55 protein-coding genes and 1 riboswitch (2 of these 56 only partly in view) are annotated in these 55,897 nt (G+C 60.5%); of the genes, 34 read left to right on the top strand and 21 right to left on the bottom strand.

Going from position 1 to position 55,897, the window contains the following annotated elements; genetic code table 11:
• On the bottom strand, window positions 1–5 hold the 5' end (the start) of the coding sequence (gene secG / locus ACN0X0_RS12760; RefSeq protein ID WP_417279463.1) for a preprotein translocase subunit SecG. The gene continues 358 nt to the left of window position 1, outside the view; 5 of the gene's 363 nt are visible here — the first part of the coding sequence; the start codon lies at window positions 3–5; its stop codon lies off the left edge, out of view.
• Between the two features lie 125 nt (window positions 6–130).
• Here secG and ACN0X0_RS12755 point away from each other — a divergent pair, with 125 nt between their 5' ends.
• Window positions 131–676: a GNAT family N-acetyltransferase gene (locus ACN0X0_RS12755; protein ID WP_417279462.1), complete on the top strand. Its 546-nt coding sequence runs from the start codon at window positions 131–133 to the stop codon at window positions 674–676.
• Here ACN0X0_RS12755 and ACN0X0_RS12750 read toward each other — a convergent pair.
• Window positions 637–1,734, bottom strand: a complete 1,098-nt coding sequence (locus ACN0X0_RS12750) for a bifunctional transcriptional activator/DNA repair enzyme AdaA (RefSeq protein WP_417279461.1) — start codon at window positions 1,732–1,734, stop codon at window positions 637–639. The two genes, ACN0X0_RS12755 and ACN0X0_RS12750, sit on opposite strands and share 40 nt — an antisense overlap.
• A gap of 162 nt (window positions 1,735–1,896) precedes the next feature.
• Between ACN0X0_RS12750 and ACN0X0_RS12745 the strand changes: the two genes are divergently transcribed.
• Window positions 1,897–3,192: an adenylosuccinate synthase gene (locus ACN0X0_RS12745; protein ID WP_417279460.1), complete on the top strand. Its 1,296-nt coding sequence runs from the start codon at window positions 1,897–1,899 to the stop codon at window positions 3,190–3,192.
• Between the two features lie 4 nt (window positions 3,193–3,196).
• Window positions 3,197–3,436, top strand: a complete 240-nt coding sequence (locus ACN0X0_RS12740) for a DUF2842 domain-containing protein (protein WP_417279459.1) — start codon at window positions 3,197–3,199, stop codon at window positions 3,434–3,436.
• Window positions 3,437–3,497: 61 nt separating this feature from the next.
• Here the strand turns inward: ACN0X0_RS12740 and ACN0X0_RS12735 are convergent, their stop codons facing one another.
• The gene (locus tag ACN0X0_RS12735) at window positions 3,498–5,663 is read right to left on the bottom strand and encodes a hypothetical protein (protein ID WP_417279458.1); all 2,166 of its coding nucleotides are present in this window, start codon (window positions 5,661–5,663) and stop codon (window positions 3,498–3,500) included.
• A 207-nt stretch (window positions 5,664–5,870) separates the two neighbouring features.
• Here ACN0X0_RS12735 and ACN0X0_RS12730 point away from each other — a divergent pair, with 207 nt between their 5' ends.
• Window positions 5,871–6,485, top strand: coding sequence for a thiamine diphosphokinase (locus tag ACN0X0_RS12730; protein WP_417279457.1), 615 nt, complete (start codon window positions 5,871–5,873; stop codon window positions 6,483–6,485).
• Here ACN0X0_RS12730 and ACN0X0_RS12725 read toward each other — a convergent pair.
• Together ACN0X0_RS12725 and ACN0X0_RS12720 are read right to left on the bottom strand one after the other, a co-directional pair.
• The gene (locus ACN0X0_RS12725; RefSeq protein WP_417279456.1) at window positions 6,482–7,417 is read right to left on the bottom strand and encodes a DMT family transporter; all 936 of its coding nucleotides are present in this window, start codon (window positions 7,415–7,417) and stop codon (window positions 6,482–6,484) included. The genes ACN0X0_RS12730 and ACN0X0_RS12725 overlap by 4 nt on opposite strands.
• Before the next feature lie 84 nt (window positions 7,418–7,501).
• A complete protein-coding gene (locus ACN0X0_RS12720; protein ID WP_226553069.1) occupies window positions 7,502–7,870 on the bottom strand; it encodes a YbaN family protein in 369 nt (122 codons plus the stop codon).
• A 208-nt stretch (window positions 7,871–8,078) separates the two neighbouring features.
• Here ACN0X0_RS12720 and rpiA point away from each other — a divergent pair, with 208 nt between their 5' ends.
• The 6 genes from rpiA to ACN0X0_RS12690 all read left to right on the top strand — a co-directional run bounded on the left by rpiA (window position 8,079) and on the right by ACN0X0_RS12690 (window position 15,005).
• Window positions 8,079–8,864, top strand: coding sequence for a ribose-5-phosphate isomerase RpiA (gene rpiA / locus ACN0X0_RS12715; protein ID WP_417279455.1), 786 nt, complete (start codon window positions 8,079–8,081; stop codon window positions 8,862–8,864).
• A 117-nt stretch (window positions 8,865–8,981) separates the two neighbouring features.
• Window positions 8,982–9,377 carry a hypothetical protein gene (locus ACN0X0_RS12710; protein ID WP_417279454.1) on the top strand — a complete coding sequence of 132 codons (396 nt, stop codon included), beginning with the start codon at window positions 8,982–8,984 and terminating at the stop codon, window positions 9,375–9,377.
• A gap of 195 nt (window positions 9,378–9,572) precedes the next feature.
• The gene (gor, locus tag ACN0X0_RS12705) at window positions 9,573–10,934 is read left to right on the top strand and encodes a glutathione-disulfide reductase (RefSeq protein ID WP_417279453.1); all 1,362 of its coding nucleotides are present in this window, start codon (window positions 9,573–9,575) and stop codon (window positions 10,932–10,934) included.
• A 152-nt stretch (window positions 10,935–11,086) separates the two neighbouring features.
• On the top strand, window positions 11,087–12,238 hold the full coding sequence (hflK, locus tag ACN0X0_RS12700) for an FtsH protease activity modulator HflK (protein WP_417262152.1): 1,152 nt from the start codon (window positions 11,087–11,089) through the stop codon (window positions 12,236–12,238).
• Window positions 12,238–13,113, top strand: coding sequence for a protease modulator HflC (gene hflC, locus ACN0X0_RS12695; RefSeq protein ID WP_417262151.1), 876 nt, complete (start codon window positions 12,238–12,240; stop codon window positions 13,111–13,113). Before hflK ends, hflC begins: the two co-directional genes overlap by 1 nt.
• Window positions 13,114–13,580: 467 nt before the next feature.
• Window positions 13,581–15,005, top strand: coding sequence for a Do family serine endopeptidase (locus ACN0X0_RS12690; RefSeq protein ID WP_417279519.1), 1,425 nt, complete (start codon window positions 13,581–13,583; stop codon window positions 15,003–15,005).
• A gap of 162 nt (window positions 15,006–15,167) precedes the next feature.
• Here ACN0X0_RS12690 and ACN0X0_RS12685 read toward each other — a convergent pair whose 3' ends face one another.
• Window positions 15,168–15,500 carry an AAA family ATPase gene (locus ACN0X0_RS12685; RefSeq protein ID WP_417279452.1) on the bottom strand — a complete coding sequence of 111 codons (333 nt, stop codon included), beginning with the start codon at window positions 15,498–15,500 and terminating at the stop codon, window positions 15,168–15,170.
• Window positions 15,501–15,514: 14 nt separating this feature from the next.
• Window positions 15,515–16,042 carry a peptidoglycan-binding domain-containing protein gene (locus ACN0X0_RS12680; protein ID WP_417279451.1) on the bottom strand — a complete coding sequence of 176 codons (528 nt, stop codon included), beginning with the start codon at window positions 16,040–16,042 and terminating at the stop codon, window positions 15,515–15,517.
• A 310-nt stretch (window positions 16,043–16,352) separates the two neighbouring features.
• Here ACN0X0_RS12680 and ACN0X0_RS12675 point away from each other — a divergent pair, with 310 nt between their 5' ends.
• Both ACN0X0_RS12675 and ACN0X0_RS12670 read left to right on the top strand, forming a co-directional pair.
• Window positions 16,353–16,676, top strand: a complete 324-nt coding sequence (locus ACN0X0_RS12675) for a 2Fe-2S iron-sulfur cluster-binding protein (RefSeq protein ID WP_167602005.1) — start codon at window positions 16,353–16,355, stop codon at window positions 16,674–16,676.
• Entirely contained in the window at window positions 16,676–17,401 is a 726-nt protein-coding gene (locus ACN0X0_RS12670; RefSeq protein ID WP_417279450.1) for an FG-GAP repeat domain-containing protein, read from the top strand. Before ACN0X0_RS12675 ends, ACN0X0_RS12670 begins: the two co-directional genes overlap by 1 nt.
• A gap of 521 nt (window positions 17,402–17,922) precedes the next feature.
• Here ACN0X0_RS12670 and purD read toward each other — a convergent pair.
• Window positions 17,923–19,188, bottom strand: a complete 1,266-nt coding sequence (purD, locus tag ACN0X0_RS12665) for a phosphoribosylamine--glycine ligase (RefSeq protein ID WP_417279449.1) — start codon at window positions 19,186–19,188, stop codon at window positions 17,923–17,925.
• An 87-nt stretch (window positions 19,189–19,275) separates the two neighbouring features.
• On the opposite strand from purD, the gene xseA reads away from it, so the two are divergent.
• Entirely contained in the window at window positions 19,276–20,847 is a 1,572-nt protein-coding gene (xseA, locus tag ACN0X0_RS12660; protein WP_417279448.1) for an exodeoxyribonuclease VII large subunit, read from the top strand.
• Window positions 20,848–21,048: 201 nt separating this feature from the next.
• Here the strand turns inward: xseA and ACN0X0_RS12655 are convergent, their stop codons facing one another.
• Window positions 21,049–21,447: a hypothetical protein gene (locus tag ACN0X0_RS12655; protein WP_417279447.1), complete on the bottom strand. Its 399-nt coding sequence runs from the start codon at window positions 21,445–21,447 to the stop codon at window positions 21,049–21,051.
• Between the two features lie 55 nt (window positions 21,448–21,502).
• Complete coding sequence (locus tag ACN0X0_RS12650; protein ID WP_417279446.1) at window positions 21,503–22,573, bottom strand: alkane 1-monooxygenase; 1,071 nt, start codon at window positions 22,571–22,573, stop codon at window positions 21,503–21,505.
• 91 nt (window positions 22,574–22,664) lie between these two features.
• Between ACN0X0_RS12650 and ACN0X0_RS12645 the strand changes: the two genes are divergently transcribed.
• The 5 genes from ACN0X0_RS12645 (at window position 22,665) to ACN0X0_RS12625 (ending at window position 26,781) form a co-directional block, all read left to right on the top strand.
• Window positions 22,665–23,300, top strand: a complete 636-nt coding sequence (locus ACN0X0_RS12645; protein ID WP_417279445.1) for a lysoplasmalogenase — start codon at window positions 22,665–22,667, stop codon at window positions 23,298–23,300.
• Between the two features lie 41 nt (window positions 23,301–23,341).
• Entirely contained in the window at window positions 23,342–24,727 is a 1,386-nt protein-coding gene (gene ftsY / locus ACN0X0_RS12640; RefSeq protein WP_417279444.1) for a signal recognition particle-docking protein FtsY, read from the top strand.
• A complete protein-coding gene (locus ACN0X0_RS12635; protein ID WP_167602011.1) occupies window positions 24,727–25,155 on the top strand; it encodes a GNAT family N-acetyltransferase in 429 nt (142 codons plus the stop codon). Before ftsY ends, ACN0X0_RS12635 begins: the two co-directional genes overlap by 1 nt.
• A 69-nt stretch (window positions 25,156–25,224) precedes the next feature.
• Window positions 25,225–26,127: a DMT family transporter gene (locus ACN0X0_RS12630; protein ID WP_417279443.1), complete on the top strand. Its 903-nt coding sequence runs from the start codon at window positions 25,225–25,227 to the stop codon at window positions 26,125–26,127.
• Window positions 26,128–26,136: 9 nt separating this feature from the next.
• Window positions 26,137–26,781 (top strand): inner membrane-spanning protein YciB, encoded by a 645-nt coding sequence (locus ACN0X0_RS12625; RefSeq protein WP_417279442.1) that lies wholly within the window; start codon window positions 26,137–26,139, stop codon window positions 26,779–26,781.
• A 4-nt stretch (window positions 26,782–26,785) separates the two neighbouring features.
• Here ACN0X0_RS12625 and ACN0X0_RS12620 read toward each other — a convergent pair whose 3' ends face one another.
• The 3 genes from ACN0X0_RS12620 to ACN0X0_RS12610 are packed head-to-tail and all read right to left on the bottom strand — an operon-like array spanning window position 26,786 to window position 29,599.
• On the bottom strand, window positions 26,786–27,898 hold the full coding sequence (locus ACN0X0_RS12620) for an alpha/beta hydrolase (protein ID WP_417279441.1): 1,113 nt from the start codon (window positions 27,896–27,898) through the stop codon (window positions 26,786–26,788).
• A complete protein-coding gene (locus ACN0X0_RS12615) occupies window positions 27,895–28,623 on the bottom strand; it encodes a glutathione S-transferase family protein (RefSeq protein WP_417279440.1) in 729 nt (242 codons plus the stop codon). The genes ACN0X0_RS12620 and ACN0X0_RS12615 overlap by 4 nt, the downstream gene beginning before the upstream one ends.
• Window positions 28,624–28,675: 52 nt before the next feature.
• Window positions 28,676–29,599 (bottom strand): DUF726 domain-containing protein, encoded by a 924-nt coding sequence (locus tag ACN0X0_RS12610; RefSeq protein ID WP_417279439.1) that lies wholly within the window; start codon window positions 29,597–29,599, stop codon window positions 28,676–28,678.
• A 155-nt stretch (window positions 29,600–29,754) separates the two neighbouring features.
• A riboswitch (SAM riboswitch) is annotated at window positions 29,755–29,833 on the top strand.
• A gap of 65 nt (window positions 29,834–29,898) precedes the next feature.
• Here ACN0X0_RS12610 and metZ point away from each other — a divergent pair.
• The 4 genes from metZ to ACN0X0_RS12590 all read left to right on the top strand — a co-directional run bounded on the left by metZ (window position 29,899) and on the right by ACN0X0_RS12590 (window position 34,526).
• Window positions 29,899–31,098: an O-succinylhomoserine sulfhydrylase gene (gene metZ / locus ACN0X0_RS12605; RefSeq protein ID WP_417279438.1), complete on the top strand. Its 1,200-nt coding sequence runs from the start codon at window positions 29,899–29,901 to the stop codon at window positions 31,096–31,098.
• 77 nt (window positions 31,099–31,175) lie between these two features.
• A complete protein-coding gene (gene folE2 / locus ACN0X0_RS12600) occupies window positions 31,176–32,291 on the top strand; it encodes a GTP cyclohydrolase FolE2 (protein WP_417279437.1) in 1,116 nt (371 codons plus the stop codon).
• 58 nt (window positions 32,292–32,349) lie between these two features.
• Complete coding sequence (locus ACN0X0_RS12595) at window positions 32,350–33,798, top strand: TrkH family potassium uptake protein (RefSeq protein ID WP_417279436.1); 1,449 nt, start codon at window positions 32,350–32,352, stop codon at window positions 33,796–33,798.
• A gap of 5 nt (window positions 33,799–33,803) precedes the next feature.
• Window positions 33,804–34,526: a DUF998 domain-containing protein gene (locus ACN0X0_RS12590; RefSeq protein WP_417279435.1), complete on the top strand. Its 723-nt coding sequence runs from the start codon at window positions 33,804–33,806 to the stop codon at window positions 34,524–34,526.
• 55 nt (window positions 34,527–34,581) lie between these two features.
• On the opposite strand, the gene ACN0X0_RS12585 is transcribed toward ACN0X0_RS12590, so the two are convergent.
• Entirely contained in the window at window positions 34,582–36,351 is a 1,770-nt protein-coding gene (locus ACN0X0_RS12585) for a serine protease (RefSeq protein ID WP_417279434.1), read from the bottom strand.
• Window positions 36,352–36,676: 325 nt separating this feature from the next.
• On the opposite strand from ACN0X0_RS12585, the gene ACN0X0_RS12580 reads away from it, so the two are divergent.
• The 8 genes from ACN0X0_RS12580 to glmM all read left to right on the top strand — a co-directional run bounded on the left by ACN0X0_RS12580 (window position 36,677) and on the right by glmM (window position 47,369).
• Window positions 36,677–37,621 carry a glycine--tRNA ligase subunit alpha gene (locus ACN0X0_RS12580; protein WP_417262131.1) on the top strand — a complete coding sequence of 315 codons (945 nt, stop codon included), beginning with the start codon at window positions 36,677–36,679 and terminating at the stop codon, window positions 37,619–37,621.
• Window positions 37,618–38,145: a DUF6446 family protein gene (locus tag ACN0X0_RS12575; protein ID WP_417279433.1), complete on the top strand. Its 528-nt coding sequence runs from the start codon at window positions 37,618–37,620 to the stop codon at window positions 38,143–38,145. Before ACN0X0_RS12580 ends, ACN0X0_RS12575 begins: the two co-directional genes overlap by 4 nt.
• A gap of 2 nt (window positions 38,146–38,147) precedes the next feature.
• The gene (gene glyS, locus ACN0X0_RS12570) at window positions 38,148–40,376 is read left to right on the top strand and encodes a glycine--tRNA ligase subunit beta (protein ID WP_417279432.1); all 2,229 of its coding nucleotides are present in this window, start codon (window positions 38,148–38,150) and stop codon (window positions 40,374–40,376) included.
• Window positions 40,377–40,500: 124 nt separating this feature from the next.
• On the top strand, window positions 40,501–43,056 hold the full coding sequence (locus ACN0X0_RS12565) for a putative PEP-binding protein (protein WP_417262128.1): 2,556 nt from the start codon (window positions 40,501–40,503) through the stop codon (window positions 43,054–43,056).
• A gap of 207 nt (window positions 43,057–43,263) precedes the next feature.
• Entirely contained in the window at window positions 43,264–43,944 is a 681-nt protein-coding gene (locus tag ACN0X0_RS12560; RefSeq protein WP_417279431.1) for a cell wall hydrolase, read from the top strand.
• A 150-nt stretch (window positions 43,945–44,094) separates the two neighbouring features.
• Entirely contained in the window at window positions 44,095–45,000 is a 906-nt protein-coding gene (locus ACN0X0_RS12555; protein WP_417279430.1) for a dihydroneopterin aldolase, read from the top strand.
• Between the two features lies 1 nt (window position 45,001).
• A complete protein-coding gene (gene folP, locus ACN0X0_RS12550) occupies window positions 45,002–46,033 on the top strand; it encodes a dihydropteroate synthase (protein WP_417279429.1) in 1,032 nt (343 codons plus the stop codon).
• Window positions 46,023–47,369 carry a phosphoglucosamine mutase gene (glmM, locus tag ACN0X0_RS12545; RefSeq protein WP_417279428.1) on the top strand — a complete coding sequence of 449 codons (1,347 nt, stop codon included), beginning with the start codon at window positions 46,023–46,025 and terminating at the stop codon, window positions 47,367–47,369. Before folP ends, glmM begins: the two co-directional genes overlap by 11 nt.
• A gap of 80 nt (window positions 47,370–47,449) precedes the next feature.
• Here the strand turns inward: glmM and ACN0X0_RS12540 are convergent, their stop codons facing one another.
• From ACN0X0_RS12540 to ilvC, 6 genes are all read right to left on the bottom strand, one after another.
• Window positions 47,450–47,914 (bottom strand): hypothetical protein, encoded by a 465-nt coding sequence (locus ACN0X0_RS12540; RefSeq protein WP_417279427.1) that lies wholly within the window; start codon window positions 47,912–47,914, stop codon window positions 47,450–47,452.
• A 74-nt stretch (window positions 47,915–47,988) separates the two neighbouring features.
• The gene (locus ACN0X0_RS12535) at window positions 47,989–48,402 is read right to left on the bottom strand and encodes a hypothetical protein (protein WP_417279426.1); all 414 of its coding nucleotides are present in this window, start codon (window positions 48,400–48,402) and stop codon (window positions 47,989–47,991) included.
• Window positions 48,403–48,473: 71 nt separating this feature from the next.
• Window positions 48,474–49,007, bottom strand: coding sequence for a hemerythrin domain-containing protein (locus tag ACN0X0_RS12530; RefSeq protein ID WP_417279425.1), 534 nt, complete (start codon window positions 49,005–49,007; stop codon window positions 48,474–48,476).
• A 90-nt stretch (window positions 49,008–49,097) separates the two neighbouring features.
• The gene (locus ACN0X0_RS12525) at window positions 49,098–50,057 is read right to left on the bottom strand and encodes a DMT family transporter (RefSeq protein WP_417279424.1); all 960 of its coding nucleotides are present in this window, start codon (window positions 50,055–50,057) and stop codon (window positions 49,098–49,100) included.
• A gap of 74 nt (window positions 50,058–50,131) precedes the next feature.
• Complete coding sequence (locus ACN0X0_RS12520) at window positions 50,132–51,205, bottom strand: acyltransferase family protein (protein WP_417279423.1); 1,074 nt, start codon at window positions 51,203–51,205, stop codon at window positions 50,132–50,134.
• Window positions 51,206–51,444: 239 nt separating this feature from the next.
• Window positions 51,445–52,467, bottom strand: a complete 1,023-nt coding sequence (gene ilvC, locus ACN0X0_RS12515; protein WP_226553106.1) for a ketol-acid reductoisomerase — start codon at window positions 52,465–52,467, stop codon at window positions 51,445–51,447.
• Window positions 52,468–52,640: 173 nt separating this feature from the next.
• Between ilvC and ACN0X0_RS12510 the strand changes: the two genes are divergently transcribed.
• The 4 genes from ACN0X0_RS12510 (at window position 52,641) to ACN0X0_RS12495 (ending at window position 55,397) form a co-directional block, all read left to right on the top strand.
• Window positions 52,641–53,099 (top strand): Lrp/AsnC family transcriptional regulator, encoded by a 459-nt coding sequence (locus ACN0X0_RS12510; RefSeq protein WP_417262117.1) that lies wholly within the window; start codon window positions 52,641–52,643, stop codon window positions 53,097–53,099.
• Window positions 53,096–54,031, top strand: a complete 936-nt coding sequence (locus tag ACN0X0_RS12505) for a hypothetical protein (protein ID WP_417279422.1) — start codon at window positions 53,096–53,098, stop codon at window positions 54,029–54,031. The genes ACN0X0_RS12510 and ACN0X0_RS12505 overlap by 4 nt, the downstream gene beginning before the upstream one ends.
• A 9-nt stretch (window positions 54,032–54,040) precedes the next feature.
• The gene (locus ACN0X0_RS12500; RefSeq protein ID WP_417279421.1) at window positions 54,041–54,496 is read left to right on the top strand and encodes an Lrp/AsnC family transcriptional regulator; all 456 of its coding nucleotides are present in this window, start codon (window positions 54,041–54,043) and stop codon (window positions 54,494–54,496) included.
• Between the two features lie 112 nt (window positions 54,497–54,608).
• Window positions 54,609–55,397, top strand: coding sequence for a hypothetical protein (locus ACN0X0_RS12495; protein ID WP_417279420.1), 789 nt, complete (start codon window positions 54,609–54,611; stop codon window positions 55,395–55,397).
• 63 nt (window positions 55,398–55,460) lie between these two features.
• Here the strand turns inward: ACN0X0_RS12495 and ACN0X0_RS12490 are convergent, their stop codons facing one another.
• Window positions 55,461–55,897, bottom strand: partial view of a cytochrome b/b6 domain-containing protein gene (locus tag ACN0X0_RS12490; RefSeq protein WP_417279419.1) — the 3' portion only. It continues 160 nt past the right edge of the window; the window shows 437 of its 597 coding nt (coding positions 161–597); its start codon lies off the right edge, out of view — the gene reads right to left on this strand; it ends in the stop codon at window positions 55,461–55,463.

Genomic DNA, 55,897 nt, shown 5'->3' with positions numbered 1-55,897 from the left:
TCCATGGATCAGGCCTTTGGGGTCGTTCGATGGGGCTACTTAAGGGGTCTCATGCCATCGCGCAACCCCGAATGGAGGGGGCAAAGCCGCGTGGACTTGTCTTTCCCGTGATCCATGACATTTTGAGCGCATGAGCACCCCTTTTTCGATCCGCCCCGCCACCCTTGAAGATGCCCTGCCGATTGCCAAGGCGCAGGTCGCCGTCTGGCGTTCCGCTTATCGCGACATCCTGCCGAAGGCGCTGATAGATCGGATGACCGTGCCGGATCGTGAAAAGGGCTGGCGGCGCATCCTTGAGTCTTATGAGACCTCCGGTCGTGGTGCGGTTTTTGTCGCCGAGCAAGAGGGCAAGGTCGTGGGCTTTCTGTCCTGTGGGGATCAGCGTGACGATGCGCTCTCGGATCGGTTTTCCGGTGAAATTTCCGCGATTTATGTGGAGGCCTCGCGTCAGGGGATCGGCACGGGATTGATGGCGGCGGGCGCGCAGGCGCTTTTGGACATGGGCCATAAGACCGCCGCACTTTGGGTTCTCTCCGACAATGCGGTTGCCCGCGCTTTTTATGAGAGCTTGCAGGGGGCGCAGGTGGCGGAACGTTTGCCTGAGGATGGCCCAGAGAACAACCTGAGTGAGGTGGCTTATGGCTGGTCGGATTTGGCGGAGCTGGCGCGCGCGTAACCCGCCTCGATCTCCAACAGTCTCTGTTTGCGCCAAAGCCCGCCGCCATATCCGGTCAAAGCCCCATCCGCACCGAGCACCCGATGGCAGGGAATGAGAATCGCGATCTGGTTGGCGCCATTTGCGCGGGCGACGGCACGTGACGCCGTGGGACGGGCGATGTCTTGTGCCAGGTGGCCATAACTGCGGGTCTCCCCAGCAGGGATGGCGCGCAGGGCGTCCCAGACTTGGGCGTAAAAGTCGCTGCCGTGATAGGTGAGCGGCACGGTGAATGCGGAGCGCGTGCCGTCGAAGAACTCGGTCAACTCCTGCGCCAGTTGGTCATGCACAGGCGTGCGCCCGAACCCAAGCCGCCCCTGCGCACCCTCGGCCAATTTACGCAGCTCGGTCGGCAGTGCCTTGCGGTCCATGAATTCGAGAAGATGCAGAGTGCGCGTATCCGCCACCGCGATCATCAGCCCGAGGGCCGTGTCGATCCAGTCGATGGACAAGAGCGGATCAGAACTTAAGGAACCGGGCGCGATGCCCAAAAGCGCGCCGACACGGGCGCGAAAGGCCGAGGGGGAGGAAAACCCAGCCTCAAGTCCCGCTTCCAACACCGTGCCGCCATCGCCGATCACTTCGAACCCGCGCCGGAGCCGTTCCAGCCGTGCCATCTCCAGAAAGCTCATGCCGAAATGCCGTTTGAACGCGCGGCGCACCGTGCCCCGGTCATATCCCATCTCGGTCAAATCCGCCTCGCGCCAGCGATGATCCGGGCGGGCGTTCAGCGCGGAGAGCAGTTCTTCAATCACCGGCTCGGCATCTGTAGCGGCCTTCAAGGGCTGACAGCGTTTGCAGGGGCGAAACCCCGCCTCGATACAGGCGCCGAGTCTGTCGAACCAACGGCAATTCGATGCCTTCGGTTTGCGCGCCGGGCAGGTGAGGCGGCAAAACACGCCGGTGGAAGTCACGCCCACCCAGACGCGGCCTTCAAAGCGCGGGTCACGCGCCAAAAGCGCCTTATATAAGGTGTCGGCGTCGGGCAGTTTGAAATCGGGAAGGTCGAAGAGCGTCATGTCTCCAGCCTAGCGCAGGAAAACCTCCCTGTCCGCCGGGAAAGCGGCGTGTATTTTTCGTCCCAACGGCGGGGGACGACCCGGCATTTGATTTAATGGTTTCATCGGCCCGTATGGGTCGCTATACAGCGACGGGTTTTCATCCGATCATAAGGACTCACTATGGCTAACGTCGTCGTTGTCGGCGCCCAATGGGGTGACGAGGGAAAAGGCAAGATCGTGGACTGGCTCTCCGAGCGCGCAGATGTGATCGCGCGCTTTCAGGGCGGTCATAACGCGGGCCACACGCTCGTCATCGACGGCAAGGTCTACAAGCTGAACGCGCTGCCGTCTGGCGTGGTGCGTGGCGGCAAGCTGTCGGTCATCGGCAACGGGGTCGTGCTCGATCCTTGGCACCTCGTGAAAGAGATCGCCTCGATCCGCGAGCAGGGCGTCGAGGTCACGCCTGAGACCTTGATGATCGCGGAAAACACGCCGCTGATCTTGCCGATCCATGGCGAGCTGGACCGCGCCCGCGAAGAGGCCGCAAGCAAAGGCACCAAGATTGGCACCACCGGTCGCGGCATCGGCCCGGCTTACGAGGATAAAGTGGGCCGTCGCTCCGTCCGTGTGGCCGATCTGGCCGACGAAGAGACCCTGATCGCCCGCGTCGATCGTGCGCTTCAGCACCACGATCCGCTGCGCAAGGGCCTCGGTATTGAGCCGGTCGACCGCGAGCGTTTGATCAATGATCTCAAAGAGATCGCCAAAGAAATCCTGCCCTACGCAGCGCCCGTTTGGAAAGTGCTGAACGACAAGCGCAAAGAGGGCAAACGCATCCTCTTCGAAGGCGCCCAAGGCGCGCTTTTGGACATCGATTTCGGCACCTATCCCTTTGTGACCTCGTCAAATGTGATCGCTGGTCAGGCCGCCACCGGCGTGGGTCTTGGCCCGAATGCAATCAACTATGTGCTAGGCATCGTCAAAGCCTACACCACCCGCGTGGGCGAAGGCCCGTTCCCGACCGAGTTGAAAGATGCGGATGGTCAGCGTCTGGGCGAGCGTGGCCATGAGTTCGGCACCGTCACCGGTCGTCAGCGCCGCTGTGGCTGGTTCGACGCCGCTCTGGTGCGCCAGACCTGTGCGACTTCGGGTGTGACCGGGATTTCCTTTACCAAACTCGACGTTCTCGACGGTTTCGAGACGCTGAAAATCTGTGTCGGCTATGAGCTGGACGGCAAGACGCTCGATTATTTGCCGACTGCCGCCGAAGAACAGGCGCGCTGCACGCCGATCTACGAGGAAATGCCGGGCTGGTCCGAGTCGACCGAAGGCGCGCGTTCGTGGAACGATCTGCCGGCCAATGCGGTGAAATACGTCCGCCGCGTCGAAGAGCTGATCGAATGCCCGGTGGCCTTGCTGTCCACCAGCCCCGAGCGTGACGACACGATCCTCGTGACCGATCCTTTCGTGGATTGATCCGATGGCGCTGAGCTACAAGGCCCGGCGTCGTCTGGCGCTTTTGGTTCTGGTGCTGGGGCTGCCGGGGTACATCGTGCTGGCGGTCTCGCTCGTGAACCTGTTCGAGCGCCCGTCGATCTGGGTCGAGTTCGGCATCTATGTCGGGCTTGGCGTGCTCTGGGCCTTTCCGCTTAAGGCGATCTTCAGAGGCATCGGACAGGCCGACCCGGACGCGCCGCCACACGACGATCACACCGATTAAAGCAAAGTAATGCAAAAAGGCCGCCCCGAGGGACGGCCTTTTTCTTTGGTCTCTGTCGCGTTCAGCGCGGTTTGAACCGGGTGCTCTCCGCCACGGCGAATTGACCCCGGCTCAGTTTGCGAATCTTGCCCTGACGCAGCAGTTGTCCGAAGGAGCGCAGGCGTTCCTCGACCGGCATGTCCTCGGGCATCGCCTCTTTGGCCAGATGCATGATCTGCGGACGCGTCACGGTTTCGCGGCCTTGCACGAAATTGGAAAACGCCGTGGCGGCTTCCAACAGTTCCGGCAGGCTTTCGGCGCCCAGAGTTTCGGCAAATTCGGCAAAGCTCACGCCGGTCTCGGGCGCCTCAGACGCGATGGCATCGGCCTCGTCAAAGCTTTCCGTTTCCTGCACGGCCAAAGCGGTGCGCGACACCCGGCGCGGACGCACGGGCGTGATGTTGGCGCCACCGGGAACCTCGGTCGGCGTGTCGATCCGCTGTTCGGACACCAGCATCAGCGGCGGCAGTTGCCGACGGATTTGATGCGTGCCTTCCGGGCGGCTCGGGCGGACGACGCGGGCCAGATCTTCTTTGTAATCCATCGCTTCGTCTTCTTCGATGGTGTCGCCTTTGCCAGCTTTTTCGGCGCGAATGGCGCCGACGGCGGCCTTGAGATGCTGGATCGCGTTGCGGCGGCGGGTGTTTTCGCCCTTGGCCATTTCGCGGTCCGTTTCGTCCATCAGGCGCGACATGGAAGCGTCGGAGGCGTCGAACACATTGGCGGTGTCGGCGCTGTCATCCTCTTCGTCGCTGTCGGAAAAGAGCGCAGTGTCTTCCTCGACCTCGGCCTCTTCGGTCTCGTCCGTTTCCGCGCCGATGGCGGCGACTTCGGCCAGCTCGCGCATCAGATCGTCTTCGTCCTCAGCGTCGAGGGTGGAAGAGCCCAGTTCGCGGCGCAGCTTGGCGGCGAAATCGTCATCTGCTTCGGCGGTGTCTTCGCTGTCCGCTTCGGCTTGTTCTTCGAAATCGGCACGGCGCATTTTCACGACGCGGGCGCGCACGCGGCGCAGCGGGTCGTTGGCGGTCTCTTCCTCTTCTGCGGCGTCCTCTTCGGGGCGGGTGGCCTCGGCAATATCGGCGGCCAGATTCGGGTCCATCTCATGCAGCTCGGTGTCTGCGTCCAGAACGGGCGCCTCTTCCTCTGTGGTTTCTTCGGTCAGGGAGGACAGCACATTGCCAAGGGTTTCGTCCTCATCGGCGACAGCCTCATCCGCGTCGTCTTCAATCTCTTCGAGAGCGATGGTTTCGGCTTCGGCGGTTTCAACTTCGAGGGGCTCGACCTCAGCGGTCTCACCCTGATCTTCCGCAGCGATCTCGGCGTTCATTTCGGCGAGGATGGCCGCAGCCTCTTGAAACGGAGCGGCCGTGCTGGACAGTTCTTCGGCTTCGGCTTCGGCTTCGGCTTCGGCTTCGGCTTCGGCTTCGGCTTCGATCTCTTCCTGAGCGATCTCTTCGACCGTCTCCTCGATCACGGGTTCTTCGGTGATCTCAAGGACCTCGTCCTCAATCGTGTCAACAGAGATCTCATCGAGGGTCACCTCGACGGGCGCCTCCGCGATGATTTCGTCTTCAACGATGTCTTCGATCAGCTCTTCGGCCTCTTCGACACTGTCTTCCACCGGCTCCTGAGCCAGCGGCGCGCTGAAATTCATGGCGTCGTTCTGATCTTCGACGAAATCGGCCTGATTGCGCTGGGCGACGGCGGCGCGGATGCGTTCGAGTTTGTCGGCAATCGAGCTGCCCGCAGCCAGCGCAGGCGCGGCAGAAGGCGTGGCAGCGGGGCGGGTGACAGGCTGAGCAGCGGCCGCTTTCACATCTTCTTCGGGGGCTTTTTCGACAGTTCCCGGTGCAATCTCTTCGTTCACAGGGGCTTGGGGTGCGGCGCGAGGTGTCACGGGGGCCGGAGCGGCGTTCGCCTCGTCCTGGGGCTCCCCCATCTGGCGCAGCACAAGGCCGCCCTCCTGCACACGGGCCTCAACCCGGCGCTGGATTTCCTTTTCCGCAATAGAACTCAACATCTGCGGGTCCGGCGTCGGAGGCTCGGCCCCGAAATACCGGTCGTCGGCTGCAAGATCGCGGAAATACTCCGCGATGGACCGCATCGTATTGAAGGGATCGTCGAATCCCTCCAGCGTACAGGAGAATGTCCCATAGGATACGGTCAGAATTTTACTGTCACTTACCATGCCTAAACTCGCTTTCTGACTTGCTCAGCAGCTCCTTGTTTACCATGAATTGGTTCCAAAATCGGAACAGAACAAGGAAATGGTCGTGATCTTTTCCTGTCCAAAATGTGGCAAAGAGGTTAACCGTTTCTTATGAAAGTCAACGAACCCATTATAATTACTGAGAAAAACGTCACTTTTCTAGGGGGTGGCATAATTTGTGGCACTTTGCTGAAAAAGACACTTTCTCACGCGCCGTGTCTTGTGGCGGCGGATGGTGCGGCGGGGCAGGCGCTTTCGCTGGGGCATCGCCCTGACCGAGTCATCGGCGATTTCGACAGCCTGACGGAGGAAATGCGCGCGGAGCTTCCCGAAGAGTGCCTGATCCATGTGCCGGAACAGGACAGCACGGATTTCGAGAAATGCCTGACGCGGGTGGAGGCGCCGATGATCTTTGGCGTGGGTTTCACCGGCGCGCGGATCGATCATGAGTTGGCGGTCTATGCGACGCTGACCCGTTTTCCGAACCGACGCTGTATCATTTTGGGGACGGAAGACCTGTGTTTCATGGCGCCGCCTGAACTGGTGTTGCCGACAGAGCCGGGGCAGCGCGTGTCGCTTTTTCCGATGGCGACGGTGGCGGGACGCTCGGAGGGGCTGCGCTGGCCCATCGAAGGACTGGATTTCGCGCCGGATCGCCGGATCGGCACCTCGAATGAGGCGGTGGCGACAGAGGTGCGGCTTGAGTTTGATCAGCCGGGGATGATGGTGATTCTGCCACGTGAGAGATGCGACGCGGAGCTGGTGGCGCGGCTGATTGCGGCGCCCAAATGGCCGCTTTAGAACGCGGTTGGATCGCCGGGGACAGCGGGTTTTTGCAGGTTCACGCGCTCGCGGTGGATCAGGTAAAGCCCGGCAGCGACAATCACCGCGATGCCGAGCCAGACCACGGGCGAGGGGAAATCGCCAAAGATCAACAGCCCCGCAAGGGTTGAAAACGCCAGCTCCAGATAGGCCAGAGGCGCGATGGTGGCGGAGGGCGCGAGGGTGAGCGCGAGCGTCAGCCCCTGATGCGAGAGCGTGGCGGCAATGCCGACGCCGATGAGCCAGAGCCAGAAAATGCCCTGGGGCATCGCCGGATCGAGCGGGCCACCGGAGCCATCAAAGATGACCAGCAAAGGCAGCGCGACGATCAGGGCGGCGAGCGCCGTGGTGCTTTGCAGCGCGACCGGGTGGTAATGGCGCAGGGCGCGGGTCACCAACATGTAGCAAGAGAAAAAGAACCCGGCGGCGAGCGGCAAAAGAGCAGCGGAGCCGAAATTCAACAGGCCGGGGCGCACCACGATCAACACGCCGACAAAGCCAATCAGCGCGGCAAGGATACGGCGCGGGCCGACCTCTTCGCCAAAGAGCATCCAGCCGAGGAGGAGAATGATGAAAGGCTCGACAAAGGTGATCGCCAGCGCATCGGCCAAGGGCATGATCGAGACGGCCCAGACAAAGGCGAAAGTCGCCGCCAGCGTGAAAAGCCCACGCAGAAAAATCAGTGCCGCATCGCGGGCCGAGTGCAGCATCGGCAAACGCATCACCAAGGCGATGGGCAACAACAAAGCGCCCTGCACCAGAAACCGCGCGGCGGTGATCTGGCCGACCGCATGTTCGGCGGCGGCGAGCTTGGCAAAGACGTCGATCACCGGCGCGACGGCGCAGTAGATCAGCATCATCGCCATGCCCAGAAGCGGGCGGTCTTGTTTGGGGGAGGCGCTTTGTGTCATGCGCCCATTTGCGATGCGCGCTGTTGGGGATGCAAGCTTTGTGGCTGTGCGTCGCTGGTTTTGCGGTGAGAGGGAACGCTCACCTCACGCGTCAGGTCGGGTCAGGATATAGAGCGCGCCAATGCCGATCAAAACGGCCTGAAGACCGAGATATATCGGCGGGATGCGCAGGATCAGGGTGGGGATAAAGCTTGAGAGCATCATCGTGATCGACAGCACCTTGATCCGGCGGGGGATGGCGCCGGTTTCCTCCCAGGCGCGAATGCTGGGGCCAAAATGTCCGTGATTCAGCAACCATGCCCGCAAACGCGGCGAGCCTTTGGTGAAAAAGAATGCGGCCAGGATCAGGAAAATCGTGGTCGGCATCACGGGCAAGAACACACCGATAAAGCCCAGCACCACGCAAAGCGCGCCGAGTGTCAGATGTATGTATTTCACGATCCGGTCCGTCATGGGGAGAGCCTGACATAGGTGTCTTTCGAAATCATCTACGCCAGATGTCGCGGCTGTCCAGTTTTCATCCGAAATTGGTCGCGCTAGACCTTGATTTTGTCTGTCAAAACAGCCCGCAGGGGACTATAACTGGGGCCTATAACGGGGGGCCTGTAAGCGGCAAGATACCGCCACACCCTCAGTGAGAGACCTCAACCGGAGCCACACCATGTCCGACACGCTGTCGCCCATTGATACCGCCAAATTCGTCGCCGCGAAAAAGGCGGTGGATTATGTCGAGGACGGCATGAAGATCGGGCTGGGCACAGGTTCGACCGCCGCCTGGATGGTGCGCTGTCTGGGCGAAATGGTGCGCGAGGAGGGGCTCAATATCGTCGGCGTTCCCACGTCGTCGCGCACGGCGGAACTGGCGCGACAACAGGGGATCAAGGTGATTTCCCTCGATGAGGCGAAATGGCTCGATCTGACGATTGACGGCGCGGATGAATTCGACGCCGAGCTGAACCTGATCAAGGGCGGCGGTGGCGCATTGTTGCAGGAAAAGATTGTCGCGACGGCGTCCGATCAGATGATCGTCATCTCGGATGTCTCGAAACAGGTCGATATGCTGGGCGCCTTTCCCTTGCCCGTCGAAGTGATCCCCTTTGGCTGGCAGACGACGAAGGCGCTGGTCGAAGAAACTCTGGTCTCGATGGATGTGTTGGGTCAGCAATCGACGCTCAGGATGAATGGTGAGGCGGCCTATGTCACCGATGAGGGCAACCACATCATCGATTTGCATCTGCAACGCATCGGCAATGCGCGGCAGCTTGCGCTGGTGCTTAATCAGATCCCCGGCGTGGTGGAAAACGGCCTTTTCATCGACATTTGCGACAAGGTGATCATCGGCCATGGCGACGGGCGTGTGACGACGCGCGACATCATCTCCGGCGAGGAGAGCGAGGATCAGGTCGAATTCGAAGAGAGCGAAAATATTTTCGCGGATCTCGACTGAGACCCAAAAGCTTGCCCTTTGGGGGCCGGCTTTTGAGATGTTTCTAGGCAGGTTCTTTTGAAGCTAAAATTTACTCTGCGACCTGCGCAAGCGGGTGACATTTAAGAGGAGATGACATTGCGGTCGATACTATTGCTTGCGGCGCTCGGTTGTTTGAGCGGATGCCAAGGCGAGACCTTTAGTCGTTTCGAAGTGGTCTTGAAAGACGACGCGGTACATGAAGCAGAGGTCTACAGGGAAACCAAGGCTCAGCTTCTAGAGCAGATGCCCGATATGGGAGGTCGTTGCGCTGTTGAGGAGCGCTCCACCATATGTCGCTTCCCGGATCAATTCGGACAGCCATCGACAGAGATTTCCGCGGAACATGGACAAAACGGTGAAGTGACCCTGAGCGTCGCGTCGACTTTTCGGAATAAAACGCCGTCGGTCGGAAGCGAGAGTGAGCGATATGATCTTCATATGCGTTTGGTGGCATGGGTGAAGACAAAATTTGTCAGTTTCTATAATTTGTAAGTCTCTATAACAAGTCGCCCAAGTGATCTGTTCACCTTGGCGGTACGTTGTGCAAGTTGCGCGTGTCGTGGAGGGGCTGCGTCTCAGCGCATGACCATAACCGCAAGGACCCCGTGCGGCTTTCGCGGGGTTTTCCTTTGCGGGCAAACCCCCTACATCTGTCTCAACTTTAGAATTGTTCAAAAGGCGGGACTGATGGATTTCGACTATGATCTCTTTGTGATCGGCGGTGGCTCTGGTGGCGTGCGCGCGGCGCGGTTGACGGCGGCGGACGGCCATAAGGTGGCGATGGCGGAGGAATTCCGCATGGGCGGCACCTGTGTCATTCGTGGCTGTGTGCCGAAGAAACTCATGGTCTTCGCCTCGCAATATTCCGGCCATGCCGAGGATGGCAAGAAATACGGTTGGGACATCCGCATCGGCCAATTTGATTGGGCGCATTTTCAGGGCAAGTTGAAGGACGAGCTGTCGCGTCTTGAGGGCATCTACACCAAGAACGCTGGCAATGCGGGCGTCGAGATTCTGCACCAGCGCGCCACGGTCAAGGACCCGCACACCGTCGTGCTGGCCGATGGCACGGAGAAGACCGCCAAACACATCCTGGTCGCTGTGGGCGGCACGCCCTTTGTGCCGGACAACGTGCCGGGGATCGAACTTGCGATCACTTCCAACGAGATTTTCGACATTCCCGAACTGCCGAAACGCATCCTGATTGTCGGCGGCGGCTATATCGCCTGTGAATTCGCCTGTATTTTCAAAGGCCTAGGTTCCGAGGTGACGCAATATTATCGCGGCGCGCAAATCCTGCGCGGCTTTGATGACGAGGCGCGCGGCCATATCGCGGAGCTGATCGACGAGCAGGGCATCAACCTGCATGTCGGCACCGATGTCGAGCGTTTGGAACAGCGCGACGATGGCATTTGGGTCAAGGCCACGGATGGCCGCGAAGGCACCTTTGATGTGGTGCTTTATGCCACGGGTCGTAAACCGGCGACGGCGGGGCTTGGTCTCGAAGAGGCGGGCGTCGAAATGGGTCGCTATGGTGAGGTCAAGGTGGATGACTATTCTCAGACCAACATCCCCTCGATCTTTGCCGTGGGCGATGTGACCGACCGCATCCAATTGACGCCGGTGGCGATCCGGGAGGCGGTGGCCTTCCACGAGACGGTGTTCAAAGGCAATCCCATGAAGCCGGACCACAGCAACGTGCCCTCCGCGATCTTCACCCAGCCGGAATATGGCACGGTGGGGCTGACCGAGGAACAGGCCCGCGAAGAGGGGCCCGTTGAGGTCTATTCCGCCGCCTTCCGCCCGATGCAGAACAGCTTTATCGAGAAAAATCACCGGGTGATGTTCAAACTGATCGTCTGCGCGGACACGCGCAAAGTGCTTGGCTGTCACATCATCGCACCGCAGGCGGGCGAGATGATCCAGCTTGCGGGTGTGGCGGTGAAAATGGGCGCCACGAAAGAGGATTTCGACGCCACCGTGGCGGTGCACCCGACCATGGCCGAAGAGATCGTCCTGATGAAAGAGCCGATCCGCGTCCATAAGTGAACATTTGCCGGGATTTAAACGGGCTGCGACACCGTCGCCCCCTTGAAACCCGGCCCCAGAACGAACAGGTTACACAGGAGCCTTGGCCCGACAGAAATTCCGACAGGATTTTTCTGCCGGGCCAGACCCATACGAGAGAGGACTTGACCTTAATGGCCAGCAACAATGGCGGACCTTGGGGCGGCGGCGGTGGAAATCGCCCGACCGGAGGAGATAACCGTGGCGGTGACAACCGCGGCAACAACGGCAATCGCCGTCCGGGCGAACAACCGCAAATCCCCGAGATTGATGAAATGCTCAACAAGGGCAACGAATACCTGAAGGTGCTGATGGGCGGCAAAGGTGGCGGCAATGGTCGCTCCGGCGGCTCCGGTGGTGGCGGTCCGCATCTGTCCAAGGGCATGATCGGCCTTGCTGTGCTGGGCGCCATCGGTCTTTGGGCCTTTTCCTCTTTCTACACCGTAAAGCCCGAAGAACAGTCCGTTGAGCTGTTCCTCGGTGAGTTTTACAAAATCGGTCAGCCGGGTCTGAACTTTGCGCCCTGGCCGCTGGTCAGCTACGAAAAAGTCATCGTCACTGGCGAACGTACCGAGAATGTCGGCGCCGCCGGTCAAGACAGCACGGGCATGATGCTGACGACTGACGCCAATATCGTCGATATTGATTTCCAAGTGGTTTGGAACATCAACGATCCGGCGAAATACCTCTTTAATCTGAGCGATCCGCGTCAAACGGTGCAAGCCGTGTCCGAAGCCTCGATGCGTGAAATCATCGCGGCGTCGACTCTGGCGCCGATTCTCAACCGTGACCGCGGGCTGATCGCCGACAATGCGATGACCCTGATCCAGTCTACGCTCGACAGCTATGACAGCGGCATCACCGTGATCCGCGTCAACCTCGACAAAGCGGATCCGCCCACCGAGGTGATCGACGCTTTCCGCGATGTGCAGGCTGCCGAGCAGGAACGTGACCGTCTCGAACGACAGGCCGATGCCTACGCCAACCGCGTCCTTGCCGGTGCGCGTGGTACGGCCGCACAGATCGTGGAAGAGGCCGAGGGCTATCGCGCTCAGGTGGTCAACGCCGCCGAGGGTGAGGCCAGCCGATTCAGCGCTGTGCTTGAGGAATATAAGAACGCACCTGATGTGACGCGCAAACGGCTCTATCTCGAAGCGATCGAAGAGGTTTACGGCGGCATGGATAAAATCATCCTGGATGATGCTGCCGGAGGCGGGCAAGGCGTTGTGCCCTATCTTCCGCTCAATGAGCTGCGCCGCAGCACCACGAATGAGGGGTCGAACTGATGAAAAAACTTCCCATTATTTTCGGCCTGATCTTTGTCGCCATCGTTCTGGTGATGTCCTCGCTCTTCATCGTGGACGAACGCCAGAAAGCACTCGTGCTGCAATTCGGTCAGATCAAATCCGTGAAGGAAGACCCGGGTCTCGCCTTCAAAATCCCGTTCATTCAGGAAGTGGTCTATTACGACGACCGCATTCTGTCGCTTGAAACCCCGGAGATCGAGGTCACGCCCTCGGATGACCGCCGTCTTTTGGTTGATGCCTTTGCGCGCTATCGTATCACAGATGTGGTGCGCTTCCGTCAGGCCGTCTCCACCGGTGGTGTGCGTCTGGCCGAAGATCGCCTCAAAGGCATTCTGAACGCCCAGCTTCGCGAAGTCTTGGGTGCGGATTCTGTCACCTCTAACACTGTGATCTCTGCCGACCGTGGCGCTCTGGCGCTTCGCATTCGTGATCAGGCCCGTGCAGAAGCGTCCTCTCTCGGTGTCGATATCGTGGATGTGCGTCTGAAACAGACCTTCCTGCCGGATCAAAACCTTGAAGCCACCTTTGCCCGGATGCGGGCCGAACGTGAACGCGAGGCCGCCGACGAGCGGGCGCGGGGGGAAGAGGCGGCGCAACGCGTGCGGGCGCAGGCCGACCGGACCGTGGTCGAGCTTGAATCCGATGCGCGTCGTCAGGCCGAGATCACCCGCGGTGAAGCAGATGCGGCGAAGAACAAAATCTATGCCGATGCTTACGGGGCCGACCCGGAATTCTTTGAATTCTATCGCTCTCTCGATGCCTATCGTGCAGGTCTGAAAGGGTCCAATACGACGATGGTGCTGTCGCCTGACAGCGAGTTCTTCGATTACCTGAAGTCCGACGCCGGGCGCTAAGTCTCGCGCGACAAGTCATTGAAAAGGGGCCTGTTTCGGGCCCCTTTTTCTTTTTCTCTCGCTTGTCTCGTCCGGTTTATAGGGGGTCTTTTCCTCGCATTAACCTTCATCAGATTAACCTGAATGCCACAGAGGGAGCCGTGAGACGGGTGCTCCATAGGGCCTTGGCCGACAGGGGCTCTACAAGATCGCGTGAGATGACAGCGCTGCGCCCGAATTCCCCCCGAAATTGCCGCCTTTCTCCTTGTCACACCCCGCTCACATGCTGTTGACTGAACGCGACCGACATTGAGTTGTGTTGCTCAACCCCTATTTGTACCCCTGAGGACAGTCGCCCGCGCTGCACAAGAGAAGCGAGATGCTCTCTAACCGCGCATCATACGGAGGATATTAAACCTATGACACAGGCCGTGACACCGGCTCGCGCCGTCACTTTCACCCCTCAGGACACGCGCGTTGGTTTGCGCATGATGGTTCTGGCGCTGATGGGCGCCCTTGCGATCATGTTCCAAACCATCGCGGCAGAGGCGCGTGGCGCGCCGGAAACTTTTGCCGATCTGGCGGAAAAGGTCAGCCCCGCCGTGGTCAACATCACCACCACCACCGTGGTTGAGGCCTCCACCGACCAACAACCCATCGTGCCCGAAGGCTCGCCTTTCGAGGATTTCTTCCGCGATTTCATGGACCGCAATGGTCCCGGAGGTCAGGCTCCGCGCCGGTCGCAGGCTCTGGGCTCCGGTTTCGTCATCTCTGAAGACGGCTATATCGTGACCAACAACCACGTGATCGAAGGCGCCGACGAGATCGAGATCGAGTTTTTCGAAGGTTTCACCTTGCCCGCAAAACTCGTGGGCACCGATCCGAAAACCGACATCGCCGTGTTGAAAGTCGAAAGCGACAAGCCCTTGGCTTACGTGCCTTTCGGGGACAGCGATGTCGCTCGCGTCGGCGATTGGGTGATGGCCATGGGCAACCCGCTGGGTCAGGGCTTTTCCGTCTCCGCCGGTATCGTGTCGCAACGTGGCCGGGCGCTGTCGGGTGCTTATGACGATTACATCCAGACCGACGCCGCCATCAACCGAGGCAACTCTGGCGGGCCGCTCTTTAACATGGACGGTCAGGTGATCGGCGTGAACACCGCCATCCTGTCGCCCAACGGCGGCTCCATCGGCATCGGTTTTTCGATGGCGTCGAATGTGGTGTCGAAAGTGGTCGATCAGCTCAAGGAATACGGCGAAACCCGTCGCGGTTGGTTGGGTGTCCGCATTCAACGCGTGACCGATGATGTGGCCGAGGCCATGGGGCTCGAAGAGGTCAAAGGTGCTCTGGTCACCGATGTGCCGGACGGTCCCTCGAAAGATGCAGGCATCGAGAGCGGCGACGTGATCCTGTCCTTTGACGGCAAAGATGTCGCCGACGACCGCGCCCTCGTGCGCACAGTTGGTGAGACCGAGGTCGGCAAGGCCGTGCGCGTCGTGGTGTTCCGCGATGGCAAGACCAAGACGCTGATGGTCACTTTGGGCCGTCGTGAAGAGGCCGAAAACGTGGCCTTCCCGGTCGAAGGCGAAGGCATGACCCCGCAAGCGCCGGAAACGGTTCAGATGCTGGGCCTGACGCTTCAGCCTTTGGATGACATGCTGCGCGAAGAGCTTGGCGTTTCTGCCGGGACCACCGGTCTGGCCGTGGTCGAGGTGGATGAGGCTTCCGAGGCCTTCACCAAAGGTCTGCGGGCGGGCGACGTGATCACCGAAGCCGGCCAGCAAAAGCTCGCAAGCCTCTCCGATCTGGAGGCCCGCGTCACCGAGGCGCAAGAGGCCGGTCGCAAAACCGTCCTGCTTCTGGTGCGCCGCGCTGGCGAGCCGCGCTTTGTGGCCTTGGGGGTCGGCGAGTAACGCCCCCCATCAAGACATGCGAAAGGCGGCTCCTCGGGGCCGCCTTTTTCGTTTGGGGCTTCTGTGTCAGGCGTCCGACAGCTGTTCTAGAACAAAATCGGCGCGGGTTTCGACATCGGTTTTGGGCAAAATGACCGGCGTGTAGCCAAGCGCGCGGTAGGCCTAGAGCAAACGATGATATTCCTCTCTCGCCTCCGTCAGGCTGTGCTGCCGTTCGGCGTCCGCGTGATCCCCCGTGGTGTGCGCCTCGTCGATGTGCGCCCTGAGCGCGGCTCTGTCCTGTTCCGCCAAATGCATCGCGCGTCTGGCAAAGGCTTCGAGATCGACCCATGGCAAAGCCTTGCCGTCGGAACGCAACTCCTCCGCGACGATCCTGCGGCCGGGTTCCTCAACGGTGCGAAAGCCTCTTTGGGCCAATGCGGTCAGAAGTGTCGATTTCCCTCCGCCGGAACATCCAGATAAAATCACATGCCGATGTGAGGCTTGGTTCTGCATGACCGCTCCTGAGATCACTCCTCGCGGGCGACTTCCTTAAGCCCCAACTGCCGCGCGGCGGCCAAGGACAGCACCTCGCTGTCCACGCTCTGTTCCACCTGAAAGGCCCGGATCGCGCGCCGGGTGGCGTGGTCCATACGGCCATGGGCCTGCCCCTGATAATAGCCACGCGCGGCCAAGGCACGCTGCACGGAGGCGATGAATTCGGGCGTCCAATCCTCGCGGCAGAGCGTTTCGAACCACAATTCCTTGCGCTCGCGGACGATCTCCTGACGGGTCTCGGTGCGGTACACGGCGGGGTAGGTCACGGCGCCCGAGGCGTCGATTTGCGGCGGTTGCACCAGCACCTGTTCGGTGACGGTTTCGATGATCGCGGGCGTCACGTGGCGGGCGTAACAGGCATTGGGATCGGCCCCAGGAGGTGCGCCGGGGGTTTCAGCGGCGCGCAGAATTTCGGATTCGGATGTATCCATCTGGCAGGCGGCCAGAACGGCAGCGGCCAATAAGAACGCGATCGGCCCGCGTGAAAAATATCCTGTCATCTGCTCGCCTGTTTATTTTGACCCATTCGGGAAAGTTTCTCCCATGCTACCCTGATCTTATGATTTTCCAAAGGTCGAATAAGATGCAGGCGCGGGCACGGGGTTTGCCTAAAAACTGGACAGTATCCGAGGATGAGCCTGAGACAAAGGCCGGACTGATGGTCGCGACGTAATGGCCCTTTTCTCGCGTCCCCCGTCGCGCTAAAGCAGGTGTCGAAAAACGTCCCCTTGGTCGTATAGGGCCTCTAGGGCACGTCAGACGAGAACAGGCTTTCAGCCTCAGGCGAGAGCAGCGGAAAGGAATAAGCCCATGGTCAAAATCACCTATGTCGAATTCGGCGGCACCGAGCATGTCGTGGATGTCCCCGTGGGACGCACCGTGATGGAAGGCGCACGCGACAATGGCATTCCGGGCATCGACGCCGATTGTGGCGGGGCCTGCGCCTGTTCCACCTGCCACGTCTATGTGGCGCCCGAATGGGTCGAGAAACTCCCCGAACGTGACGACATGGAAGAAGACATGCTCGATTTCGCCTTCGAGCCCGATCCCGTACGCTCGCGTCTGACCTGTCAGATCAAAGTAACCGAGGCGCTCGAAGGCCTTCTGGTCAATATGCCTGAAAAGCAAATCTGATGCTGAAACTGGCCGCTTTGTTTGCCCCGGCGGCCAGTCTCTTTGCTGCCCCTCTTGCCGCCGCCACGATCAGCGGCGCGCATTATGCGGAGCCGACGGAGGTCTATGGCCACGGAGCGGTCAAAGACGGCGAATATGCCCGACTGGTCGTGACATTGGACGACGGCACCACGCGCGAGGCCTCGTTCAAGAAAAGCGTGTTCGAAGACACGGCGCCCCGGCTTCATGATTTCAACGGCGACGGCGCGCCGGAGGTGGTGACGGTTGTCAGCGGCTTTGTCACCGGCGCCTGGGTGCAGGTCTGGTTCCTTGACGATCAAGACCGGCTGATCCCGGCTAAGGCCAGCGCCCCCATCGGCCAACGCCACCGCTGGCTCGCCATTGCGGGCATTGCCGACTTCGATGGCGATGGGGTGGACGAGATCACCTATGTCGACCGTCCACACCTCAAGAAAGAGCTGGTGCTCCTGCCGGTCGATTTGACCCGTGAAGGCATGTTGGTCCCCTCGGCGCGACTGTCCGGTTTGACCAACCATCATCTCGGCGCGGCGGAGATCGAAGGTGGTGTAAGAGACTGCCGTGATGAAGCGCCGGTGATCCTGACGGCGGATGCGGAGTGGAGGCAAATTGTCGAGACGCGCTGGCAAGCCGGGGAATTGGTGTCAACGCCCGTTGGGCCTTATGAAGGCCCTGCGTCTTTCGCGCCGTTCCTGACCTGTCCGTAAAAGGGGCGCTGCCCCTCTGGCCTTACAGGCCATTCACCCCGGGATATTTAACGACAAAAGAAGTACGCGCCCTCATCCGCTAAGAGGCCTAGGCGTATCCCTCTGTCCTCACGGAAAACCGATACGGACAGAGGGCTTCTTCCGTCACGGTCATCGGCGTCCCCGTACCGTGCTTGCAGCATGGCCGGTTAAGGTTAATCGCTGGTGAATGGCGCTTCTTTTGTCTGGAAATATCCCGGGGGTATGGGGGCTGGCCCACATGAATGGTGCGTGTGGGGGCTGGCTGCCGCATGCACGTCATTTCATAAGAAACTCGGCAAAAGAAAAGGCGCGCCGTTCGAGCGCGCCTCTATTCTGTCGCGACCGCCGCAATCGGGCTTTACACCGACGTTTCAAACCGTGAGGGGTTCAAACCAGATGGCCATTCGAGCCGTTGGTGCCTTTCGCATCGTGGTTATGCCACGGGTAAGGTTAACACGGGCTTAACCGAAACCCGTGTTACCAGATTTATTTCGCCTGAATTATTTCAGCGCACGCCAGCCAATGTCGGACCGGTTGAAGCCCTCGGGCCAATCAATCTGATCAATCATCGCATAGGCGCGGTCGCGCGCGTCTTGCAGGCTTTCGCCCCGCGCCGTCACGTTGAGCACCCGCCCGCCGGTCGCGACGATCTGGCCGTCTTTCTCGGCGGTGCCCGCATGGAACACCATGTTCATGCTGTCTTCGGGAAGCGCGTCCAAGCCCTTGATCACAGTGCCTTTCTCATAGTCGCCGGGATAGCCCGTCGCGGCCATCACAACGGTCATCGCGTGATCCTCGGCCCAGTTGACCTTGGCCTGACCCAGCGTGCCTTCGGCGGTTGCCAGCATCAGATCCAAAGCCTGCGCGCCCAGACGCATCATCAGCACCTGACATTCCGGGTCGCCGAAACGACAGTTGTATTCGACAAGCCGCGGCTGGCCGTCTTTGATCATGAAGCCTGCATAGAGCACGCCCTGATAGGGCATGCCGCGTTTGGCCATCTCTTTGACGGTCGGTTTGACGATCTCGTCCATGGCTTTTTGGATCACGCTGTTGGTCATCACCGGTGCGGGGGAATAGGCCCCCATGCCGCCGGTGTTCAGTCCCGTATCACCGTCACCAACGCGCTTGTGATCCTGCGCCGTGCCGATGGGCAGGACGTTTTCGCCGTCGCAGAGAATGAACCAGGAGGCCTCTTCGCCTTCCATGAATTCCTCGATCACGACCTCAGCACCCGCGCCGCCGAACGCACCGCCGAACATGTCGTCGATGGCCTCCAAAGCGGTCGCTTCGTCCATGGCGACGATCACGCCTTTGCCTGCCGCCAGACCGTCGGCCTTCACCACGATGGGGGCGCCTTGCGTGCGGATGTAGGCTTTGGCCTTTTCCGCATCGTCGAACCGGGCATACCCGGCAGTCGGCGCACCCGAGGCGTCGCAAATCTCTTTGGTGAAGCCTTTCGAGGCCTCCAATTGAGCGGCCAGTTTCGAGGGCCCAAAGGTCAACACACCCGCCGCGCGCAGATCGTCGGCAACCCCGGCGGCCAGCGGCGCTTCCGGGCCGATGACCACAAAATCAATCGCATTTTCCTCGACAAAAGACACCACAGCCGGGCCGTCGTTGATGTCAAAAGACGCGCATTCCGCGATCTTCGCGATGCCTGCATTGCCCGGCGCCACGATCAGCTTGTCGCATTTCGGGTTTTGCATCACCGCCCAGGCCAACGCATGTTCGCGCCCGCCGCTGCCGAGGATCAGAATGTTCATCAACGCTCTCCGCTTCACCTTTGCTTGCGCGCGTTCTAAGGTCAGCGAGAGTTTGACACAAGCACGAGCAGCCCCCGGAGGCCAAACATGTCCGATCTTTTCGAGGACGAAAGCCCCAAAACGTCCAACGCGCCGGAATTTTCCGTTTCCGAGCTGTCGGGCGCGGTGAAGGCGATGATCGAGGGCGAGTTCGGTTACGTGCGGGTCCGCGCCGAGGTGGGGCGTGTGTCGCGACCACGTTCGGGGCATTTGTATTTCGATCTGAAGGACGAAAAAGCGGTCATCAATGCGGTGAGCTGGAAGGGCCAGGTCGCGCGGATGGAGGTGCAGCCCGAAGAGGGGATGGAGGTCATTGCCACGGGTCGGATGACGACCTTCCCCGGCGGCTCGCGCTATCAAATCATCGTCGATAATGTCGAACCGGCGGGCGCGGGCGCATTGATGGCGATGCTGGAAAAGCGCAAAAAAGCTCTGGCCGCCGAAGGGCTTTTCGATGCCGCCCGCAAGAAACCCCTGCCGTGGTTGCCGGAGGTGATCGGCGTGGTGACCTCGCCCTCGGGCGCCGTCATTCGCGATATTCTGCACCGGTTGAGCGACCGTTTCCCGCGTCATGTTTTAATCTGGCCTGTGGCGGTGCAGGGGCAGAAAAGCGCCGCCGAAGTTGCTGCGGGCATTCGCGGGTTTAACGCTTTGCCCGCTGACGGTGCGATCCCTCGGCCTGACCTTATTATCGTGGCGCGGGGCGGGGGCTCGGTCGAGGACCTCTGGGGCTTTAACGAGGAAATTGTGGTGCGTGCGGCGGCGGACTCCGCGATCCCGCTGATCTCCGCCGTCGGCCACGAGACCGACACGACGCTGATCGATCTCGCCTCTGACAAACGTGCGCCGACACCGACCGCCGCCGCAGAGCTGGCCGTGCCGGTGCGGCGCGAATTGTGGGTCACCATTCAGGAGTTGCGCGCCCGGATGGAGCGGGCTTTGAATGGCGGCGTCGAACTGCGCCGCCAACGTTTGCGCGATTTGAGCCGGGCTTTGCCGCAGAAAGACCGCCTACTCGATGGGCCGCGCCAGCGTGTCGATCAGATCGACCTGCGTCTGACGCAGGCGCTGATCAACGGGGTGCGCAACCGGAGGCTGGCGCTGTCGGAGGCGGCGACCGTGCTGCGGCCCTCGATATTGCAAGGGCGGATGGCAGCCCAAAAGGACCGATTGTCCACTTTGTCCCTGCGGCTTGCACCCGCTTTGGCGCGCGGCGCGGGGCAACATCGGCGTGATCTTGATCGCTTGTCGGCGCGGCTGTCGCCCGCGACGGTGTCGCGCACGACGGTTCAGGCACGTCGCGATCTGACACAGCTCACCGACCGGTTCGAACGCGCCGCTCAAGGCCAGACTCATCGCTGGCGCGCAGCCTTGGATCAGCGCGCGGGGATGTTGTCGGCTTTGTCCTATCAAGAGACGTTGAAGCGCGGCTATGCCGTGGTGCGCGATGCCGAGGGTGGGGTTGTCACCTCGTCGAAGGACGCGGCCCGGATGCATGAGGTGCAATTTGCCGATGGGCGTGTGCAGATTGGGGGCGGCGTGGCGTCGAAACCCGCCAAAGCAAAGCCCAAGAACGAGCCGGGGTCTGGTGGTGGGCCGGCTCAGGGCAGTTTGTTCTGAGAAATGACATAGCGTAACGCGGTATGAGGCCGACGTTCTGAGAGCACGCCTTCTCCCTGAGCCGTTAACCTTAATCTGGTAAACCTTAACGCCGATTAAGGTTAATTTGGATGATCCCTGTGCGGCGCAGTTCGTAAGAAAAAAGGAGAAAAACAGAGCAGGTTGACGTCGACAGTCGTGGTGTCGAGCCGTGGCCGAGGGTTAAACCCCGACCTGAGGCCCCATGCAGGCCAACGGCCCGTCAGAGGCCCAGGCTTCATAAAGCTCGGTGCCGCTGTCGCCTTGGAACACGGCTTTGAGCTTGTCGCTTTCGACGAAGAATTGCCAGCATTGCGGCGCGAGGCCATCTTCGTAGATGAAGCAAATGTCCTTTTCGCGTTCGTACCAAATGCCCTCTTTGCAGGTGTCCTGATCAAAGGCCCAACGCACGCGATTTCCCGGCAGATATTCCTCCGCGCCATAGGGCTGACCGTCCTCGGCGAAGGTCAGTGTCTTGCCCGTCGCATAGGCGTCGAATTCGTCGCCGGTCAGGGGATCGGCAAAGGCGACCGTGGCACTCAAAAGGGCGCAGGCGAGGGGGAGGAGGCAAGTCTTCATCATTTGGCAACCATGACACAGGGCGACGAGTCGCTCCACTCACATTCTTAACAGGTGGTTAACCGGCCTCTTGTGTCCCAGTGGCGGTATGAAGGCGCGCGACGCGCGGGTCCATCACTTTGCGCCACAGAGGTGGGATCAAGGCGAGCGTCGCCATAGCTGGAAGCGAGCGCGGCAGTTGCGGCATCTCTTCCGTAAGCTCTAGCGCGGGGTAGGGCTTCATCGGATGGGCGTGGTGATCCGAATGCCGAGGGGCGTTGAGCATGAGAAAAGACGAGAACCATTGCGGGCTGTTCCAGCTGTGAACGGCGCCGACGGGTTCGAATTTTTCGGGAGCGATTTCGCGACGGCGGAGCCCGTAATGCTGCACGTAATCCGACAACATGAGCTGCGAGGAGGCATAGCCCGCGAGCAGCATGTATTTGAAAACGCCTGTGAAACCACCAATGAGATAGGCCAGAGCGAGACAGACGATAGCACCGCCGACATAAAGCACGTAAGGGTGCAGATCGGTCGATCCGGCACGTGTCCGCATCGCGTTTTCCTCACGTAGACCGGCGCGGAACGACCCGACCCAAGCGCGGGGCAGGAACCGGTAATAGCTCATGCCGAGAGGGGCGGAGTTGGGGTCCTTGGGCGAGGCGGCATAGCGGTGATGCACACGGACATGCGCGGTGGCGTGATGGCCGAACAGCAGCGTGATATAGACCCATGTGCCAAGACGGCGGAGCGTTCGGTCGGAGCGATGCACCAGCTCGTGCGCGTTGGAGTTCGACACCTGTCCAAAGAACAATCCCATGCCGAAAAATACGAAAAGCCTTTCCCAAAATGCGAGCTGCCCATTGGAGAGCGCCCAGACCGTGAGCGGCAAAAGTGCAAAATGCGAAAGCGCCAAGACGGTCGAAAGCGCGTTGGCGTCGGGAAATTCAGCCTCCGGGCTTTCGGGTGCGCGGACAAGGGCGACGAGCTGATCAAGCGAATAAGCCAACGCCGTCATATAGAGAAACCCGGCCACGGCCCAAAGTCCACCAAACAACGCGCCCAAGGCCAAAAGCGCCACGGGCGCCAGCGTCGTGACCGCGAAAAAACGAATGATGTGAGTGGTTTTCTGCGCCATCGTCTGTGTCATGGACGTCCCTTTAAATCTGTGCTGACTATAGGCATGAGCCTGCGGTCTGCAAAAGCGAAACCTGTGGCTCAGACGATGGGGAGGGGTGATTTTGGACATAATTTTATGGGGCTTGGCTGGGGCGAGTGCTTTGGTCTACCTGCCTTTGACCGGACACGCGCCGGCACTTTGGCGCAGCGGGATCAAGACCGCGCCTTTGAGCCTCTTCGCGCTATTGGCGCTCCTCCATGGCGGGTCATTTTGGTTAATATTCGGGTTGATTTTATCGGCGCTGGGCGATCTGGCGTTGTCGCGCGACGGGGAACGAAACTTTCTGATCGGCCTCGTCAGCTTTGCGCTGGCGCATCTCTGTTATGTCTTTCTGTTCTGGGGCGAGGTCAACACCCCTTTTTGGCTCGCCATTGTCATACTCGCGGGCGTCGCGCTGTCGACAGAGCTCTGGCTTGCGCCGCACACGGGCGACTTGCGCGGACCGGTGCGTGTCTATGTCGTGTTGATTTCTCTCATGACGGTACTGGCGCTCAGCCTGCCACAAGAGCTGCGACTGGCCAGTGTCGGCGCCGTCTTGTTCCTGTTCTCTGATCTTATCCTTGCGATCCAACTCTTTCGCATGACACCCGGAACGCAGGCGGCGCGATCCGCAGGCTATCTGCTCTGGACCCTCTATATTTGCGGGCAGGGCGCGATCCTTTTGGCCTTTGTGCCACGCGTTTGGGGGCTTTCATAAAGGGCAAAGACCCATTAAGTGACGACATGAACGGAGGCCCCATGTCGCTTTTTTCGAAACTGAAATCCCGTCTGATGAAAACCTCGTCGAAGCTCGACGAAGGGTTGGAAGCCATTGTCGAGGACGGTGGCGAAGAAAGCAGCGCAGAGGAGGCCTATGTCGAAGAGGTGGCAGGGGAGCCGGAAACGCCTGATGTCCCGGATGTAACACCGGAGCCTTTGCCTGCCCCTGAGCCCGAGCCGCAGCCGATCCCGGACCCGACGCCGGAGCCCGCCCCCGCGCCTCTGCCCGAAGAGCTTCCGACAGATGTGCCGCAAGAACTGCCGCAGGACTTGCCAAAGGATGTGCCGAACACGCCGTCGCCGGATGTCACACCGCCGTCCGAAGTCGCGCCGCTTGAGATGCCCGTGCAAACACCGGTCGAGGTACAGCCCGAGGCCCCTTCGGAAATGCCCGTTGAGATGCCAGTTGAAATTCCGGTCGAGACGGTGATCGAGGCGCCGACCGACAACAGCGTCCAAAACACCGGCGCGCCTGTCAAACCGGGCTTTCTGGGCCGTCTTCTGGGCCGCAAGGAAACCAAGACCGTCATTCGCCGCGCGCTGGATGACGATATGCTTGAGCAGCTCGAAGAGCTGTTGATCACCGCCGATATGGGGGTCGAGACCTCCATGCGGGTGACCGCCGCCATGGCCGAAGGTCGCTATGGCAAAAAGCTTTCGGTCGAAGAGATCAAACGCCTGATGGCCCAAGAGGTCGCGCGCATCATGGAGCCGGTGGCGAAACCGATGCCGATCTACACCAAAACGCCGCAGGTCGTGCTGGTCGTGGGGGTCAATGGCTCGGGCAAGACCACCACCATCGGCAAACTCGCGAGCCAATTCCGTGCGGCGGGTAAATCCGTGGTGATCGCGGCGGGCGATACGTTTCGTGCGGCGGCCGTTGAGCAATTGCAGGTCTGGGGCGAGCGCGCCGGTGTGCCGGTCTTGACCGCGCCCGAGGGCTCCGATCCCGCAAGCCTTGCCTTTGACGCAATGACCAAGGCGCAGGAGACCGGCGCCGATTTGTTGATGATCGACACGGCAGGCCGGTTGCAAAACCGCGCCGACCTGATGGAAGAACTGGCCAAGATCGTTCGCGTGATCCGCAAGAAAGACGAGACCGCGCCGCACAACACTTTGCTTGTACTCGACGCGACGACAGGGCAAAACGCGGTTTCTCAGGTTGAGATTTTCCAAAAGATCGCGGATGTCTCCGGCCTTGTCATGACGAAACTCGATGGGACCGCCAAGGGTGGGGTTCTGGTCAGTCTGGCCGATAAATTCGGTCTTCCGATCCACGCGATTGGCGTGGGTGAACAGATTGACGATCTCGCCCCCTTCGATCCCGAAGAATTTGCCGCGGCCCTGACGGGTCTGGAGGTTTGATGCTCGAAATTCTGCACGCCATTGGTCCCCAGAGCTGGGTCTCTGCGGGGAACCCGCTGGAACGACGCGAGGCGATTCAGGAGCTGTTTTTCGATCACCCGGTGTGCCCGGATGACACGGCGGAGGATTGGCCCGAAGACCGCGAGCTTTACGCTGAAATGGTCGTGGTCAAGGGCGAAAGCCTTGTGGGCACGGCCATGTTGGTGGTGGACCCGGACCGCGAAGACCGCCCGGCCCGCATCTGGGGTATGGGGGTTTTGCCGGAGTTTCGCACCGATTTCGTGATCCGCACGCTGGAAGAAGCGCTGATCACGGCGGGCTATCTGGACCCGGCGTACCCGTTCATCGAGGCGACAGACGGCATGTTGGTGCCGAATCCCTATTCCGATATGCCGGGGCTGTCGCGGTCTGATCCGCGCGCGGCCTGAGGCATGCGCTCAGTCGCTGTGCGGTTTCAGGCTCTGGACCTTTTCGGGGACCGGGGGTAGCAGGGGCGCATGAGCGATTTCATCCTTTCCCTTGAAGGCACGGAAACGGGCCATCACGCGGCGCTGATCCTGGCGCTGATGGCGGCGTTTCTGCATGCGCTTTTCGGCGCTCTGCAAAAAGGGCGTCACGATCCGTGGCTCTCGCGCGGCGCGATGGATTTCTTTTACTGCATCATGGCTGCGCCTTTTGCGCTTTTCGTCGTGCCCTGGCCCGAGCCGCATATGTGGTTGATATTCCTAGGCATGTTCGTGATCCACATGGGCTATAAAATTGCTCAGGGCTACACTTACACCAAGGGTGCCTATACGGTCGTCTACCCCGTCGTGCGCGGCTCCGGGCCGCTCTTTGCGGTGGTCGCGGCCGGTTTCGTCTTTGGCGAACATTTCACCTTGGTGCAGTGGCTCGGCGTTATGGTGCTGATCTCCGGCATCTTCGGGCTGGCGATTTACAACCTGCGGACCATCACGGTCGGGCGCGACACTATGGTGCCCGCTTTGATGTTGGCGGTGCTGACCGGCGCTTTCGTGGCGCTTTACACCACCTATGACGCCTACGGCATCCGCTCCACCGCCGATCCGTTTACGTTCTTGGCGTGGTTCTTTTTCCTCGACGGTTTGGTGATGCCGGTGGTGGCGTTTCTGCGCTACCGAAATATGGTCGAGAAACCTGCCCTCGGGCCGCTCGCGGTCAAAGGATTTTTCGGCGGCATCGTGGCCTATTTCTCCTTTGGTTGCATCATGTTGGCGACCCGTCTTGATAATGTGGGCGAGGCGGCTGTGCTGCGGGAAACCTCCACCGTCTTTGCCGCACTGATCGGGTGGATCGTGTTGGGCGAAAAGGTCGGGCCGAGAAGATTGTCCCTCATGGCCTTGATTGCTTTGGGCGCGGTCATAGTTGAGATGGGTGGATAAGGAGCGCGCATGTCGGAAGAGAAAGAGATCAAGCCTTGGGTGAAACCGGTTCTCGAAATGGGGCCGATTCTGGCGTTTTTCGCGGGCTATATCGCGCTGCGAGACCATGTGTTCACCATCGGCGGCACGGAGTATTCCGGGTTTATCGTGATGACGGCGGCGTTCATCCCGCTTTTGGCGCTCTCGACGCTGATCCTGTGGCGTCTGACCGGCAAGCTGTCGGCGATGCAGATCATGACACTGGTGCTGGTCGTCGTCTTCGGGGGGCTCACGATCTGGCTCAACGACGAGCGCTTCTTCAAGATGAAGCCGACGATGATTTACATCATGTTCGGGGCCATTCTGGGCGTCGGGCTTTTGCGTTCGAAAAGCTACCTCTCATTGGTTCTGGGTGAGGTGATGCCTTTGGACGCCGACGGCTGGCGCAAGCTTGAGTTTCGTATGATGTTGTTTTTCTTCGGGCTGGCCGTCGCCAATGAGGCGATCTGGCGCACGATGACGACGGACACTTGGGTGAAGTTCAAGACCTTTGGCTTGCCGATCACGATGCTGGCGTTTTTCATGGCGCAAAGCGGGTTGATGGCGCGGCATTCGACCGAAGACGACACGAAAAAAGCCGACACGAAAAAGGCCGATAAGGACGCAGCGGAGTAACCGCCTAAGTTCCGGTGATCGTGTAAGGCAGATAGGCAATCGCGAGGGCCGCGGAGCCGGTGAGGCTCAGCCCTTCGATCAGAATATCCTGTCCGGGCGCGCCACCGACGATGCGGTCGACAAAGCTGCGCGAGGCGATCATCGACAAAAGCTCCGGCGAACTCATGAGGCTTGAGTGCCCAAGTGGGCCGGGGCGGGGCGCGATAGAGGTGTCGACGACCAACACGCCAAGCCGCCGCAATTCCTCGATATTTTCCGCCTCTCCCACGCGAGGATGGCCGCCCGTCAGAACAGAGGACAGTTTTAACGCCCGATCCCGGCGCGAGGCAAAGACCGCAAGTTCAACGTCAAAGGGGCGCAGATCGGTGACCTGCGTGCGGAACAGATCGAGGTCGATGTCGGCCTGCACCAGAACCACACCGTTCAGGCGGTCCAGTGTCTCGCGGTCGCCTTCGAGTGCTAGACGTTTGAGCGCCTCCATCGTCAAAAGCCCGCCCATGGAATGCGCCAGAATGGTGATCTGTTCGGCCTGACTTTGGGCCAGATCGCGTAGGGTCTGGGCCAGCGCCTTGCGGGCGAAAAGCACGGAATCTCGGTCGTAAGCATAGCGTGAAATCCGCCCCGCAGAGGGCCAGGAAAACAGCACCATCGGCTGGTCCATCTCGAAATCCGTGGCGATCTGGGCGGCACGGAACACGGCGCCGGGGTAGGAAACGTTATAGCCATGGACGAACAGCACCACGCCGCGGTCGCCTTTGGGCTGGGCGCGGACGCGTTGGTTCAGGACGTGGCGAAAGTCGGGTTCCGTGTCGAACCGCCGGCTGTCTGCGACGAAAAACTGTTTCTCCGGGTCGAGAGGTGTGCGGGGGAAGGAAAACTCGCCGGGATTGCGATCCCTCGGCACCGAGATTTGGTAGTCGCAAAAGAACCGCGTGTCGGAACGGGCGGCTTCAAAGACCTGATGCGGGTCCTGCGACACGGCGCGGTTGGTGACGACCAGAAGATCGCGCGTGTGCGTGGCCTGGGCCTCCGGAGGGCTGTTCATCAAGGGCACGGAGCAGGCGCTGAGACACAGCGCGCTGCCGCCCAAGATCATCTCCCGCCGGGTGCGGATCACTTTTGATCCCCGCCTCTGGTGCCCTGACCGAAAAGGATTTTCTGAGCCTCTTTGTCATGCGCCGTTTCCGTGCGTTTTTCAGCCGCCAAGGCCCGTCCACGCTGTACCGCCGGGCGCGAGGCGATCCGCGCGATCCAGCGCGCCAGATGCGGTTTGTCGTCGAGGCTCTGTTCCTGTTTTTCCCACAGGGACGCCCAGGGCCAGATCGCCATATCGGCGATGGAATAGAAATCGCCCGCGACGAATTCTTCTTCGGCCAGACGCCGATCGAGCACGCCATAAAGCCGGGCCACTTCGTTGCGATAGCGGTTCTTGGCATAGGGCAGGTCGTTCGGCGGCTCCATATTGGGCGCGTAGCTCAGAAAGTGATGCGCCTGTCCGGCCATGGGGCCAAGCCCGCCCATCTGCCACATCAGCCATTGATCGACGGCAACATGATCCCGCTCGCCACCGCCGTAGAATTTGCCGGATTTGCGCGCGAGATATTGCAGGATTGCGCCCGATTCAAAGATCGAAATCGGCCGCCCGCCGGGGCCTTCGGGGTCGACGATGGCGGGCATGCGGTTGTTCGGCGCGATCTTGAGAAATTCGGGCGCAAACTGTTCGCCTGCGCCGATGTTCACCAATTTGACCTCATAGGGCAGGTCCATTTCCTCGAGCGCGATGGAAATTTTCCAGCCGTTCGGCGTGGGCCAGTAGTGGAGCGTGATGGGGGTGTCGATCATCTGTCTCATCCGTTGTCATCTCCCATCCGCACCATCGGGGATGAGATTTGCTTCAGGATGACGCTTTGCGCGAAAAGGACAAGGGCGAAGCGAAGGGACGGCGCGGCAAAAGATGCGAAAACCGGGGCGCATGGGTGGCGGGAAGCGCCTCTTGTAACAATCCCATCGGCAGACGTTCGGGATGACGCAGCGCCGTGCGATAAAATTCAAACACGCCCGTGCGCAGATAGGGCGACCAGTGACAGATTTTCTTGTCCGCGGCTGGAATGTCATAGCCCAAACGGGCAAGTGCCGCGAGGGTCGCCGCACCGTCGATTTGAATGTCGCACCATCCGCGATGCGATTGCCCCAGGCCCGCACCCAGCGAGCGAGACGGCGCATGATCGGGGACCAGAGCCATCTCGAAGAGCGCGTCGAAGAGATCATTTTCCCGTGAGGTCACGTTCAACACCTCCGCCGTGCGCCCGGCGGCGCTGTCGAGGGCGTGTTCGGCGGTCGAACGGAACTCTGCGGCGGACAAAAGAATCGCGCGACGCACAGCGCCTTCGGGCAGATGCGGCAGGGCAGATAGGATCACGCGCGCCCCCAAGGAGTGGCCCATCAGATGCACAGGGCGGTCGAGTTTCCAGATCAGTCGGGCCAAGGCCTCGCCGGTGGCGCGGGCCGCAGAATAGGCCTGCCAGATCGAGCCGCGCGCCTGCCAGCCGAGCGCAATGCAAAGCCCCTCATCGGAGCGCCCGGTGCCAAATCCAAGCCCGCGCGGCCAGCTCAGCGCCTTGCGACAGGTCAGGCCGGGATCGAGCGAGAGGATATGATCATGCGGGTCGTGCTCTGGCACAAGCGGCGAGAATTTGTAGCCGTGGACACAGATCACAATCGGCGCGCCCTTGGGCACCTTCGCCAGAGCCTCGCGCAGGACCAGCGACGTGCCTGCGGGCAAAAAGGACCCATCTGTGTTGATCTTCAAAAGGGGCATCTGCGCCACCCTCTGTTGCCTCACCCGTGTGTCTTCCCTGCTTGAGATATGCGCGAGAAGTGTCACGATGCTGCGACAGGGCGGTGAATCTTTGTTAACGTGAGCGGGCGGATCGGTCATATGCTTGACAGGATGTCGCAGGCTTTGTACCCCGCCTAGCACGACGTGGCGATTTGTTCTCCGGATTGCGGGCCACGCTAAAAACACCGCTAAAGAGGTCAGGACGAGACGCCGGGTTGGTCAGAACCCACCGCGCCCCAGCCCTTGATCGAATGGGGATAATGGCGAAAGGGATCATGATGACCAAAAAAAACTCGACTGGGAAAGCCTGGAAAACCCAAACCAAACTCATCCACGACGGCGTGCGCCGCTCGCAATATGGCGAGGTCTCCGAGGCCTTGTTCCTGACGCAGGGCTTTGTCTACGACACCGCCGAGGCCGCCGAGGCGCGCTTCGTCAACCAAGGCGAGGACGAGTTCATCTACGCCCGCTACGGCAACCCGACGACTCGCATGTTCGAGGATCGGATGGCCGCGATTGAGGGCTGTGAAGACGCTTTTGCGACCGCCTCCGGCATGGCCGCCGTCGCAGGCGCTTTGATGTCTGTGCTGAAAGCGGGCGATCATCTGGTGTCCTCGAAGGCGCTGTTCGGGTCCTGCCTCTACATCGTCACCGAAGTGCTGCCGAAATTCGGCGTCGAGACAACTTTGGTCGATGGCACCAATCTGGACGAGTGGAAGGCCGCGATCCGTCCCGACACCAAAGCCGTGTTCTGCGAGAGCATTTCCAACCCGACGCTGGAGGTCATCGACCTCAAAGCCGTGTCCGATCTGGCCCATGCGGTCGGCGCCCTCGTGGTGGTCGACAACGCCATGTGCACGCCGATTTTCTCTTATGCGAAAGAGGCTGGCGCCGATCTGATCATCTATTCCACGACCAAACATGTGGACGGGCAGGGGCGCTGTCTCGGCGGCATCATCGCTGGCGACCGCGAGCTGATCCGGGGGCCTGTGGAGATGTATATCAAACACACCGGCGGCGCGATTTCGCCGTTCAACGCTTGGATTCAGCTTAAATCTTTGGACACGCTCGATCTGCGCGTGCGGCGTCAGGCGGAGACGGCGATGAAGCTGTGCGAGGCTTTGGATGGCCATCCGGCGCTCAACTCCGTGCGCTACCCGTCCTACAAATCGCATCCGCAATATGCACTGGCCAAAACGCAATCCGAGGCCGCAGGCACGGTGATCACCGTCGATCTCAAGGGCGGCAAGGAGGCGGCGTTCAAATTCCTCAACGCGCTCGAGGTCTTTACCCTGTCGAACAATTTCGCCGATGCGAAATCCATCGCGACACACCCCTGCACGACGACTCACAAGAACGTGCCGGTCGAGAAGCGCCCGGAATTGGGTCTGACCGACGGTCTCGTGCGGCTCTCGATGGGGCTTGAGGACGGCGAAGACATCATCGCGGATATTCTGAACGCTCTCGAAGCGGTTTGATCCAGTCGCAAATTTCCTTCGTAGTGGTAATATCTGTGAAACCTCTTATATGAGGCGCAGCGTTGAAGGGATTTTCGATGAACATGCATCCGAGCGATCTTGAGAAGAATGACCGGGCGGCCGCTGAGGCCGCTCTTGCGACCCTGCGGGACTGGGCTGCCAAGGCCACGCCGACCGAAGTGGCCGAGCTTGACCCGGCCATCGCGCGGCTTTTGCCCGAGGCCAATGATTTCGCCAACTACCCGGCGCTGCGCCGTGCCTACCCGGAAGATTTCGAGGTGGACGAGGCCTATAAAGAGGGGCTTCCCGATCTGCAAAACGGACCGGAAAGCCTGATCAAGGGCGCCAAGCGGCAAATCCAGCATGTCGGCATTTCGAATTTTCGCCTGCCGATCCGGTTCCGCACCCGCGACAGTGTGAATGGCGGCGGCGATCTGACGCTTGAGACCTCTGTCACCGGCACTGTGTCTTTGGAGGCGGAGAAAAAGGGCATCAACATGTCCCGCATCATGCGCTCGTTCTACAAACATGCCGAGCGCAGCTTTTCTTTCGACGTGATTCAGGCCGCGCTGCGCGATTATCAAAGCGATCTCGACAGTTTCGACGCGCGTATCCAGATGCGGTTTTCCTTCCCGGTGAAACGCCCGTCTTTGCGCTCCGGCCTTGAGGGTTACCAGTATTACGACATCGCGCTGGAGCTCGTGGAGATTGCCGGTAAAATGACAGAAATCATGCATTTGGACTATGTTTATAGCTCCACTTGCCCCTGTTCTCTTGAACTTTCCGAACATGCGCGGCGCACGCGGCATCAACTTGCCACGCCGCATTCGCAACGCTCCGTGGCGCGGATTTCGGTCGAGGTGAAGAACCAGCAAGACACGCTTTGGTTCGAGGATCTGATCGATCTTTGCCGCCAAGCCGTGCCGACCGAGACGCAGGTCATGGTGAAACGCGAGGATGAACAGGCTTTCGCCGAGCTCAACGCCGCCAACCCGATTTTCGTCGAGGACGCGGCGCGTTTGTTCTCCGAAGCTTTGGAAAACGACCCGCGCATCGGCGATTTCCGCGTGGTCGCTTCGCATCAGGAAAGCCTGCATTCCCATGACGCAGTCTCGGTCCTGACCGAGGGGGAGACCTTTGCCGCGCAAAGCCTCGATCCCAAGCTGTTTTCGACGCTTTTCCACGTTGGGTGAGCGGCCACGCCAAAGGCGCGCTTGACTTGGCCGCGAAGCCCGGCCAAGCCTTGGCCCCATGACGGACCTGAGACCTGTTGGATATGTGATCGGCACGCTTGTCGCCCTTTTGGGGCTGACGATGGCGATTCCCATGGCGGTGGACCTGCTCATGGGGTCGGGCGAATGGCATGTGTTCTTTCGCGCGGGCGTGATCACCTTCGTGATTGGCGCGGCCTTGTTGTTGTCGACCCAAAATGGCCAACAACAGGGCCTCTCGATCCAACAGATGTTCCTTTTGACCACGCTGATCTGGCTCATCCTGCCGTTGTTCGGCGGGCTTCCGTTCATTTTGGGCGCGACCGAGGCCGATCTGACCGACGCGTTTTTCGAGGCGATGTCGGGCATGACCACGACCGGATCGACGGTCTTCTCTGGCCTTGATGATCTGCCCGAAGGCATCCTCTTGTGGCGCTCCATGTTGCAATGGTTCGGCGGCGTGGGCATCATTGTGGTCGCCATGGTTTTCCTGCCCGAGTTGAAAGTGGGCGGCATGCAGGTGTTTCGCTCCGAAGCCTTTGATACCGATGGAAAAGTCCTGCCGCGCGCCGGTGAGATTGCCTCGCGCATCTCGGTCATCTACGTGGCGCTGACCTTTCTGTGTTTTCTGGGCTATGTCCTTGTCGGCATGTCGGTTTTCGATGCTCTGAACCACGCACTCACGACGCTTTCGACCGGTGGGTTTTCCACCCGAGACGCCTCCTTCGGTGCCTTTCAGGGCCCGGCGGAATATGTCTCGTCCTTCTTCATGATCCTGGCCTCGCTGCCCTTTGTCCGCTTCGTCCAGCTCATCGCTGGTACCGCCAAGCCGCTCTGGCGTGACACGCAAATCCACGCCTATCTGATCATCATTTTTGGCCTGACCATCGCCTTTGCGGTCTACCGCCTTTTGGTCAACGCCGATCATTTCGAACATTCCTTCCGCGAAGGCCTGTTCAACGTCACCTCGATCATTTCCGGCACCGGCTATGCCTCGACGGATTACCAGCTTTGGGGCGCTTTCCCGGCGGTGGCGTTTTTCTTCATCGGACTGATCGGCGGCTGCGCAGGCTCGACGGCCTGTTCCGTCAAGGTCTTTCGCTATCAGCTTTTGTGGGCCTCGATGCGGGCACAAATCCGCAAAATCCATAGCCCCAACGGCGTTTTCACGCCCCGCTATCAAGGCCACCCGGTGACCGAAGACGTGCTCTCCTCCGTGATGGCGTTTTTCTCGTTTTTCATCGTCACTTTGGGTGTCACGGCGGTGTTGTTGGCGGCCACGGGGCTTGATTTCATCACCGCCATTTCCGGTGCCGCGACCGCCTTGGCCTGTGTCGGGCCGGGGTTGGGCGACATCATCGGGCCTGCGGGGAATTTCGAGACCCTCAACGATCCGGCGAAATGGATTCTGGCCATCGCCATGCTGATCGGGCGGCTCGAGGTCATGTCGGTCTTCGCGCTGTTCACCATCCGGTTCTGGCGGGGGTAAAACGCATGGCGGAAAACACGGCCGAGGAAAACGAACACGTCCTGAGCTACTACCGTGTCCGGCAGGCGCTTGGTCTCGTGGCGCTCATCCTGCCGTTTCTGTTGATCGGCGGCGGCTTGCCCCTCGACGATCATTTGCGCGACTCCGTGTCGAACTATTTCTTTTCGCCGCTCAGAGAGGCTTTCGTCGGATCGCTTTTCGCCATCGGCGTGTTCCTGATCTCCTACAAAGGCTACCCGCGCCGTCGGGGCGAGACCTTTTCGGATCAAGTGCTGTCCAGCGTGGCGGGCGTCTCCGCGCTTTTGGTGGCGGTGTTTCCGTCTCTGGACGATTGTCTCGTGGTGAAAGCGAGTGAGAGCGACAGCTGCATCTTGCCAGAGATCACCGTGACGCAAAAACTTGTCGGCGTCGATTTGTCCGCTTGGGTGCATAACCTCTCGGCGGTGGTGTTCTTCCTCTGCCTCGTGGTGTTCTGCCTCGTGCAATTCCCGAAAACCCAAAGCCGCGTACGCCCCTATATTTACAAGGCCTGCGGCTACGGCATCCTCGTGGCGCTGGCGGTGATCGCCGGGTCTTTCGTCTACGCGCGCTGGGGCGGGGGGCAGGCGTTTGTCGCCCGCCATAATCTCGTGTTTTGGGGTGAGGCCGTGGGCATCTGGATTTTCGCGCTGGCCTGGTTGACCAAGGGCAAGGCGGATCAGGCGGCGCTGGCGTTGTTTCGGGCCTGAGGCCAAAGAAAAACCCCGCCGGTGAGGGCGGGGCTTTGTTAGATCCAGATAAAGATCAGTTCCAGCAGCTCACCAAAACCGTCATGTCACGCCCGATGGTGACCAGATCGCTGTCCGAAGCCCCCGCGGCGGCCTCAGAGGCGGACATGGTCACGCCGTTCTCGGACAGGAAACCGGCAATCTTTTCCATGTCATAGGCAAAGGCCACATCTTCGGGCAGGTCACGCCCCTGTGTCATCGCGGCAGAGGAGGCCAGCATGCCGATCACGGCGCCTGTGCTGGACAAAAGCGGACCACCCGCTTCGCCCGGAAGCGTGGTCATCGCGAGGCGCAGGATGTCTTCTTCGCCCGACAGGCCTTTGTGCTCGGCCATCAGACCATAGTTCAGCGTCGGCGCGCCAAGGCGGCCTTCGTAGGCAAAGCCGGAGACGGAAACCTCGGATTGCAGACGCGGCAGTTGGCTATCGAACCGGGCGATTTCGAGCGGGGCCAGAGCCTGTGCCGGGGTCAAAAGCGCCATGCCGTCAGCCGTCGCGGTGACGGTCGCGTCATAAGTCTCGTCGAGGGTGATCTTGGCGCAGCTTGCGACCAGAGCGGCCTCGGTCAGAACGGTGCCTTTCTCGTCGACATAAAATCCGCTGCCGGCCTTTTCCGGGCGGCGAATGTCGAGACCGGCCATCAGGTCGATGTCCTGCGCCGCACCTTCGCCGTAGGCATCGGGCAAGACGCCGTCGGTGGGCGCGAAAGACGCCTGCATCGCCTCCAAAGCCATCTGGTGGCGTTTCTCGTCAGTGGTGTTGCCGGGCGTCGGCCAGATCAGGGTCCAGCCTTTGACCACGCCATTCACCAGTTTGGCTTCAGTGTGGGAGGTGATCTGCGCATTGGTGCCGGTGAGGCTAAAGCTGTTCTGATCGCGCGACCGCGGGCCATCCATCGGCACTATCTCGAGAGTCTGCATAATCTCATAGAGACCGCCCAAAGTGGCCGCATCGCCGGTTTGCGAGATCAACAGGACCTGTGCGTCGGAGCCATCCTTGGCGGCATATTTCGCAAAAGGCGGCGTGTATTCGGAGAACTCTACGACGCCTGTCGGCAGGGTGATCGCGATGCCCGCGACGTCATCCACAACCGGGCGCAGGCCAAGGCTGTTCACCACGTCCTGATAGGCGGCCAGCACTTCGGCGCGTTGACGGGTGGTCAGAACGCCAGTGGTCTCATAGCCCTGAAGCGCCTGCCATTCGGCCATGGCGTTGCGGGTGCCGGGGCCAAAAGCGCCATCGATGCCGGAATTATAGACGCCCGCGAAATGCAGCGCGGTTTGCAGCGCCTCGCGTGCCGGGCGGTCCAATGCGCGCTCGGAGGCACGGGCCTCGGCCGGGGTTTCGTCCAGATCGACCGGCTCCATCGCGGTCTCGATCACCTCTTCGGCGACGGCATCCGTTGCCGGGGCTTCCGTGGCTTGCGGGGTCTCAATCGGCGCCAGCGTGGAAACATTCACACCGACCGGCCAAAAGGCATCCTGAAAACGGGTGCCATCGGTCAGGTAGCTGTCGCCGGGAATGCGGCCTTGGGCACGAAGCGCCAGACGCGCGGCTTCGGCCTCGGCCTCTGTGGCGTAGGGGCCAAGCGCGATGGCGTGCCAGCGGCCCGGCAGGTTGAAGCCCACGACATTCGGCAGGCCATTGGCATAGCCCTGAGCGGACTCGGTGGCCTGTGTCAGAGAGGGCTGTGCCTCAATCTGAATCCATTGTTCCGCCGAGAGAGCTGTGGTGAGGAACAGCGAAGCGGCAACGCCCAGAGGCGCGACTGCGAAAAACCTAGTCATGAAAACCCTTACTTTTTGTCGAACGGGCCATAGGGTGTCCTGTCGCCCTTGTTCGTCGTCTTTTCTTCGGGCGCTAAGAAAACAGGTTTGGGGCCGAGGTCAATATCCGGGCGGTCCGAGAGGGGCAGAAATGGAGGATATGTGATCGAATTGGGCCGGATTTCCGGCGTTCCGCCGCGAAGGGCCGGGATTGACCCATGATTGACCCATGATTGACCTATGGGTGACATTGACGCCCCCGCCGGGCTTGCCTATTGAAGAGCCGCATTCGATGCGTGAAAACACGGCCATCACTTTTGGCGAAACCTCTGGCGAAAGACGTCCCATGTCCGAGACTGTAGATAAACCGCGTTCCTTTCAGGAAATCATCCTGAGGCTTCAGGCCTATTGGGCCGCGAAAGGCTGTGCCGTGTTGCAGCCCTATGACATGGAAGTGGGCGCGGGGACGTTTCACCCGGCCACGACGTTGCGTTCTTTGGGGTCGAACTCTTGGGCTGCGGCCTATGTTCAGCCTTCGCGCCGTCCGACCGACGGGCGCTATGGTGAGAACCCGAACCGGTTGCAGCATTACTACCAGTATCAGGTGCTGATCAAACCGTCGCCGCCGGATTTGCAGGACCTCTATCTCGGCTCTCTGAAAGCCATCGGCATCGACACCGAGCTGCATGACATTCGTTTCGTCGAGGACGACTGGGAAAGCCCCACTTTGGGCGCCTGGGGTCTCGGTTGGGAGGTCTGGTGCGACGGGATGGAAGTGTCTCAGTTCACCTATTTCCAACAGGTCGGTGGCCACGATTGCCATCCCGTGTCTGGCGAGCTGACCTACGGGCTCGAGCGTCTGGCGATGTATGTTCTGGGCGTCGATCACGTCATGGATATGCCCTACAACGACCCGCAGGCGCCGATCGCGCTGACCTATGGCGATGTGTTCAAACAGACCGAGGAAGAATATTCACGGCACAATTTCGATGTCGCCAACACCGAAAAACTCCTGTCGGATTTCGTCAATGCCGAGAAAGAATGCCACGCCATTCTTTCGGTCGAACACATGGATCCGAAGACCGGCAAACGCATCATCATGGCGCATCCGGCTTATGATCAATGCATCAAGGCCTCGCATATCTTCAACCTGTTGGACGCGCGTGGCGTGATCTCCGTCACCGAGCGTCAGGCCTATATCGGCCGTGTCCGCGCGCTGGCCAAAGCCTGTGCCGATGCCTTCGTTTTGACCGAGGCGGGCGGCTGGAAAGCAGAGACTGAGTCCGCATGAATGGCAAACTGGTCGCAGGTGGTATCGTGATCTCCGCACTCGTGTTTGGCGCTGGCCTCTATTATTCGCAGGTCTACGCCTATTACAAACCGATCCCGGCCAATGCGCCGGCGGCGTCCGTCACTGTGACCACCTACGAAGGCCTGTCTGAGGACATCCTGGCCGAGAATTTCACCGGCATCGACGCCGACACCTCGCCGATCAAATTCCGCGCCTGTTTCACCACGCCCCTGTCCTTGCCGATGATGACGGAAACCTTCCAGCCCTATGAGGACGCCGCCCCTCTCGTGGCGCAGAAATGGTTCGACTGTTTCGACGCAGGCGTGATTGGCGCCGACATCGAGGCGGGCCGGGCCGTCGCCTTCTTAGGCGCAGAGAATTCTCCCTATGGCATCGACCGCGTGGTCGCCATCTACCCCGATGGCCGCGGCTTTGCCTGGAACCAGATCAACCGCTGTGGCGATGCCGTGTTCGACGGCGATCCCACACCCGTGGGCTGTCCGCCCGCTCCTGAAGGAAACTGACTATGGCTGACTTGCTGATCGAGCTCTTCTCCGAAGAAATCCCCGCGCGCATGCAAAAACGTGCCGCCGAGGATCTGAAATCTCTGGTGACGAACGGTCTGGTCGAGGCCGGTCTGACCTATGCCTCTGCGGGCGCCTTCGCGACGCCGCGCCGTCTGGCCCTGTCCATCGAAGGGCTCCTGGACGCCTCCCCGACCACGGTCGAAGAGCGCAAAGGCCCGCGCGTGGATGCACCCGAGAAAGCGCTCGAAGGGTTCCTGCGCGGGGCCGGTGTCACGAAAGACGAGCTTGAAATCCGCGATGAGAAAAAGGGTCAGGTCTATTTCGCCAAGATCACCAAGCCGGGGCGTCCGGCGGCCGAGATCGTGGCCGAGGTGCTTGAGGCCACCGTGCGCAATTTCCCTTGGCCGAAATCCATGCGCTGGGGGGCAGGCAGCCTCAAATGGGTGCGTCCGTTGCATTCCATCGTCTGCCTGATGACGCGCGAAGATGGTGCAGAAGTCGTCCCGCTCGACATCGACGGCATCACCTCCGGCAACACGGTTTGGGGGCATCGTTTCATGTCCTCCGGCAGCTTCAAAGTGACGTCTTTTGATGATTACGCGACCAAGCTGAAACAGAATTTCGTGGTGCTTGATGGCGCCGAGCGCGCCGATCACATCTGGCACGATGCCACCAATCAGGCCTTCGCGCAGGGTCTCGAAGTCGTTGAAGACAAAGGTCTTTTGGCGGAGGTTGCGGGGCTTGTCGAATGGCCGGTCGTGCTTTTGGGTGAGATCGGTTCCGATTTTCTCGACCTGCCGCCCGAGGTGTTGCAGACCTCGATGAAAGAGCACCAGAAATTCTTCTCCGTGCGCAATCCCAAAACGGGCCGCATCGAGAAATTCGTCACCGTCGCCAACCGCGAGACCAAAGACAACGGCGCGACGATCCTCGCGGGCAACCAAAAAGTGCTCTCCGCGCGTCTGTCGGATGCGAAATTCTTTTGGGAAAACGACCTGCGCACGGTGGAAGGCGACGGCATGGAGGCGATGTCCGCACCGCTCGCCAATGTCACCTTCCACAACAAACTCGGCTCTCAGGTGGCCCGCATCGCGCGCATCGCATCTCTGGCTGAAGAGATCGCGCCCATCGTGGGGGCCAAGGCCGATGAGGCCGGGGTGGCTGCGAAAGTGGCCAAAGCCGATCTCAGTTCTGAGATGGTCTACGAATTCCCCGAACTGCAAGGCATCATGGGCCGCTATTACGCGCAAAAAGCCGGGCTGTCTGACGCCGTGGCCGACGCCTGCCGCGATCACTACAGCCCGCTTGGCCCCTCCGACGACGTGCCGACCGAAGCGGTTTCGGTCGCCGTCGCTCTGGCCGACAAGCTCGACACGCTGACCGGGTTTTGGGCCATCGACGAGAAGCCCACCGGCTCGAAAGACCCCTTTGCATTGCGTCGCGCAGCCCTCGGTGTGATCCGTCTGTTGATCACCAACGATGTGCGTTTGCACCTCGACCGGTTCATCGACAGCCAGCTCCTGTTGCACAAGATTGCAGAAGCCGACGAGGATGACGGCATCATCGACACGTTGAAAGAAATCCTCGACGAGATCGCTGAACACGGCGTCTTCGGTGCGGCTTTCGATGCGATTGCCGACAAGCTTTCCGATGCGCAAAAAGACGCGGTGAACCAGGCGGCGGGCAATGTTCCTGACACCTCCGAGGACCTTTTGTCCTTCTTCCACGACCGTCTCAAAGTCTTCCTGAAAGACGAGGGCATCCGTCACGACGTGATCGACGCCTGTCTGGCGATGGAGGGCAATGACGACATCACTTTGCTCGTCAAACGTGCCCGCGCGTTGCAGGCGATGCTCGACACCGAAGATGGCACCAACCTCATTCAGGGCTTCAAACGCGCCAATAACATCCTGAGCCAAGCCGAGGAAAAAGACGGTGTCGAATATAGTTTTGGCCCCGATCTCAAATTCGCCGAAGTCGCGGAAGAGAAAGCGCTTTTTGCCGCTCTCGATGCGGCAGAAGAGGCGATCAAACCGGCGATGAAGGCCGAAGATTTCACGGCCGCCATGTCTGCAATGGCCGCGATGCGCCCGGAAGTCGATGCGTTTTTCGAGGCGGTTCAGGTCAATGCCGACAACGACATCGTGCGTCGCAATCGTTTGAACCTCTTGGGCCGTATTCGCGACATCTGCCTCTCGGTCGCGGATCTGACACGGATCGAAAGCTGACCTGAGACCGTTGCTGTGTTACCTTAGCGGCAACGGTTTCGGACGAAATCTCTGCGCCGTTACGGTTAACGGTTGCGCTCACGCGGCCTAGAGGCGTAGCGTGCCGCAACAGGGAGGTGCCGCAGTGCAGCAAGAGAGTGATATCCTTGGGTTCACCCGCATCCGCCGCGTCGCTCCGATCGCGGTTGAAACCCATGGCGGGCGGGCGAAATGCTTGCAGCGCCTGATCCGTCTTGATCTGCCTGTGCCGGAAACCGTCGCCCTGTCTTTTGACGCCGTGCATCGCCTCGCCGAGGGGTATCGCTTCGACAAAAAGGCGCTGTTGCGCGTGTTCGGCGATGCGCCTTTGCTCACTGTGCGGCCCTCGTCCGAGGACCCCGATTGGGGCGGACCGGGCGCCATTCTCAACATCGGCATGAACGATGAGCGCCACGCGGAGCTGACGCAGAGTCACGGTGCTGAGGCGGCAGACACGCTGTACTTGCGATTTGTGCAATCTTTTGCGGTGCATGTCGAACGTCTTGACCCGGAATTGTTCGAATTTGACACGTCTATGCCCGTGGCGGAGGCGCTGAAAGCGGCGCTCGATGCCCATGAGGACGAGACCGGCGAGCCGTTTCCACAAGACCCCGCAGATCAGCTGGGCCAGGTTCTGCGCTCCATGGCGCGGGCGTGGGAGGGCACAACGGCGCGGCTGTTGCGTCAGGCCAAAGGCGCACCTGCGGATGCTGGGCTTGGGCTGATTGTGCAGGCCATGTCCTTGGGGCTGGGGCCGGGTGAAAGCGGGGCAGGGGTTATGCAGTTGGTGGATTCGAACACCGGCGCGTCGCTGATCAAAGGCCGTTACAAACGCCAGTCGCAAGGCCGCGAGGCGGTCAACACTGGCGAATATGACGCCGATGAAGCGCTCTATCTGACCCGCGACAAACGCGGACTTTCCCTTGAGGAGGCGCAGCCAGAGCTGTTTGAGACGCTCGTCGAGATGTCGAAACTCTGCCGGGTGCGTCTTCGCGAAGAGATGCAGGTCGAGTTCACCATCGAGAACGGCCAGCTTTCGGTGCTGGACGCTGTGCGGGTGCAACGCAGCTCGCGCGCGGCCCTTCGCATCGCGGTGCAATTGGCCGAGGATGGCATCATCCCGCGCGAAGAGGCGATCACCCGTGTGCCCGCGCGCTCTCTGACCGAGCTGTTGCACCAACAGGTTGATCCCAAAGGAAAACGTGACGTCGTGGCCAAGGGCATCGCCGCCTCGCCGGGCGGCGCCGTGGGCCGGATCGTGTTCAATTCCAGCGTGGCGCAGAGCTATGAATCGCGTGGCGAGCCCTGCATCCTCGTGCGGCGCGAGACCACGCCCGAGGACATTCGCGGCATGCATTCCTCTGTCGGTATTCTGACCGAACGCGGCGGGGTCACTTCGCATGCGGCGGTGATCGCGCGTGGCATGGGCGTGCCCTGTGTGGTCAGTGCCTCGATGCGGATCAACGCGCGCGAACGCACGCTGACGCTGTCTGATGGGCGCACGCTCGAAGAGGGCGATATTCTGACGCTCGACGGCTCTGCTGGCGAGGCGCTTATGGGCGCGGTCAAAATGCTGCCGCCGGTGAAGGATCACTGGTACTTGCAACTGATGGAATGGGCCGATGCGATCCGTGACATCGGGGTGCGCGCCAATGCCGACACGCCCGCGGATGCCGCCATGGCGCGGGACTTCAAGGCGCAAGGGATCGGGCTGTGCCGCACCGAACATATGTTCTTTGAAGGCGACCGTCTGACCGTGATGCGCGAGATGATTTTCGCCTCACGTCACGAAGATCGGGCGGAGGCGATTGCGCGGCTTTTGCCTATGCAACGATCTGATTTCATAGAACTTTTCCGCATCATGGAAGGCCTTCCGGTCTGTATCCGCCTGTTCGATCCGCCGCTGCATGAATTCCTGCCCTCCGACCGCGAAGGCGCCAAGGAACTGGCCGAAGCGCTCGATCTGCCGCTCTCTGACGTGACGCGTCGGATCGAATGGCTGTCGGAATTCAACCCGATGCTGGGGATGCGCGGCGTGCGGCTGGGCATCACCTTCCCCGAGATTTACGAAATGCAGGCCCGCGCGATTTTCGAAGCCACCATCGAGGCCTCGAAACACGGTGCACCGGTGGTGCCGGAGATCATGATCCCGCTGGTCTCGGCCAAACGTGAGGTCGAATTGGTCAAAACCCAGATCGACGGCGTGGCGGCGGCGGTGCGCAACCAGACGGGGGCGGATTTCACCTATCGTCTGGGCGTGATGGTGGAAACGCCGCGGGCGGCCTTGCGCGCGGGTGACATCGCGCAAAGCGCAGCTTTCCTGTCCTTTGGCACGAACGATCTGACCCAAATGGCCTATGGCCTGTCGCGCGACGACGCGGGGCGGTTCATGAATTCTTATGTGCAACAGGGTGTCTTTCCCGAAGATCCCTTCCACATGCTCGATTTCGAAGGCGTTGGTGAGCTGTTGAAAATCGGGGCCGAGCGGGGACGTCAGGCGCGACCTGAGCTGACGGTTGCGGTTTGTGGTGAACACGGTGGTAACCCCGAATCTATCGCCTTTTGTCGGGCCGCTGGGTTCGATTACGTGTCCTGTTCGCCCTTCCGTGTGCCCGTGGCGCGCCTTGCCGCTGCGCAGCTTGTCGCCTACGGTGCAAAATAGTCACATTCTTATGGCAAGGCGCTGAAAATAAAGGCGGATGATGGTCCGTTTGTAGGTGTTTTCCGGCGCTTTGCTGCTTATCTCTTGACTGTCCAGGAAGGGGGCTTGGGGCCCTGGGCTGGACCTTTTGGGACATTTGACCTATCCCCCCGCTCCGAAAACACCCGTGAGGCCCCGCAATCTGGGGCGCAATGGAGGGGCAACCCTATGCAAATCCCAGCTAAGCTCAAGGCGCTCGCGCTTGTGGTTACGCTCGGCGTATCGACACTTCCGGGCCAGTCCCGTGCAGAGGTGACGGTGAGCCACTCGAACGATCCGAACCCGGTGCTTGGGCTCGAATTGAACGCGCTGTTGAACCAGGAGCGCGACGGTCTTGAAAACGTCGATGCAGATGCGATCGAGCGTCTCTTGGCCAGTTTCAAGCCGAAATCCAACACGCCGACGATCTCCTACACGCAGGACTTCCTCGCCAAACAGCCCGCCGCCCAAGGCGGTGAGCAATGGCAGTGCCTCGCGGAGGCGCTCTATTTCGAAGCGCGCGGCGAAAGCGTCAAAGGCCAGTTTGCCGTGGCCGAGGTGATCCTCAACCGCGTCTCTTCTCCCGCCTTCCCGAACACGGTCTGCGGTGTGGTGCATCAGGGCACGGGGCGGAAATACCAGTGTCAGTTCACCTACACTTGCGACGGCTATGCCGATGTCGTGCGCGAAAAAGGCGCTTGGACTCAGGTCGCCAAAGTGGCCAAGTTGATGATCGACGGTGCGCCGCGTACTCTGACGCAAGGGGCAACCCATTATCACACCCGTGCCGTCAACCCGCGTTGGGCGCGTGCTTTCGCGAAAACCGCGCAGATCGGCGTTCACATGTTCTACCGGATGCCGCAGGCCTAACACCTCAGATCACGGAATTGTTTCAGGCCCCGCCGGGAAAACGGCGGGGTTTTGCCATTTCAGAGGTGGGCCTGTGCGCCGGGCGATTGGGTCTTGGCCCACCGCCGCCAAAGCTGTAGCAAAGGCCAAAGTTTCGAAAAGGGACCGTCAATGTCCGAGATCAGACAGGCTTTTGAGCACCCCGAAGCGCGCGCGCTGGCGACCTCTGACGCGGCACCGCTTGACCGGATTTCATTGCGCGACCATGTGGTCGATGTCGAAATCGGTGCGTTTCAGGCCGAGCGCGGCGTGCGCCAGAGGGTGTCCTTCAACATCGTCGTGGAACTGACGCCGGTCACCGGCCCGATTGACGATGATGTCGACCGCATCCTGTCCTACGACCGGCTGACCGAGGCGATCCATATCGAGTTGGAGGCCGAGCGTCTCAACCTGCTCGAAACCCTTGCTGAGCGCATTGCTGAACGCATTCTGGCCGAGCCGCGCGCCTATCGCGTCTTTGTGCGGGTCGAAAAGCTCGACCGGGGGCCCGGCGCGCTTGGTGTCGAGATCGTGCGCAGCGCGGATCAGATCGGGCATGCAGAGGCCATGGAAGCGCCCGTGCCGCATCCGCTGATCGTGCATCTGGGACCGGAGTCTTTGGAGAGCGCGCAGCTCACCGCTTGGATCGACGCGTTGGAGGCCGATCCGCGTCCTGTCATTCTGACCGTTGGCTTGCCCTCGGGCGACTGGCCCGAAGCGGGTCATAAGGCGGCGCAGCGGCGGATTGATCTTTTGGCGATTGAGCAAAACGCCTGGGTTCTGGCCGGGCGTGACGCCCGCTGTGTCGTGCGCGCAACGCGGACCGAGTTGGATTGGGCGATGAAACACGATCAGATCTCTGTCTGGGCGCCGTCGAAAATGGTGCTCGACGCGGTGCATGGGCCGAAAGGCGACATCGCCGAAATGGTCGCTTGGCTGGCGCAGGAGCTTTCCGCGACCAAGGTACTAAGCCTCGGCGCGGTGGAGATCGAAGGTGCCGAGCGCCGCGACGCGGATGCTGCGGTGGAGCTGTCCTGAGATGACGCAGCCCTTCTATGACCGACCGCTCCCGAGCTGCGACCCGGCCCGGCCCGAGGGCGCGTTGACGCTGGCGGGCGGCTGGTGCTGGTTCACCCATGTCGAACGCCTGCGTCGTGACGCGCCGCCGGAGATTTTGCGGGTCTCCGCGCTGTCCGAAGAGGCCCGCACGCGGTTGACTGCCGCCCGTGCCCCGATGGCGGGGCTCGATCTGAGCGCCCCCTCGGTGATGAGCATTCTCAACGTCACGCCGGACAGTTTCTCCGATGGTGGTAAATTCGACCGCCCCGAGGCGGCGCTGGCAGAGGTGCAGGAGATGATCGCGGCGGGTGTCGAGATCATCGACATCGGTGGCGAAAGCACGCGACCCGGTGCCGATTACGTCGCGGTCGAGCAAGAAATCCAACGCACCGCGCCGGTGATTTCCGCGATCCGAGAGATCAGTTCTGTGCCGATCTCTATCGACACACGAAAAGCCCCTGTGGCGCAGGCCGCGCTCAAGGCGGGCGCGAGCCTTGTGAATGACGTCTACGCCTTTACCCATGACCCTGATCTGGCGCGGGTGAGCGCGGAGACGGGGGCGCCGGTCTGTCTGATGCATGCGCAGGGTGATCCCGAGGTGATGCAGGATGATCCGCAGTACGACAACGTGCTGCTCGATGTGTATGACTTCCTCGAAGGCCGTATCAAACTGGCCGAGGCGGCGGGCATTTCGCGTGCGCAGATCCTCGTCGATCCCGGCATCGGTTTTGGCAAAACGGTTGAGCATAATCTCGCACTTCTGGAGCGGATTTCACTGTTTCACGCTCTGGGCTGCGGCATTCTTTTGGGCGTGTCGCGCAAAGGCTTTATCGGCAAGATCGGCAAGGCCCCCGTGGCCCAGGACCGCGCGCCGGGCACTTTGGCGGTGACCATGGCGGCGCTTGGGCAGGGTGTGCAAATCCACCGGGTGCATGATTTTAAAGAGGCAAAACAGGCGCTTGCCCTGTGGCAGGCGGTAACTGGTGTGAGGAGAGACAGCCATGACGCGTAAATTCTTTGGCACGGACGGGGTGCGCGGGCGCGCCAACAGCCATCCGATGACCGCCGAAATGGCGTTGAAACTCGGGGCCGCCGCCGGGCGTTATTTCCGGCGTGACGGCTCGCGCGAGCACCGTGTGGTGATTGGTAAAGACACGCGTCTGTCGGGCTATATGTTCGAGACCGCGATGACGGCGGGCTTCACCTCGACGGGCATGAATGTGTTTCTTTTGGGGCCAGTGCCAACGCCGGCTGTGGGCATGCTCACGACCTCGATGCGCGCGGATGTCGGCGTGATGATTTCCGCCTCGCACAACCCCGCCGAAGACAATGGTATCAAGTTTTTCGGCCCTGACGGGTTCAAACTGTCGGATGAGGCGGAGAGCGAGATCGAGCGGCTGATGGAAGAGGGCGTCGAACCCGCGCAGGCGCAAAATATCGGTCGGGCGAAACGCATCGACGACGGGCGGTTCCGCTACAATGAGCGGGTGAAATCGACCCTGCCGCGCGGGATGAATTTCCAAGGTCTGAAAGTGGTGATCGATTGTGCCAATGGCGCGGCCTATCGCACCGCCCCCGAGGTGCTTTGGGAGCTGGGCGCCGAGGTGATCCCGGTGGGCACGGTGCCCAACGGCAAGAACATCAACGATCATTGTGGCTCGACCTATGTCCAGACCGCCGCTGAGGCCGTGGTGGCCCATGGCGCGGATGTCGGCATCTGTCTCGATGGCGATGCGGATCGGGTGATGATCCTCGATGAAACTGGCCGCGTGGCCGATGGCGATCAGCTCATGGGCTTGATGGCCAAGGCCTGGGCCGATCAGGGACGTCTGTCTGGCGGGGCATTGGTCGCGACCGTGATGTCGAACCTCGGGCTGGAACGGTTTCTGGAGGCTGAAGGCCTGCGGTTGGAGCGCACCGCCGTGGGCGACCGCTATGTGGTCGAACGGATGCGTGCCGGGGGCTTTAACCTTGGCGGCGAACAATCCGGTCATATCGTGATGAGCGATTATGCCACGACGGGCGATGGCCTTTTGGCGGGGCTTCAGTTCCTCGCCGCCATGGTCGAAACGGGCAAGAAAGCCTCTGAGCTGACGCAGGTGTTTGAACCGGTGCCGCAGCTTTTGCAGAACGTGCGGTATGGCACGGGGCAAAAGCCTTTGGATGATGCGGGCGTCAAAGCGGCGATTGCAGCGGCGGAAGCGAATTTGAATGGCAACGGGCGGTTGCTGATCCGCAAGTCCGGCACCGAGCCTCTGATCCGCGTGATGGCCGAAAGTGTGAGCGAGAGCGTTTTGAATACGGCGGTCGAGGATGTCGTGGCGGCGGTGAAGGCCGCGACGCAGTAAACCCTGAAAATGTTCGAAAAAGACAAGAAAGGCGGCTCTTAGGGCCGCCTTTTGTGCTTCCTGACAAGGATTGTACGCGTTTAGCGACCCAGCGGAATGATGAACCCGGTCGAGATGACGCCATAGATGTCGTCGTCATAGCCGGTCGCGGCGTTGAGGAAGAGGGATTTGTAATTCAATTGCACAGAGGGCGCAAAGCCGGTGTATCCGTCGCCAAAGGAGTGGATATAGGCGCCGACGATCCCGGCCTGTGCGTGGTCCCCAATGTCCCACATTTTGGCCGCTGACAGATGTGCGGAGGTGTCCGACCGGCTGTCGCGATAGGCACCAAAGGTGTAGTTCAGCCCATAGGCGCGTTCCGCCCAGGTGAACATCAGCCCCGGATTGAATTCGTTGAAATCGTCGCCATCATCCTCGCCCCAATCGCCATAATGATGCGAGGCCAGTGGGAGGACGGCGTAATCGGGGGCCAGACCGTCCGCGAAAACAGGGGTGGCGGTCAGGAGAAGGGCGGTAAGAAGGGCTTTGATCTGCATCGGTCTCATGGATTTGGCGTGTCTCTCGGCGTTTTGTACAAAAAGCGGCGCCGAATTAAGGCCTTGTCAGGGCAATTGCGAGATCATGCACCGCCGGTGAATGGTGCGTAGGCCAAGGACATGCCGGCGTTCATCAGGGTCCAGATGACGCCCACGATCTTCCACCCGAGACCTGTGTCTCCTTTGGGCTTGGCGAGCCAAACGGCGCGGGCGACGAACAGGAAATAGACCCCCAAGGCCACGAAAGACGTTGATAACAGGAAGGAGAGAGATGGTAGAAAAGAGGCAATGGTGAAGAGGAGCACCATCAGGGGCAAGAAGAGCAGCGCGGCAAGGTAATTCCCGGCCCAAAACGTGTCGCCCAGCCCCTCGCGCCCGGCCAAGAGGCTTTTCCAGAAGCCAAGGGTGAACATCCGCGCGCGCTCATCGAGGACTTCGTTTTCGTTCTCTGGCGTCAGATCGGCGGGGATGTGGTCGTCATGCTCGGGGTTGGTCATGGGGCACTCCTTTGCGCGCATCCTGCGCATGAAAAAGGGCGCCCCGCAAGGCGCCCTTTCACCGCAGTCCGTCAACCGCGCAATTTGTGGTGCAAGATGATCGGCACCACCAGGTCTTCCTCATCCGTCAGATGTCGATTGAGGATCGCGCCGATGTCCTCGGCGTGACGCAGCACCGTGCCGGTCTCGTCATACATGTCGGCCGGGGACAACTGCGCAAGTTGCACAACCCGGTTGGCGACACGTTTGAAATCGTCCAGCGTGCCATCCAGCTCCTCGTGATCTGTCTCCAACATATCGAGCCCGGTGATCAGACGGCTCTCCGCCGCTCCAAGCTCGGGAAAGAACCGACGGTCTTCCCACGTATGATGTCCGTGCAGGCTCTGGAGCAGGATGTGCCCGTATTTCGCGAGCTTTTGCGCATAAATTTGGTCCTCCATCTTTTTGTCCAGAAACGCCTCGCTGTCCTCCCGGATATAGGAGGATAAGGTCCGGAATGTGTCATGAGCGCCCATCCATTTCTGGACAGAGCGGGCGAAGTTCGGGTGATCCGGCCAGGTCACGCGCGGATACTCCCGAAGCAGGAGCTGCATCTCTTCGGGCAACCCCTGTCTTTCGTGTACAGGGTAAGTCATGGCGGGGATATGGGGAGGGCGGGTAGTGTTACAATGTAACATTTCCGTAGGTGCGGTCATCTATCTGCGCACAAAGAGCCGTTTGATCACAGGCCATTGCGAGATGGCGACACCGCCCAGGATCAGCGCCAGTGCAAGGATCAGGGCGGGCGGCAAAGGCTCGCGCAGCACCCAAGCGCCCAACACCACCGACCAGAGCGGCACCTGATAATTCACCAGCGTCATAAAGGTCGGCCCGGCGGAGCGGATCACCAAGACGCGGAGCTGGTTCATCGCGGCGGTGGAGACGACGCCGAGGAAGATCACTGCGATAAAGGCCTTGAGCGGCGGTACGGTCGGCGCGCCTTCGGCGAGGACGGAAAACGGCAGGGTGATCAGCGCGCCCGTGGCCATCATGATTGTGGTCAGAGCGGTCGGGTTGATCGGCGGAAGGCGGCGGATCGTGATCGAATTGAGCGCGTAACAGAAGGCCACGGTGAGGCAGGCGAGGCGGCCCCAAAGCTCGAGATCCGCGCCGGAGCTGTGCAGCGCATCTTGGCCGACCAGAAGGAAAACCCCAATGAAACCAAAGGTGACGCCGATAATGGCGCGCAAGGATAGCCGTTCGCCCGCCACCATGAAATGCGCCATGGGCAAAACGACCAAGGGCACGGCGGCCATGGAGGTGCCAGCAAAGCCGGAGGTGACATATTGCTGGCCCCAGTTGAGCAACAGGAACGGAATGGCGGAGGAGACCGCACCCGCCCAGATCAACGCGACGGGATGCGGTTTGTTGTCGGGATCGCTGCCCATCTTGAACCCACCGACGCCCCAAAAGGCGGCCATGACGATGGCGGCGATGGTAAGCCGGAAGGTCGCGAGCCAAAAAGGCGTCACGCCGGTCAGGGCGATCTCGATCACCATGAAGGTCGAGCCCCAGACAAAGCCCAGGATGCCGACCATGATCCAGGAGGCGGGGGTGATCTCGGGCAGGGGAGCAGATCGGGCGCGAGACTGAGGGCGAGACTGAGGGCGGGGCATGGGCGTGTCCGTGGGAAAAGCTAACGCCGTCTCTTATCCCATATCGCGGCGGAGGGTCACGCCATATTCCGGGGTCAGGTTGGTTTGGCAGTGGTCTGAAACTTCGGGCGGAACAGCTGTCGCGTGAGCCAGCGCGGTGTTGCGAACAGCCAGCGGGGCCCGAATTGCGCATTGATCAGAGAAAGCGCAATCGTCACCACAGAGGCAAGGCCCGCGATGACGATGAGGGTGACGAGGGGCGATAGGGAAAGGCCCGTGCTTGCCACACCCGCGAAGGTCAGCGCGACAAAGAATTCGTGGATCAGATAGACTTGGAGCGAGAGCGCGCCGACAATGGCAAGTCCTTGTCCCACGAAGGGAACTTGTGCGATCAGACGCGTTGCGCTGATGTAGCCGAGGGTGAGAGCAAAGGCCAAAAGGTAGCTTTTGAGCGGGAAATTCGGCCCGGTGAGGCCGAGGATCAGGCCTGTCAGGCCGAGACCCGCGATGAGCGGCAGGACTGCGCGGGACGGCCGGGCGAAATAGGTGAGAACCGGACGGCTGAGCCAGACACCCAGCATGAAATAGGGCACCGCATGATGCAGCAGATTGTAGAGCAGGAATTCGAAGGAGCCTGTGGTCGCGGGGCTGTCGTGCCAATACGACAGGGCGACCATGAGGGCGAGGGTGGCCAGTACCTGTAGCGGCAGGGCCAGCGCGACGATCAGGCGCGCGAAGACAGACATGATCAGAATGGCCCAGACGAACCAAAGGATGCCGTAGGGCGGGAAGAAAATGCCCAGGCCTTGGCGCATTGTAGAGGCATCTGACGTCAGCCCCCAGGGATAGAGATCGAGGCCCAGGGCCTCCGCTGCCCAAGACAGCAGGGACCAGACAAGAATGAGCCAGGCGCAGAACAGAACGCGGCTTTCAAGTGTGACGGCCCAAGGTTTGGACAGTTTCGAGCGATAGAACAGGCCGGAGCAAAAGAGAAAAGCGGGCATCCAGAAATGATCGCCGATCCAGTCGAGCCAGAACAGGCGGCCCGGGATGTCGGTGATTTGGCTGCTGGCTTGCAGGCTATGGTGGAAAATCACCATGAGAATGGTCAGTCCGCGAATGGTATCGACCCAGGTTTCGCGCTCTTTGACTTTCCCGTCTTTCGCCATTTGGCATACCCATTTTTCACTGATGATCACTGGTCTGAGCCTTAGCACGGCTGCCTGACATCTCTGTGAAAAGCTTCGCGTTTCCGCAGCTTATCCTGCGCGATTGCTCAATGATTGTTCGCCCTAGGGCGCATCTGCGTGGTTTTGGGTCCGTTTGTCTTTGCGTTCTCTGTGGTTTAGCCAACAAAAAAGCCCCGACGCAGGAACGCCGGGGCCAATCGTCTTGGATCAAAGAACGCTTAGTTGCGCGATTTGTCCACCATTTTACCGGCGGTGATCCACGGCATCATGCCGCGCAGTTTGTTGCCGGTTTCCTCGATGAGGTGCTCATCGTTGGCACGACGGGAGGCTTTGAGCGTCGGCTGACCAACGGCATTTTCGAGCATGAAGTCACGCACGAATTTGCCCTGTTGGATGTCGGCGAGAACCTCTTTCATGGCTTTCTTGGTCTGCTCGTAGGGCAGGATGCGCGGGCCGGTGACATACTGGCCGTATTCCGCGGTGTTGGAGATGGAGTAATCCATGTTCGCGATGCCGCCTTCGTAGATCAGGTCCACGATGAGTTTCACTTCGTGCAGACATTCGAAATAGGCCATTTCCGGCGCATAACCGGCTTCGACCAGGGTTTCGAAACCGCAGCGGATCAGCTCGACGAGACCGCCGCAGAGCACGGCCTGTTCGCCGAAGAGGTCGGTTTCGCATTCTTCGCGGAAGTTGGTTTCGATGATCCCGGAGCGGCCGCCGCCGATGGCGGAACAGTAGCTGAGACCGATTTCAAGCGCTTTGCCGGTCGCATCGGTGTCCACAGCCACGAGGCAGGGCACGCCGCCGCCTTTGGTGTATTCGCCGCGCACGGTGTGGCCCGGGCCTTTCGGCGCCATCATGATCACGTCGACGCCTTCTTTCGGCTCGATGAGGCCGAAGTGCACGTTCAGACCGTGAGCGAAGGCAATCGCTGCGCCCGGTTTCAGGTTGTCGTGGACGTATTTCTTGTAGGTCTCGGCCTGAAGTTCGTCGGGCATGGTGAACATGATCACGTCACACCAAGCGGCAGCTTCGGCGATGCCCATGACCTTGAGGCCTTCGGCTTCGGCTTTTTTGGCGGACGGGGAGCCTTCGCGCAGAGCCACGACCACGTTTTTCGCGCCGGAATCGCGCAGGTTCAGCGCGTGGGCGTGACCTTGCGAGCCGTAGCCGAGGATGGCAACTTTGGCTTCTTTGATGATGTTCACATCGCAATCGCGATCGTAATAAACGCGCATGTTGGGCGCTCCTTTGTTGTCTTGTCTTCAGGCATGGGCAGGGCGGTAAAGCCTGGCCCCAATGTCTGAGGCGGTTATCGCGCATAGAACATGCTTTTTCGTGACAAAGTTTGACCTATTTTGCATTTTGTGAAATTAAATCATGCGTCATAATTTAAAAATACGAAAATATCATGCAAGTCGATGACACGGACCGCAGAATCCTGCGTCAAATTCAGGCCGAACCCGAAGCGCAGGCCGCCGATCTGGCCGAACGCGCGGGCGTGACGCCTGCCACATTCGCGCGTCGTTTGGAGCGAATGCGCGCGGGCGGCGTGGTGAAATCCATCCGCGAAGAGGTCGACTGGCGGGCCATGGGGTACGGCGTTGAGGTGAGCCTTCGGATCACGCTCGACAAGACCGAACCGCGCGCCTTTGACGAATTCATTCAAGCCGCACGCGAGGTGCCGGAGGTGATTTCCATCGGCACGTTTCTGGGCCGCGTGGACGCGCGGCTTTTGGTCATCGCGCGGGATATGGCAGAGTATCAGCGGGTGTACCGCGAAAAAATCCTGACCCTGCCGCATATGACCGACATCGAGGCGCTGATGCAGGTGGCGACGATCAAAGACAGCCAGTCGGTGCCGTTGTGAGTGAAAATTGGGAAAAAGACAGCCCCGTCGCGCCGCAAGCTCCGCTTTGGCGTGCCTGTGCAGAGGCTGGATTGCCGTATCGCGAAGATCTTCAAAATCTCGCCCGACTGTCCAGCGCGGCTCATCGACCTGAAACCAATGACTATGTGACGATCTCTTGCGGTCTCGATATTCCCGCACTCTCGTTCGCCGGTGTCGGGCTTTGGAATTTTCGGTTCAGTCAGTCGTGGTATCGCGGGAACGTCAGTGGAGACGGGGCGAGGGAGGATTGGGCGGACATCACCCTGTTTGCCAATGTTTCTTCTGAGAGCGCGGGGCCTTGGGGGCCACGTCAGGGCGTGGAGGTCGCGCTCAAGGAGATCGAAGAGATTTGGTGCGCCTGTTTTGGTCCGCCTGCAAAATTTGGGTCCAGATCGGTTTGGTCTTTCGGCAATGCGTCGTTGGAAATCCTTGTGCAAAATGGTCACGTGATTGCGACGATCTGTCCGAGTTGGCGGCGCCCTGTTCCCGAGACGCTTGTGCCATGTTTTCGCGATCCGGAACATTTGTTCGGGGGAGAGGACCTTGAGGCCTTGGGGCTTGTGGTTCCGCGCTACGCCTGTCAGCCCCATCAAAATATGCCACCTGTCGGCACCTGGCTGAGCCGCGACGGAACATTTGTGATCTTGGTGCCCAAGCGTGGCGACTATGTGCATATCGCGCGCGCGTCAGAATTTCTCCGTGTGGAGTGCACTTATATGTGGCCGGCAAAGGGCGGAGGATTTTGCGAAATTTCGCTTGAGAACGACACGCCGTACCGGTTCACACTGTTGGCGCGACGGCCTCCGCAAGATCATGATGTTTCACAATATGATGCGGCGGGGGCAGCGTTGGCACGTCGTCTCGGGATCGCCTTTCGAACCAACTCAAACAATGTCGCCTATGATTGCTGAGGGTTAAACATGATTGAACTCGATGACATTGACCGTCTTCTCATCCGCGCGCTTTGCGAGGATGCGACGCAATCGGCGGGGGCTTTGGGGCGCGCGCTTGGCCTCAGTCAACCGGCGACATGGCGGCGGATCAAGCGTCTGCGTGAATCGGGCATCTTCGGGCCGCGTCGCGTGGATTTGAACCTTGAGGCGCTGGGTTTTGGCGTCACTGTGTTCTTGGGGGTCAAACTCGCCACGAAAGGCCGTGTCAGCCTCGAGGATTTCGAACGCGCGGTGCGGGCGATCCCGGAGGTGCAGACGGTGCAGCACGTTTTGGGGCTCTTCGACTATCGCCTGCGCGTCGTGGCGCAGGATTTGCCGGATTTCGAACGCGTGCTGCGGCGACGGATCATGACGCTGCCGGGGGTGGGCAATGTCGAGGCCAATGTGGTCTTGTCCGAGGAGCGTCGGCCTGGGCCCTTGTAGCCGGCCCGATTTAGGAGGTCACGGGCATGTTATGTCAATGTTATCGGTTGGGCGACGAAAACCGCCTGTGAGTGCGTTATATATTAACATGTCCAACGACGGAGACACGCCGATGCCACATCAGGACGACCACGCCGACCACGGATTTCGCCACGATTTCCCCCATCTTCTGGGCCGCCGCCGCTTTCTGACTGTCTTGAGCGGGCTGGGGCTTTCCGCCACCGCGGGGCTACCAGCCACAGCACTCGACTGTGTCGCCATTCCACGCGAAACCGCCGGGCCGTTTCCGGCGGATGGAACCAATCGGCGAGCGGGGCAGATTGTCGATGTCTTGACACAAAACGGCGTGCTGCGCCGTGACATCACATCGTCTTTTGGCGAGGCCAAAGGGCAGGCCGAGGGCGTGCCGATCTCTTTGGAACTGACCCTGCAAGATCACGCGGGCTGCACGCCGCTGGAGGGCTATGCGATCTACATCTGGCATTGCGACGCGGGCGGGGCCTATTCGATGTACAACGTGCCGGAGGCCAACTGGCTGCGCGGCCTTGCTGTGGCGGATGCATCGGGCAAGGTGGATTTTGACACTGTGGTGCCCGGTTGTTACCCGCGCCGCTGGCCTCATATTCATTTCGAAGTCTTCGAGAGTGCCGAGGCCGCCGTCTCCGGTGCGCGCCCGGTGCTGATCTCGCAATTGGCCTTTTCGGAAGGGCAGATCGGCGACATCTATCAATCGGACAAAGGGCGTTACGCGCAATCGATCCGCAATCTCGCGGGCATTCCGTTGTCGCGCGACAGTATCTTTCGGGACAACAGCGCAGCGGAACTTGCGCAACAGACCGTGGAGGTGTCTTCCGGGGCGGGATCTCTCGCGGGGCACGTGACGATCCCGATTGCGCTGTAAGTCTCTAAGAATGCATAAAAAGGGCGCCGCGTTGGCGCCCTTTTCCTATCTTGCTCTCCGGGGTCATTCCGCCGGCGTTTTACGCGGCGGGAGTTGGGCATAACCGGTCACCATCGGTGTCACGAGGTTTTCGCCCTTGCGCTTCTTGTACCAGAAAATCGCGCCGATATGGCCGATCACCATCAGCAGGAGCAGAAACGACAGCGGTTCGTGATAGGACAGCGCCTTACGCGTCACATCGCTCGAAACATATTGCGCCAGAGGGCCGACGTTGACGTAATCTTCCGGGTCGGCCAATAGCCCGCTCGTCACCTGCATCGCCAAGACGATCAACACGCCGACGACGAAAATCGCCCCCACCGGGTTGTGCCCATAGGAGCGCGACGGCTTGGAGGACGGTAGCGTCCGGGCATAAGCGAAAACCTTGCCCGGACCTTTGACGAACGTGGCGAAACGCGCGGTGGTAAAGCCGACAAAGCCCCAGATCACCCGCAGTACGA

It is taken from the genome of Celeribacter sp., from assembly GCF_048270365.1.
Lineage (GTDB): Bacteria > Pseudomonadota > Alphaproteobacteria > Rhodobacterales > Rhodobacteraceae > Celeribacter.
Note: the sequence above shows the minus strand (reverse complement) of the source record. Positions and strands in the feature narration are given on the sequence as shown.

Bases quoted from the DNA above. Each gene is read 5' to 3' on its own strand.
- hflK (WP_417262152.1), top strand. From the start codon at position 11,087: ATGGCCAGCAACAATGGCGGACCTTGGGGCGGCGGCGGTGGAAATCGC.
- purD (WP_417279449.1), bottom strand. From the start codon at position 19,188: ATGAACATTCTGATCCTCGGCAGCGGCGGGCGCGAACATGCGTTGGCC.
- ftsY (WP_417279444.1), top strand. From the start codon at position 23,342: ATGTCGCTTTTTTCGAAACTGAAATCCCGTCTGATGAAAACCTCGTCG.
- ACN0X0_RS12595 (WP_417279436.1), top strand. From the start codon at position 32,350: ATGACGGACCTGAGACCTGTTGGATATGTGATCGGCACGCTTGTCGCC.
- ACN0X0_RS12520 (WP_417279423.1), bottom strand. From the start codon at position 51,205: ATGGCGAAAGACGGGAAAGTCAAAGAGCGCGAAACCTGGGTCGATACC.
- ACN0X0_RS12625 (WP_417279442.1), top strand. From the start codon at position 26,137: ATGTCGGAAGAGAAAGAGATCAAGCCTTGGGTGAAACCGGTTCTCGAA.
- ACN0X0_RS12725 (WP_417279456.1), bottom strand. From the start codon at position 7,417: ATGACACAAAGCGCCTCCCCCAAACAAGACCGCCCGCTTCTGGGCATG.
- ACN0X0_RS12585 (WP_417279434.1), bottom strand. From the start codon at position 36,351: ATGACTAGGTTTTTCGCAGTCGCGCCTCTGGGCGTTGCCGCTTCGCTG.
- ilvC (WP_226553106.1), bottom strand. From the start codon at position 52,467: ATGCGCGTTTATTACGATCGCGATTGCGATGTGAACATCATCAAAGAA.
- ACN0X0_RS12615 (WP_417279440.1), bottom strand. From the start codon at position 28,623: ATGATCGACACCCCCATCACGCTCCACTACTGGCCCACGCCGAACGGC.
- ACN0X0_RS12510 (WP_417262117.1), top strand. From the start codon at position 52,641: ATGCAAGTCGATGACACGGACCGCAGAATCCTGCGTCAAATTCAGGCC.
- ACN0X0_RS12690 (WP_417279519.1), top strand. From the start codon at position 13,581: ATGATGGTTCTGGCGCTGATGGGCGCCCTTGCGATCATGTTCCAAACC.
- ACN0X0_RS12680 (WP_417279451.1), bottom strand. From the start codon at position 16,042: ATGACAGGATATTTTTCACGCGGGCCGATCGCGTTCTTATTGGCCGCT.
- ACN0X0_RS12675 (WP_167602005.1), top strand. From the start codon at position 16,353: ATGGTCAAAATCACCTATGTCGAATTCGGCGGCACCGAGCATGTCGTG.
- ACN0X0_RS12750 (WP_417279461.1), bottom strand. From the start codon at position 1,734: ATGACGCTCTTCGACCTTCCCGATTTCAAACTGCCCGACGCCGACACC.
- glmM (WP_417279428.1), top strand. From the start codon at position 46,023: ATGACGCGTAAATTCTTTGGCACGGACGGGGTGCGCGGGCGCGCCAAC.
- xseA (WP_417279448.1), top strand. From the start codon at position 19,276: ATGTCCGATCTTTTCGAGGACGAAAGCCCCAAAACGTCCAACGCGCCG.
- metZ (WP_417279438.1), top strand. From the start codon at position 29,899: ATGACCAAAAAAAACTCGACTGGGAAAGCCTGGAAAACCCAAACCAAA.
- gor (WP_417279453.1), top strand. From the start codon at position 9,573: ATGGATTTCGACTATGATCTCTTTGTGATCGGCGGTGGCTCTGGTGGC.
- ACN0X0_RS12555 (WP_417279430.1), top strand. From the start codon at position 44,095: ATGTCCGAGATCAGACAGGCTTTTGAGCACCCCGAAGCGCGCGCGCTG.
- ACN0X0_RS12560 (WP_417279431.1), top strand. From the start codon at position 43,264: ATGCAAATCCCAGCTAAGCTCAAGGCGCTCGCGCTTGTGGTTACGCTC.
- ACN0X0_RS12525 (WP_417279424.1), bottom strand. From the start codon at position 50,057: ATGCCCCGCCCTCAGTCTCGCCCTCAGTCTCGCGCCCGATCTGCTCCC.
- ACN0X0_RS12590 (WP_417279435.1), top strand. From the start codon at position 33,804: ATGGCGGAAAACACGGCCGAGGAAAACGAACACGTCCTGAGCTACTAC.
- ACN0X0_RS12720 (WP_226553069.1), bottom strand. From the start codon at position 7,870: ATGACGGACCGGATCGTGAAATACATACATCTGACACTCGGCGCGCTT.
- ACN0X0_RS12655 (WP_417279447.1), bottom strand. From the start codon at position 21,447: ATGATGAAGACTTGCCTCCTCCCCCTCGCCTGCGCCCTTTTGAGTGCC.
- ACN0X0_RS12535 (WP_417279426.1), bottom strand. From the start codon at position 48,402: ATGACCAACCCCGAGCATGACGACCACATCCCCGCCGATCTGACGCCA.
- ACN0X0_RS12650 (WP_417279446.1), bottom strand. From the start codon at position 22,573: ATGACACAGACGATGGCGCAGAAAACCACTCACATCATTCGTTTTTTC.
- ACN0X0_RS12630 (WP_417279443.1), top strand. From the start codon at position 25,225: ATGAGCGATTTCATCCTTTCCCTTGAAGGCACGGAAACGGGCCATCAC.
- glyS (WP_417279432.1), top strand. From the start codon at position 38,148: ATGGCTGACTTGCTGATCGAGCTCTTCTCCGAAGAAATCCCCGCGCGC.
- ACN0X0_RS12670 (WP_417279450.1), top strand. From the start codon at position 16,676: ATGCTGAAACTGGCCGCTTTGTTTGCCCCGGCGGCCAGTCTCTTTGCT.
- ACN0X0_RS12735 (WP_417279458.1), bottom strand. From the start codon at position 5,663: ATGGTAAGTGACAGTAAAATTCTGACCGTATCCTATGGGACATTCTCC.
- ACN0X0_RS12740 (WP_417279459.1), top strand. From the start codon at position 3,197: ATGGCGCTGAGCTACAAGGCCCGGCGTCGTCTGGCGCTTTTGGTTCTG.
- ACN0X0_RS12575 (WP_417279433.1), top strand. From the start codon at position 37,618: ATGAATGGCAAACTGGTCGCAGGTGGTATCGTGATCTCCGCACTCGTG.
- ACN0X0_RS12500 (WP_417279421.1), top strand. From the start codon at position 54,041: ATGATTGAACTCGATGACATTGACCGTCTTCTCATCCGCGCGCTTTGC.
- ACN0X0_RS12755 (WP_417279462.1), top strand. From the start codon at position 131: ATGAGCACCCCTTTTTCGATCCGCCCCGCCACCCTTGAAGATGCCCTG.
- ACN0X0_RS12685 (WP_417279452.1), bottom strand. From the start codon at position 15,500: ATGCAGAACCAAGCCTCACATCGGCATGTGATTTTATCTGGATGTTCC.
- ACN0X0_RS12635 (WP_167602011.1), top strand. From the start codon at position 24,727: ATGCTCGAAATTCTGCACGCCATTGGTCCCCAGAGCTGGGTCTCTGCG.
- hflC (WP_417262151.1), top strand. From the start codon at position 12,238: ATGAAAAAACTTCCCATTATTTTCGGCCTGATCTTTGTCGCCATCGTT.
- ACN0X0_RS12610 (WP_417279439.1), bottom strand. From the start codon at position 29,599: ATGCCCCTTTTGAAGATCAACACAGATGGGTCCTTTTTGCCCGCAGGC.
- ACN0X0_RS12745 (WP_417279460.1), top strand. From the start codon at position 1,897: ATGGCTAACGTCGTCGTTGTCGGCGCCCAATGGGGTGACGAGGGAAAA.
- folE2 (WP_417279437.1), top strand. From the start codon at position 31,176: ATGAACATGCATCCGAGCGATCTTGAGAAGAATGACCGGGCGGCCGCT.
- ACN0X0_RS12540 (WP_417279427.1), bottom strand. From the start codon at position 47,914: ATGAGACCGATGCAGATCAAAGCCCTTCTTACCGCCCTTCTCCTGACC.
- ACN0X0_RS12495 (WP_417279420.1), top strand. From the start codon at position 54,609: ATGCCACATCAGGACGACCACGCCGACCACGGATTTCGCCACGATTTC.
- ACN0X0_RS12580 (WP_417262131.1), top strand. From the start codon at position 36,677: ATGTCCGAGACTGTAGATAAACCGCGTTCCTTTCAGGAAATCATCCTG.
- rpiA (WP_417279455.1), top strand. From the start codon at position 8,079: ATGTCCGACACGCTGTCGCCCATTGATACCGCCAAATTCGTCGCCGCG.
- folP (WP_417279429.1), top strand. From the start codon at position 45,002: ATGACGCAGCCCTTCTATGACCGACCGCTCCCGAGCTGCGACCCGGCC.